General features: G+C 70.9%; 51 protein-coding genes, 2 pseudogenes and 1 riboswitch (2 of these 54 running past the window's edge). Of the genes and pseudogenes, 26 read left to right on the top strand and 27 right to left on the bottom strand.

Annotated elements, in window-relative coordinates:
• Positions 1-600 carry the 3' portion of a DUF4097 family beta strand repeat-containing protein gene (locus H9L17_RS05305; RefSeq protein ID WP_187571301.1) on the top strand. It extends 291 nt beyond the left edge of the window, so only the last 600 of its 891 coding nucleotides appear in the window; its start codon lies beyond the left edge, outside the window; the stop codon is at positions 598-600.
• A 97-nt stretch (positions 601-697) separates the two neighbouring features.
• On the opposite strand, the gene H9L17_RS05300 is transcribed toward H9L17_RS05305, so the two are convergent.
• Together H9L17_RS05300 and hslO are read right to left on the bottom strand one after the other, a co-directional pair.
• Positions 698-1,540 (bottom strand): XOO1806 family protein, encoded by an 843-nt coding sequence (locus H9L17_RS05300; protein ID WP_187571861.1) that lies wholly within the window; start codon positions 1,538-1,540, stop codon positions 698-700.
• Positions 1,541-1,711: 171 nt separating this feature from the next.
• Entirely contained in the window at positions 1,712-2,614 is a 903-nt protein-coding gene (hslO, locus tag H9L17_RS05295; RefSeq protein ID WP_187571300.1) for an Hsp33 family molecular chaperone HslO, read from the bottom strand.
• A gap of 107 nt (positions 2,615-2,721) precedes the next feature.
• Between hslO and mtgA the strand changes: the two genes are divergently transcribed.
• Genes mtgA through H9L17_RS05280 form a run of 3 tightly spaced genes read left to right on the top strand, consistent with a single transcriptional unit; the run spans position 2,722 to position 4,949 of the window.
• Positions 2,722-3,477 (top strand): monofunctional biosynthetic peptidoglycan transglycosylase, encoded by a 756-nt coding sequence (gene mtgA / locus H9L17_RS05290; protein ID WP_187571299.1) that lies wholly within the window; start codon positions 2,722-2,724, stop codon positions 3,475-3,477.
• Between the two features lie 31 nt (positions 3,478-3,508).
• Positions 3,509-4,561, top strand: a complete 1,053-nt coding sequence (locus H9L17_RS05285; protein WP_187571298.1) for a glycosyltransferase family 2 protein — start codon at positions 3,509-3,511, stop codon at positions 4,559-4,561.
• The gene (locus H9L17_RS05280; protein ID WP_187571297.1) at positions 4,521-4,949 is read left to right on the top strand and encodes a CBS domain-containing protein; all 429 of its coding nucleotides are present in this window, start codon (positions 4,521-4,523) and stop codon (positions 4,947-4,949) included. Before H9L17_RS05285 ends, H9L17_RS05280 begins: the two co-directional genes overlap by 41 nt.
• A 15-nt stretch (positions 4,950-4,964) precedes the next feature.
• Here the strand turns inward: H9L17_RS05280 and H9L17_RS05275 are convergent, their stop codons facing one another.
• Together H9L17_RS05275 and H9L17_RS05270 are read right to left on the bottom strand one after the other, a co-directional pair.
• Positions 4,965-6,935 carry an AsmA family protein gene (locus tag H9L17_RS05275; protein ID WP_187571296.1) on the bottom strand — a complete coding sequence of 657 codons (1,971 nt, stop codon included), beginning with the start codon at positions 6,933-6,935 and terminating at the stop codon, positions 4,965-4,967.
• Between the two features lie 103 nt (positions 6,936-7,038).
• Positions 7,039-8,640, bottom strand: coding sequence for a peptide chain release factor 3 (locus H9L17_RS05270; protein ID WP_187571295.1), 1,602 nt, complete (start codon positions 8,638-8,640; stop codon positions 7,039-7,041).
• 164 nt (positions 8,641-8,804) lie between these two features.
• Between H9L17_RS05270 and H9L17_RS05265 the strand changes: the two genes are divergently transcribed.
• Positions 8,805-9,896 (top strand): HDOD domain-containing protein, encoded by a 1,092-nt coding sequence (locus H9L17_RS05265; RefSeq protein WP_187571294.1) that lies wholly within the window; start codon positions 8,805-8,807, stop codon positions 9,894-9,896.
• Between the two features lie 25 nt (positions 9,897-9,921).
• On the opposite strand, the gene H9L17_RS05260 is transcribed toward H9L17_RS05265, so the two are convergent.
• Positions 9,922-10,713, bottom strand: a complete 792-nt coding sequence (locus tag H9L17_RS05260) for a M23 family metallopeptidase (RefSeq protein WP_187571293.1) — start codon at positions 10,711-10,713, stop codon at positions 9,922-9,924.
• Positions 10,714-10,816: 103 nt separating this feature from the next.
• A riboswitch (SAM riboswitch) is annotated at positions 10,817-10,936 on the top strand.
• Positions 10,937-11,032: 96 nt separating this feature from the next.
• Between H9L17_RS05260 and metX the strand changes: the two genes are divergently transcribed.
• The 3 genes and pseudogenes from metX to H9L17_RS05245 all read left to right on the top strand — a co-directional run.
• Entirely contained in the window at positions 11,033-12,085 is a 1,053-nt protein-coding gene (metX, locus tag H9L17_RS05255) for a homoserine O-succinyltransferase MetX (protein ID WP_246455168.1), read from the top strand.
• A 71-nt stretch (positions 12,086-12,156) separates the two neighbouring features.
• Positions 12,157-13,362: an O-succinylhomoserine (thiol)-lyase gene (locus H9L17_RS05250; RefSeq protein ID WP_187571291.1), complete on the top strand. Its 1,206-nt coding sequence runs from the start codon at positions 12,157-12,159 to the stop codon at positions 13,360-13,362.
• Positions 13,359-14,432: pseudogene (locus H9L17_RS05245) on the top strand (homoserine dehydrogenase family protein); the annotation flags it as partial. The gene H9L17_RS05250 and the pseudogene H9L17_RS05245, both read left to right, overlap by 4 nt.
• An 8-nt stretch (positions 14,433-14,440) precedes the next feature.
• On the opposite strand, the gene H9L17_RS05240 reads toward H9L17_RS05245, so the two are convergent.
• The 3 genes from H9L17_RS05240 to H9L17_RS05230 form a co-directional block, all read right to left on the bottom strand.
• Positions 14,441-16,621, bottom strand: coding sequence for a putative bifunctional diguanylate cyclase/phosphodiesterase (locus H9L17_RS05240; RefSeq protein ID WP_187571289.1), 2,181 nt, complete (start codon positions 16,619-16,621; stop codon positions 14,441-14,443).
• Between the two features lie 4 nt (positions 16,622-16,625).
• Positions 16,626-19,736 (bottom strand): ligand-binding sensor domain-containing diguanylate cyclase, encoded by a 3,111-nt coding sequence (locus H9L17_RS05235; protein ID WP_187571288.1) that lies wholly within the window; start codon positions 19,734-19,736, stop codon positions 16,626-16,628.
• A gap of 128 nt (positions 19,737-19,864) precedes the next feature.
• Positions 19,865-21,262 (bottom strand): L-serine ammonia-lyase, encoded by a 1,398-nt coding sequence (locus H9L17_RS05230; protein WP_187571287.1) that lies wholly within the window; start codon positions 21,260-21,262, stop codon positions 19,865-19,867.
• Positions 21,263-21,335: 73 nt separating this feature from the next.
• Between H9L17_RS05230 and H9L17_RS05225 the strand changes: the two genes are divergently transcribed.
• Positions 21,336-21,566 (top strand): glutaredoxin family protein, encoded by a 231-nt coding sequence (locus H9L17_RS05225; protein ID WP_187571286.1) that lies wholly within the window; start codon positions 21,336-21,338, stop codon positions 21,564-21,566.
• 109 nt (positions 21,567-21,675) lie between these two features.
• On the opposite strand, the gene H9L17_RS05220 is transcribed toward H9L17_RS05225, so the two are convergent.
• A complete protein-coding gene (locus H9L17_RS05220; RefSeq protein WP_187571285.1) occupies positions 21,676-22,221 on the bottom strand; it encodes a YceI family protein in 546 nt (181 codons plus the stop codon).
• Positions 22,221-22,805, bottom strand: a complete 585-nt coding sequence (locus H9L17_RS05215) for a cytochrome b (protein ID WP_187571284.1) — start codon at positions 22,803-22,805, stop codon at positions 22,221-22,223. The genes H9L17_RS05220 and H9L17_RS05215 overlap by 1 nt, the downstream gene beginning before the upstream one ends.
• A 114-nt stretch (positions 22,806-22,919) precedes the next feature.
• Here H9L17_RS05215 and H9L17_RS05210 point away from each other — a divergent pair, with 114 nt between their 5' ends.
• On the top strand, positions 22,920-26,423 hold the full coding sequence (locus tag H9L17_RS05210) for a hybrid sensor histidine kinase/response regulator (RefSeq protein ID WP_246455167.1): 3,504 nt from the start codon (positions 22,920-22,922) through the stop codon (positions 26,421-26,423).
• 58 nt (positions 26,424-26,481) lie between these two features.
• Positions 26,482-27,585: a M23 family metallopeptidase gene (locus H9L17_RS05205; protein ID WP_187571283.1), complete on the top strand. Its 1,104-nt coding sequence runs from the start codon at positions 26,482-26,484 to the stop codon at positions 27,583-27,585.
• A 49-nt stretch (positions 27,586-27,634) separates the two neighbouring features.
• Here the strand turns inward: H9L17_RS05205 and hemE are convergent, their stop codons facing one another.
• Positions 27,635-28,711 (bottom strand): uroporphyrinogen decarboxylase, encoded by a 1,077-nt coding sequence (gene hemE, locus H9L17_RS05200; RefSeq protein WP_425507396.1) that lies wholly within the window; start codon positions 28,709-28,711, stop codon positions 27,635-27,637.
• A 112-nt stretch (positions 28,712-28,823) separates the two neighbouring features.
• Positions 28,824-29,078, bottom strand: coding sequence for a WGR domain-containing protein (locus H9L17_RS05195; RefSeq protein WP_187571282.1), 255 nt, complete (start codon positions 29,076-29,078; stop codon positions 28,824-28,826).
• Positions 29,079-29,159: 81 nt separating this feature from the next.
• Between H9L17_RS05195 and H9L17_RS05190 the strand changes: the two genes are divergently transcribed.
• Positions 29,160-29,843 carry a hypothetical protein gene (locus H9L17_RS05190; protein ID WP_187571281.1) on the top strand — a complete coding sequence of 228 codons (684 nt, stop codon included), beginning with the start codon at positions 29,160-29,162 and terminating at the stop codon, positions 29,841-29,843.
• Here the strand turns inward: H9L17_RS05190 and aroB are convergent.
• Complete coding sequence (gene aroB / locus H9L17_RS05185; protein WP_246455200.1) at positions 29,840-30,937, bottom strand: 3-dehydroquinate synthase; 1,098 nt, start codon at positions 30,935-30,937, stop codon at positions 29,840-29,842. The genes H9L17_RS05190 and aroB overlap by 4 nt on opposite strands.
• Positions 30,938-31,021: 84 nt before the next feature.
• Positions 31,022-31,432, bottom strand: a pseudogene (locus H9L17_RS16010) (shikimate kinase); the annotation flags it as partial.
• Between the two features lie 145 nt (positions 31,433-31,577).
• Here H9L17_RS16010 and H9L17_RS05180 point away from each other — a divergent pair.
• Positions 31,578-31,781, top strand: coding sequence for a dodecin family protein (locus H9L17_RS05180; RefSeq protein WP_187571279.1), 204 nt, complete (start codon positions 31,578-31,580; stop codon positions 31,779-31,781).
• 27 nt (positions 31,782-31,808) lie between these two features.
• Here H9L17_RS05180 and H9L17_RS05175 read toward each other — a convergent pair whose 3' ends face one another.
• Complete coding sequence (locus tag H9L17_RS05175) at positions 31,809-34,439, bottom strand: protein kinase domain-containing protein (RefSeq protein ID WP_187571278.1); 2,631 nt, start codon at positions 34,437-34,439, stop codon at positions 31,809-31,811.
• 222 nt (positions 34,440-34,661) lie between these two features.
• Between H9L17_RS05175 and H9L17_RS05170 the strand changes: the two genes are divergently transcribed.
• The 6 genes from H9L17_RS05170 (at position 34,662) to H9L17_RS05145 (ending at position 38,767) form a co-directional block, all read left to right on the top strand.
• Entirely contained in the window at positions 34,662-35,807 is a 1,146-nt protein-coding gene (locus H9L17_RS05170; RefSeq protein ID WP_187571277.1) for a hypothetical protein, read from the top strand.
• Positions 35,808-35,867: 60 nt separating this feature from the next.
• Positions 35,868-36,209 carry a hypothetical protein gene (locus H9L17_RS05165; protein WP_187571276.1) on the top strand — a complete coding sequence of 114 codons (342 nt, stop codon included), beginning with the start codon at positions 35,868-35,870 and terminating at the stop codon, positions 36,207-36,209.
• An 84-nt stretch (positions 36,210-36,293) separates the two neighbouring features.
• The gene (locus H9L17_RS05160; RefSeq protein WP_187571275.1) at positions 36,294-36,758 is read left to right on the top strand and encodes a hypothetical protein; all 465 of its coding nucleotides are present in this window, start codon (positions 36,294-36,296) and stop codon (positions 36,756-36,758) included.
• A 90-nt stretch (positions 36,759-36,848) separates the two neighbouring features.
• Positions 36,849-37,445, top strand: a complete 597-nt coding sequence (gene pdxH / locus H9L17_RS05155; RefSeq protein ID WP_187571274.1) for a pyridoxamine 5'-phosphate oxidase — start codon at positions 36,849-36,851, stop codon at positions 37,443-37,445.
• A 78-nt stretch (positions 37,446-37,523) separates the two neighbouring features.
• Positions 37,524-38,321 carry a cobalamin-binding protein gene (locus H9L17_RS05150; protein ID WP_187571273.1) on the top strand — a complete coding sequence of 266 codons (798 nt, stop codon included), beginning with the start codon at positions 37,524-37,526 and terminating at the stop codon, positions 38,319-38,321.
• 65 nt (positions 38,322-38,386) lie between these two features.
• Entirely contained in the window at positions 38,387-38,767 is a 381-nt protein-coding gene (locus tag H9L17_RS05145; protein WP_246455166.1) for a DoxX family protein, read from the top strand.
• Positions 38,768-38,782: 15 nt separating this feature from the next.
• On the opposite strand, the gene H9L17_RS05140 is transcribed toward H9L17_RS05145, so the two are convergent.
• From H9L17_RS05140 to H9L17_RS05130, 3 genes are all read right to left on the bottom strand, one after another.
• Entirely contained in the window at positions 38,783-39,262 is a 480-nt protein-coding gene (locus tag H9L17_RS05140) for a DUF4426 domain-containing protein (protein ID WP_187571271.1), read from the bottom strand.
• A gap of 9 nt (positions 39,263-39,271) precedes the next feature.
• Positions 39,272-40,099, bottom strand: coding sequence for a pyrroline-5-carboxylate reductase (proC, locus tag H9L17_RS05135; RefSeq protein WP_187571270.1), 828 nt, complete (start codon positions 40,097-40,099; stop codon positions 39,272-39,274).
• A 121-nt stretch (positions 40,100-40,220) separates the two neighbouring features.
• Positions 40,221-40,910, bottom strand: coding sequence for a YggS family pyridoxal phosphate-dependent enzyme (locus H9L17_RS05130; RefSeq protein WP_187571269.1), 690 nt, complete (start codon positions 40,908-40,910; stop codon positions 40,221-40,223).
• 265 nt (positions 40,911-41,175) lie between these two features.
• On the opposite strand from H9L17_RS05130, the gene H9L17_RS05125 reads away from it, so the two are divergent.
• From H9L17_RS05125 to H9L17_RS05095, 7 genes are all read left to right on the top strand, one after another.
• Positions 41,176-42,213 carry a type IV pilus twitching motility protein PilT gene (locus H9L17_RS05125; RefSeq protein WP_187571268.1) on the top strand — a complete coding sequence of 346 codons (1,038 nt, stop codon included), beginning with the start codon at positions 41,176-41,178 and terminating at the stop codon, positions 42,211-42,213.
• A gap of 48 nt (positions 42,214-42,261) precedes the next feature.
• A complete protein-coding gene (locus H9L17_RS05120) occupies positions 42,262-43,392 on the top strand; it encodes a PilT/PilU family type 4a pilus ATPase (protein WP_187571267.1) in 1,131 nt (376 codons plus the stop codon).
• Positions 43,393-43,453: 61 nt separating this feature from the next.
• Positions 43,454-44,020, top strand: coding sequence for a YqgE/AlgH family protein (locus tag H9L17_RS05115; RefSeq protein ID WP_187571266.1), 567 nt, complete (start codon positions 43,454-43,456; stop codon positions 44,018-44,020).
• A complete protein-coding gene (gene ruvX / locus H9L17_RS05110; RefSeq protein WP_187571265.1) occupies positions 44,017-44,490 on the top strand; it encodes a Holliday junction resolvase RuvX in 474 nt (157 codons plus the stop codon). The genes H9L17_RS05115 and ruvX overlap by 4 nt, the downstream gene beginning before the upstream one ends.
• Before the next feature lie 36 nt (positions 44,491-44,526).
• The gene (locus H9L17_RS05105) at positions 44,527-45,459 is read left to right on the top strand and encodes an aspartate carbamoyltransferase catalytic subunit (RefSeq protein WP_187571264.1); all 933 of its coding nucleotides are present in this window, start codon (positions 44,527-44,529) and stop codon (positions 45,457-45,459) included.
• 34 nt (positions 45,460-45,493) lie between these two features.
• Positions 45,494-45,877: a YbjQ family protein gene (locus tag H9L17_RS05100; protein ID WP_187571263.1), complete on the top strand. Its 384-nt coding sequence runs from the start codon at positions 45,494-45,496 to the stop codon at positions 45,875-45,877.
• A gap of 104 nt (positions 45,878-45,981) precedes the next feature.
• Positions 45,982-46,329 (top strand): hypothetical protein, encoded by a 348-nt coding sequence (locus H9L17_RS05095; RefSeq protein ID WP_187571262.1) that lies wholly within the window; start codon positions 45,982-45,984, stop codon positions 46,327-46,329.
• A gap of 403 nt (positions 46,330-46,732) precedes the next feature.
• On the opposite strand, the gene mgtE is transcribed toward H9L17_RS05095, so the two are convergent.
• The 9 genes from mgtE to H9L17_RS05050 all read right to left on the bottom strand — a co-directional run.
• A complete protein-coding gene (mgtE, locus tag H9L17_RS05090) occupies positions 46,733-48,094 on the bottom strand; it encodes a magnesium transporter (protein WP_187571261.1) in 1,362 nt (453 codons plus the stop codon).
• 151 nt (positions 48,095-48,245) lie between these two features.
• The gene (locus H9L17_RS05085) at positions 48,246-49,403 is read right to left on the bottom strand and encodes an HD-GYP domain-containing protein (protein ID WP_187571260.1); all 1,158 of its coding nucleotides are present in this window, start codon (positions 49,401-49,403) and stop codon (positions 48,246-48,248) included.
• Positions 49,404-49,461: 58 nt separating this feature from the next.
• The gene (gene ptsP, locus H9L17_RS05080; protein WP_187571259.1) at positions 49,462-51,189 is read right to left on the bottom strand and encodes a phosphoenolpyruvate--protein phosphotransferase; all 1,728 of its coding nucleotides are present in this window, start codon (positions 51,187-51,189) and stop codon (positions 49,462-49,464) included.
• Positions 51,189-51,458 (bottom strand): HPr family phosphocarrier protein, encoded by a 270-nt coding sequence (locus H9L17_RS05075; protein ID WP_187571258.1) that lies wholly within the window; start codon positions 51,456-51,458, stop codon positions 51,189-51,191. The genes ptsP and H9L17_RS05075 overlap by 1 nt, the downstream gene beginning before the upstream one ends.
• A 36-nt stretch (positions 51,459-51,494) precedes the next feature.
• Complete coding sequence (locus H9L17_RS05070; RefSeq protein ID WP_187571257.1) at positions 51,495-51,887, bottom strand: PTS sugar transporter subunit IIA; 393 nt, start codon at positions 51,885-51,887, stop codon at positions 51,495-51,497.
• 144 nt (positions 51,888-52,031) lie between these two features.
• Positions 52,032-52,901, bottom strand: coding sequence for an RNase adapter RapZ (gene rapZ, locus H9L17_RS05065; RefSeq protein ID WP_187571256.1), 870 nt, complete (start codon positions 52,899-52,901; stop codon positions 52,032-52,034).
• Positions 52,898-53,854, bottom strand: a complete 957-nt coding sequence (gene hprK, locus H9L17_RS05060) for an HPr(Ser) kinase/phosphatase (protein ID WP_187571255.1) — start codon at positions 53,852-53,854, stop codon at positions 52,898-52,900. The genes rapZ and hprK overlap by 4 nt, the downstream gene beginning before the upstream one ends.
• A gap of 39 nt (positions 53,855-53,893) precedes the next feature.
• Positions 53,894-54,220 carry a ribosome hibernation-promoting factor, HPF/YfiA family gene (gene hpf, locus H9L17_RS05055; RefSeq protein ID WP_187571254.1) on the bottom strand — a complete coding sequence of 109 codons (327 nt, stop codon included), beginning with the start codon at positions 54,218-54,220 and terminating at the stop codon, positions 53,894-53,896.
• A 60-nt stretch (positions 54,221-54,280) separates the two neighbouring features.
• Positions 54,281-55,233, bottom strand: partial view of an RNA polymerase factor sigma-54 gene (locus H9L17_RS05050; protein WP_187571253.1) — the 3' portion only. The gene runs 454 nt beyond the window's last position; 953 of the gene's 1,407 nt are visible here — the last part of the coding sequence; the start codon falls outside the window, past its right edge — the gene reads right to left on this strand; its stop codon occupies positions 54,281-54,283.

Genomic DNA, 55,233 nt, shown 5'->3' with positions numbered 1-55,233 from the left:
GTAGTGCAGATGCCGATCCTGGCCGATCTGGAAGTGGAAACCGTCTCGGCCGACATCAGCGTGACCGGCATGGCGTCGCGCGAGCTGGAACTGGAGTCGGTCAGCGGCGACATCGTCGCCAACGGCGCGCCGCGGCGTGGCAACGTCAGTTCGGTGAGCGGCGACATCCGGCTGGCGATGAACAGCCCCAGCCTGAGGGTGGAAACCGTCAGCGGCCAGTTGATCGCGCAGGGCCGTTTGAACGGTGAAGTTGCGCTGGAAAGCGTGTCCGGCGACTTGCGCCTGAATACCCTGGGCGAGCGCGTGCGCAAGCTGTCGGCCAATACCGTGTCAGGCGACATGGACGTGAACCTGGGCCTTGCGGAGGACGGCGAAATCCGGATGGAAAGCGTCAGCGGCGACCTGATGCTGCGCCTGCCTGCCGACCTGTCGGCGCAAGTGTCCGGCGAGAGCTTCAGCGGCGATCTCGCCGCGCCGGGCGCGAAGATCAGGAAGGAAGAATTCGGCCCCGGTTCCAGCTTCCGTACGCGCTACGGCAGCGGCAAGGGCGACGTCCGCATCCAGACCTTCTCGGGCGATGCGCGCCTGATTATGCCCTGAAGCCTTCGCCTGTCGGCGAAGGCCGCAAACAGGAAGGCCGCATCCCGGGGTGCGGCCTTCTTCGTATCCGGAGCCGGCGGACGGCTCGCGGAAGGAGTTAAAGGTCCTGCTGGTAGCGCACGTAGGGCACGGTGCCCTCGTCGCCCTGGTCGCCCTTCACCGAGAACGGATTCTTGCCGCGCGTGACCACGTTATCCGCGCCGACGCTGAGCTGACCGTTCCAAGGCGTGCGCCAGGTCAGGCCGAGGCCCAGGCCCTTCCAGACTTCGCTTTCGCCCGGCACGTTGACCACCCGGCCGACCACGTTGGCACCGAAGGCGCCGTAGCCGCCGCCGACGCTCAGGCTGCGGGTGTTCCACTGGTCGGCCAACCGCGGCACGTCGGCCGCCGGCACCAGCCGCGCGCGGGCGAGGGTGCCGCCGACGCTGACGAAGCCTTCGCGGCTGATCGACTTTTCGGCGAACAGGGAGAAGTCGTTCTGGCTATAGCGCGCGCCGCCCAGCTGGCCGGGAGAGAGCCAGGCCGGCAGGGTGTCGCGGCCGTTGCCGAAGCTCATGCCCAGCTTGCTGCCGTTGCGGCCCAGGCTGACGCCGGCGCTGGTATGGCGGCTGATGCCGCTGCCGGGCTTGTCGTCTCCCAGCGAAGCCAGCACGCAGTTGCTGGCAAGCTGGCCGATGGCCGGCGCCATGCCGCTGCGGCGGTCGCACAGCAGCGCCAGCGAGTCGCCGGATTGCAGGCCGTAGGTGGCTTCGAGGGTGGTGTTGCCGAAGCGCCAGCGCGCACCGGCGCCGGTCGCGCCATCGGTGGCCGGTTCCAGCAGCAGCACGGCTTCGAGCTTGCCGCTGTCCTTGTTCAGGACCGGCACTACCTTGGAATCGCCGCGCTGCGCCTTCTTCGCCTGCGCGTGCGCGCCGCCGCTGGCGAAGGCCAGAGCGAACACGGCAGCGGCGAGTGGCAGCAGGCGCAGATTCATGCGAGGCGATTGACCGGCCCGGATGGACGAAGTTCCCGCTTCGGGGGCCGAATACGGGACTGGAAGCCTAGCGGGTTTATGTTTCTTTAACAATAGCGCCGCAAAGGCTTCACGCGGCTCGTGTTTGGCGGCGCCCCGTCATTGCAGGCCGGGCGCCGCCGGCTGCGCGCCGGCCTCGCGGGCGAACAGGGCGGCGATCTCCCCGGCGTCGAAGCCGTAGCCCTGCCCGCAGAACTCGCACAGGATCGAGGCCGTCCCGTCGCCGGCCGCCACGGCCGCGTCCGCTTCCTCGCGGCCCAGCGACACCAGCACGCCCTCCACCCGTTCGCGCGAGCAGGAGCAGGCGAAGCGCAGCGGCTTCTCCCCGACCAGCTGCGGGGTTTCCTCGTGGAACAGGCGGTGGACGATGTCGGCCGGCGGCAGCGCCAGCAGTTCCTCGCCGCCCAGCGTGTCGAACAGCGCGCTGGCGCGGCGGAAGCCGTCCTCGTCGCCTTCCTCGCCCGGCAGTTTCTGCAGCAGCAGGCCGGCGGCACGCTGGCCGTCGCAGGCCAGCAGCAGGCGGGTGGGTAGCTGTTCGGATTGGCGGAAATAGTCCTCGAAGGCCTCGTCCAAGCGCGCGGCCTGCAGCGCCACCAGGCCCTGGTAGCGCATCGGCTCGTCGCCGCGCAGGGACGGGTTCTCGATGGTGATGGCGAGCAGCGCGTCCTCGCCCAGCGCGCGCAGGTCGCGCGAGGGCGGCGCAGCGGCGGCCTCGTTCAGGCGAACGATGCCGCGCAGGGTGCCGGCGGCGGTGCATTCGGCGAACAGGGTACCGATGGCGCCGCTGCTGCGCAGTTGCACCGACAGCCGGCCGTCGACCTTGGCGTGGCCGGTGAACAGCGCGGCGGCGGCGGCGGCCTCGCCCAGCAGTTCGGCGGCGGCGGGCGGATAGTCGGCGCGCTCAGCGATGCTGCGCCAGGCCTCGTCCAGATGGACGGCGACGCCGCGGACGCCGGCGGCGGGAAGCAGGAAGCGCAGCTGCGTGTCGCTGGTTCGGGTCATGTCGATACCGTGGAGTGGCCCGCGCGCGGATAATGCGCGGGCGCAAAGGGGGAAAGGATGATGAGTGTAAATGGGGCGCGCGGGCGCCGATCGCAAGGTGCTGGCGCATGAACGGCGCGGCCCGGAAGCGCCGCCTGCGCGGCTGGTGGTGGAAGCTGCCGCTGCTGTTCGCCGTCTTCAGCGTGCTGCAGGTGCTGGCGCTGCGCTTCGTCGATCCGCCGTTTTCCGCGTTCATGGCGGCGCGCTGGGTGGATGCGGCGCTGGCCGGCCATCCCGGTTTCCGCATCGCCCACGACTGGCGCGACCTGCGGGCGATGTCGCCGAACCTGCCGCTGGCGCTGGTGGCGGCGGAGGACCAGAACTTCGCCCGCCACCACGGCTTCGACTTCGACGCCATCGAGAAGGCGCAGGCGCACAACGAGAAGATGCGCGCGCGCGCCGAGAAGCGCGGCACGCCGGTGAAGCGCATCCGCGGAGCCAGCACCATCAGCCAGCAGACCGCCAAGAACCTGTTCCTGTGGCAGGGCGTCGGGCCGACGCGCTGGCTGCGCAAGGGGCTGGAGGTCTGGTACACCGCGCTGATCGAGGCGCTGTGGCCGAAGCGGCGGATCCTGGAGATGTACGCGAACTTCGCCGAGTTCGGCGACGGCATCTACGGCGCGCAGGCGGCGTCGCGCAGCTTTTTCGGCAAGGACGCTTCGAGGCTGTCCGCGTCCGAGGCGGCGCGGCTGGCGGCGGTGCTGCCCAGCCCGAAGCGCTACAGCGCGGCGCGGCCGGGGCCGTACGTGCAGCGCCGCGCGGCGGCGATCCAGCGGCAGATGGCCGGGATCGGCGGCACCGGCTATCTGCGCGCGCTCGACTGAGCGTCACCGCCGCACTGGCATACTTTCCCGCATGTCCGAGATCGCACCCGCCGACCGCTGCCTGACCCTGGTGATCGCCGCCTTCAACGAGGCGGAGGCGCTGCCGCGCATGCAGCCGCGCGTCCGCGCGGCGCTGGATATGGCCGAAGCGGAAGGGCTGGAGGCGCGCGTGCTGTACATCGACGACGGGAGCCGCGACGGCACCTGGGAGCTGCTGCGGCGCTTCGCGCAGGAGGATGCGCGGGTGGCGCTGCTGCGGCTGTCGCGCAATTTCGGCAAGGAGGCGGCGCTGACCGCCGGGCTGGACCGGGTCGAGCGCGGCGCGGCGTTGATCCTCGACGCCGACGGGCAGGACCCGCCGGAGCTGCTGCCGAAGTTCGTGGCGAAATGGCGCGAAGGCTACGACGACGTGTTCGGCACCCGCGTCGCCCGCGAGGGCGAGGGCGTGTTCAAGCGCGCCAGCGCGCATGCGTTCTACCGCGTCATCGGCGCGCTGTCGAAGACGCCGGTGCCGCGCGACACCGGCGACTTCCGGCTGCTGTCGCCGCGCGCGCTGGCGGCGCTGCGCCAGCTGCGCGAGCGGCACCGCTTCATGAAGGGCCTGTTCGGCTGGATCGGCTTCAACGCGGTGTCGATCCCCTACCAGCGCGACGCGCGCGCGGCCGGGCGCAGCAAGTTCAACGCGTGGAAGCTGTGGAACTTCGCGCTGGAGGGCATCACCGGCTTCTCCACCGTGCCGCTGCGGATGGCGACCTACGCGGGGCTGGCGACGTCGCTGCTCGCGTTCGGCTACGGCGGCTGGGTGATCGCGAAGGCGCTGCTGTGGGGCGACCGGGTGGCGGGCTGGCCGTCGATGATGGCGGTGATCCTGTTCCTGGGCGGCGTGCAGCTGATGGCGCTGGGCATGATCGGCGAATACCTGGGCCGGCTGTACGAGGAATCCAAGCAGCGCCCGCTGTACCTGATCGACGACTGGCGGCCGGCAATCGGAGTATCCTCGGCCCGGCGTCCCGAGCTTCTTCCCGAACCGCAAGGAGTCCGCCATGCGCACGGTGCGGCAACTGCTGGAGGCGAAACCGGCTGAGATCATCGCGATCGGGCCGGATGCGCCGGTGATCGACGCCATCCGTCTGATGGCCGAACGCGGCATCGGCGCGGTGCTGGTGATGGACGGGCCGACGCTGGCCGGCATCCTCTCGGAGCGCGACTACGCCCGCAAGGTGGTGTTGCAGGGGCGTTCGTCGAAGGACACGCCGGTGCGCGACATCATGACGCGCGAGGTGGTGACGGTGGCGCCGGGCGACAGCATCGGGCACTGCATGCAGCTGGTCACCGACCGCCGCATCCGCCATCTGCCGGTCGTGGACGGCGACGGCGTGGCCGGGGTGCTGTCGATCGGCGACCTGGTCAAGGCGGTGATCGAGATGCAGCGGCAGGACATCGACCAGCTGCAGCGCTACATCGCCGGCTGAAGAGATCGCCGCGCGTCAGCCCTTGCGCTTTGTCGGCTCGGGCTCGCCGCAGGCCGCGTCTTTCGCATCGCCCACGTCCGTCGTCGCCACCAGCGCGGCGGCCGGCGCGGCCAAGGTCGCCAGCGCCGCGGCGGCGCCGGCGCGCAGGCCGATGCGGCCATAGTCCGGCTTGAACGACGGATGGGTGAAGCGGCCCTGCACGTACAGCGGCGAGCGCAGCGACAGCGGGCTGAAATCCTTGGTCCTGGGCTGGATGGCGAGATCCAGCGTCTCGTCTCGCAGGTTGACGGTGCCGCGACCCTTCAACAGGGTTTCGGTGGTGTCGAACACCAGCTGCCGCGCGCTCATCACGCCGTTGTCCACAGCGAAGTCCGCGCGCACGCAGCGGATCGGGATCTGCTTGTCGTGGGTGAGCTTGATGCGCAGGATGCCGGCCAGGTCCAGCCCCGCGAATTCCATCAGCAGCTTGCTGATCTGGCCCCGGCCCATGCCGGCGCGGGCGTGGCCGCTGGCGCTGCCCAGCATCGCGGCGATCGAGTTGCCCTGGCCCTGCAGGTCGATGTCGGCGTCCACCCGGCCCACCGCGGTCTGCCCCAGCTTCACGCCGGGCATCAGCTGCGGCAGGTCCAGGCCCGAGGCGCCGACGACGGCGTGGGTGCGGATGGGCGCGCCGCGTGCGTCCATCCGCACGTTGGCGCGAACCCGGCCGTCCGCGGCGGTGAAGTCCAGCGGCGCCAGGCGCAGCAGGCCGTCGTCCAGCAGCAGGTGCGCATCCATCTTCTGCAGCGGCAGGCGCGGGGCGTCGATGCGCTCCGCTTGCAGGCGCACGTCGGCGTCCATCGCGCGCAGCTTGTCCAGCCTGTAGGGCGTGGCGGGCAGCAGGCGGTCGCGCGCGGTCTGGTCGGCGGCTTTCGCGCGCAGCTCGGGGTTGCTGGATTCGCCGGGGCTGGGCGCGCCGCCCACGAAGCCGGCGAGGTCGTCGAAGTCCAGCCGGTTCGAGCGCAGGTCGGCCACCAGCCGCGGCCGCGCGCCGCCGGTGGTCACCGCGGCGCTGCCGCGCAGGTCGCTGTCGCCGACCTTGCCGGTGAAGCCGTCGTAGTGCCAGGTGGTGGTGCGGCCGCCGAGATCGCGGGTCAGCCGCCCGTCCAGCGCGTACGGCGGGGTGTCCGGAGTGACCACGCCGATCAGCGGGTAGAGATCGGCCAGGTTCTTGCCGGACAACGCCAGGCGCAGGTCGAAGTCGCGGAAATGCAGCGGATCGGTCAGCGTGCCGCGCGCATGCGCGCGGGTGGCGCCGGCACGGGCGCGCGCGTCGATGCGGTAGGGGCGCGCCGCGTCGCGCAGTTCCAGTGGCGACTCCGCCGTGCCTTCCAGCGCGAACGCGTTGCCGGCCCAATGCCCGCCGCCGGTGACGGCGATGGGCGCCTCGGCGTCGTCCGGGCCGCGCTTGCCGCTGTCGAGCTTGAAGCGCACGTCGGTCTTGTTCGCCGGGTCCAGGAAGACCAGCTGCCCGGCCTTGACGGTCACGTTGCGGAACTCCGGCAGGCTGCCGGTGCCGCCGCCGCGTTCGAACGTCCAGTTGCCGCTGCCGTCGGCGCGTCGCTCAAGCTGGAGCTGCGCGCCCTGCAAGGCGATCCGCGGAATGACCGCGTGCCGCCGCAGCAGCGGCCACAGGCGCAGGTCGAACGCTAGCCGGTCGATGCGTGCGAACTGCGGCGCCTGCGCCCACGGCGCATTGGCCATGCGCAGCCCGTCGGCGCGGATGGTGGCGGTGCGGCCCAGGTCCACGTCGAGGTCGCCGTCGATATGGAATTCGCGGCCGGTGCGCGCGGTGACGATGCGTTCGATCGGGCGCTTGAACCAGTTCCAGTCCCACAGCAACAGCAGCACGACGAGGGCGAGCGCCGCCACCGCCAGCGCGGTGCGAAGCGGGTGGCGCGACAGCGTCGCGCCGATGGAACGGGAAGGCGGCGGCGGAGTGGGCATGCGTCCACCGTCGCGACCCTGCGGTCAATGCGGGGTGAAAACCGCCTTCATTCCGTCGGGCTGCGTTCAGCCTGACGGCGCAACGGACGCCGCGCCGCGTGCGTCACTCCGCCTGCGCGTACGCGTGTTCCCGCGTCGCCAGGAACTCCACCGCCGGCGCCCGCTCCTGCGCCAGTTGCAGGTTGACCCGGCTGGGCGCGAGATAGACCAGCTCGCCGGCGGCGTCGATGGCGAGGTTCATCGCGTTCTTCTCGCGGAACTCCTCCAGCTTCTTCGCATCGTTGCAGCGGATCCAGCGCGCGGTCGCCACGCCCACCTGCTCGAACGCGGCTTCCACGCCGTACTCGTCCTTCAGGCGATACGCGGCCACGTCGAACTGCAGCACGCCGACCGCGCCGAGGATCAGGTCGTTGCTCATCAGCGGCTTGAAGAACTGGGTCGCGCCTTCTTCCGACAATTGCGCCAGACCCTTCTGCAACTGCTTGAGCTTGAGCGGGTCGCGCAGGCGCGCGCGGCGGAACAGTTCCGGCGCGAAGCTGGGGATGCCGGTGAAGCTGAGCTGCTCGCCTTCGCTGAAGGTGTCGCCGATGGAGATGGTGCCGTGGTTGTGGATGCCGATCACGTCGCCCGGGAAGGCGCTCTCGGCGATCTCGCGGTCGGAGGCCATGAAGGTCAGCGCGTTCGCCAGCTTCACTTCCTTGCCGCTGCGAACGTGGAAGGCTTTCATGCCGGCGCTGAACTTGCCCGAGCACACGCGCATGAACGCGACGCGGTCGCGGTGCATCGGGTCCATGTTGGCCTGGATCTTGAACACGAAGCCGGTCAGCTTCGGCTCGGTCGCCGCGACCTCGCGGGTGGTGGTGGCGCGCGTGCCGGGCGCGGGCGCGTGCTCGACGAAGAAGTCCAGCAGCGGCTGCACGCCGAAGTTGTTGACGCCGGAGCCGAAGAACACCGGCGACTGCTGGCCGGCCAGATAGGCGTCCTGGTCGAACGGGTGCGAGGCGCCCTGCACCAGTTCCAGCTGCTCGCGCAGTTCGGCCAGCATCGGCGCACCGATGGCGGCCTCCACGCCCGGATCGTCGATGGACGGGAAGATGGTGGAATCCTGGCGGGTGAAGTTGCGGCCGGGCTCGTACAGATGCACTTCGCCGGTGACCAGATGCACCACGCCTTTCAGCCGCTGGCCCATGCCGATCGGCCAGGTCACCGGCGCGCACTGGATGCCGAGCACGGATTCGATCTCGTCCAGCAGCTCGATGGGGTCCTTGCCCTCGCGGTCGAGCTTGTTGACGAAGGTCATGATCGGCGTGTCGCGCAGGCGGCACACCTCCATCAGTTTGATGGTGCGTTCCTCCACGCCCTTGGCGACGTCGATCACCATCAGCGCGCTGTCCACCGCGGTGAGCACGCGGTAGGTGTCCTCGCCGAAGTCGGCGTGGCCGGGCGTGTCCAGCAGGTTGACGATGCGGCCCTCGTACGGGAACTGCATCACCGAGCTGGTGACGGAAATCCCGCGCTCCTTCTCCAGCGCCATCCAGTCGGACGTCGCGTGGCGGGCGGCCTTGCGGCCCTTGACCGAACCGGCCATCTGGATCGCGCCCCCGAACAGCAGCAGCTTTTCGGTGAGCGTGGTCTTGCCGGCGTCGGGATGGGAGATGATGGCGAAAGTGCGACGGCGCGCAGCTTCGGAACTGACTTCTGACATTGCGAAATTATACCGGCGGGGGCAGCATGGCCGCAGGGGGCCGGCGACGTCCGGTTTTCGCGTTCGTTCCGGTGTAGCGAGGCGGCACGTGCCGTGCGGGATTCCCGCGCCGGGCCGCCGACGTTGCTGCCGCCGGAAGGCTGATCTGCTGAAAGGGTGTCGTAGTGCGCATAGTCATTGTCGGTGAGGATGCGGGCCGGGCGGCGGAGTTCGATGGGCTGCTGGCCGATTTCGGGCTGGACTGGACGATCGAATGGCTGCCGGAAGGCGCGTCGGTGGAGCCGGACATGCCGGCGTTCGACGTGTTCGTCTGCGGGCTGCGGCCGGGCCCGGTCGGCGGGCCGGAGCTGCTGGCGCGGGTGGCCGCGCTGTTCCCGCAGGCGGTGCGCATCCTGCTGCTGGACCAGTCGCAGGACGAGGCCGGCGCCGACGTGGCGCAGGGGCTGGACGGCGCGCACCGCGTGCTGGGCCGGCCGCTGGACCCGGACCAACTGGTGGCGGCGGTGGAAAGCGTCATCGACCTGCGCGAACTGCTCGACAACGAAGCGCTCAAGCGCACGCTGGGCGGGGTCAGCTCGCTGCCGCCGCCGCCGAAGCTCTATCTCCAGCTGACCCGCCTGCTGCGCGACCCGGAGGCCAGCAACCAGGCCATCGCTCAGGCGCTGTCGCAGGACCCGGCGATCGCCGCCAAGGTGCTGCGCCTGTGCAATTCCGCGTATTTCTCCGGCGGGCGCGAGATCAGCGACATGCGCTCGGCGGTGCTGCGGCTGGGCCACCAGGCGCTGCTGCGGCTGGTGCTGACCATCGAGGCGTTCGGCGGGCAGGGCGCCAGCAGCAAGCAGCGCGAAGAGGTGCAGGATCGCGCCCTGCGCACGTCCAATCTGGCGCGCAAGCTGCTGCCGGGCTCCAGCGCCGAGCTGGCCGCCACCGCCGGCCTGCTGGCCGAGGTGGGGCGCCTGCTGCCGGGCGTGGCGGCAGGCGACGGCGGCGAGGGACTGAATTACGCCGAAGCCGGCGCCTACCTGCTCGGCCTGTGGGGCCTGCCGATGCCGATCGTGGAGGCCGTGGCCTACCAGCAGCGGCCCGGGCAGATGCGCACCGGCGGCTTCTGGGTGACCGGCGCGGTGCACGTCGCCACCGCGCTGGTGGCGGAGCGCGAACCCGACCAGGACTACCTGCGCTCGGTGGGCATGCTGGACAAGCTGCCGCAGTGGCGCGAGATGGTGGAGCCGTCGGCGCTGGACGAGGTGGCCTGAGCGCCGCCGGTTCGCCGCGGGCGGGTCACTCCGCCAGCCCGCGCATGCGGAAGCGGATCGACTGCAGCTGCATTCCCCGGTTCACCTGCACCGCGAAGTGCAGGTGCGGCGCGGTGCTGTAGCCGGTATTGCCGGACAGGCCGATGCGCTGGCCGGCCTCCACCCGTTCTCCCGCGCGCACCTGCATCCCGCCTTCGGCCAGATGCGCGTACAGCGCCATGCTGCCGTCGTCGTGCAGGATGCGGATGAAGTTGGCGCGCCCGCCGTCGTGCGCGTAGTCCAGCCCGTGGCCGCGATAACCGTCCTGCACCTGCATCACGATGCCGGCGCGGGCGGCCAGCACCGGTGTGCCGACCGGAGCGGCGAAATCCAGCGCGTAGCGGTTTTCCGCGTCCCGGTGGCTGAACTCGCCCTCGAAGCCCTGGTCGATGCGCGCGTCCGGCTGCGCCAGCGGCGGCAGGTAGAGAACGTCGCGCGGCCGCGCGTTGGAACTGCCGGGCACGCCGCGCAGGCGCAGCCGCATCCAGCCCTCGCGCCCGCCCGGCGTCTGCAGGCGCGCCACCAGCGCGCTGCCGCCGGCCGGCACCCCGGCGCGCGCGGGCAGCGCCGGCTGGCTGGGCGGCGGTTCGCCGCCGGCGACGTCCAGTCGGACTTCGATCGGGCCGGCCAGCAGGTTGTCCGCCCAGGCCAGGTATTCGCCGTCGGCCGGTTCGATGCGCAGGCGGACGATCTCCGCCTGCGCGTCGCGCCCGCCGTCGCCTGCGACGGCGACGGCGCACAGACAGGCGAGCAGCAGGAGAGGCGACAGGCGGGGCATCGGGGAAGTATGCCGAATGCCCGCTTATGACGAACTGTTATTTACATCGCTCAATCCGGATAAAGAGATTGACATGCCGCCGGGGCATGTCCAGACTGGCCGCCATCCATCGAGACCGGCGGAGGGACAGGCCCTTTGATGCCGGGGCAACCTGACGACAGCGCAAGCCGTCGGCGAGGTGCCAAATCCTGCGGGGACCTGAGCGTCTGCCGGAAGATGGTTGCGATGCCGCCCCGCGCGGCCCGCGACGCCGACCCGTCGGCCTTCTTCCCGCATCCCCCGCGCGACTCCGATGGGCCGTCCATCGCCGGAGTCCGCCGTGAACCTTGCCGAACGCATCGAAGCCCCTCGCCAGCCCCTCCCCCGGGCGACGGATGCGCTGCGTCCGGCCACGGCGGCTGCGGCGGCGGTCGAGGCCGACCGCGGCAGTCTCGATGTGGTGCTCGCCCTGCGCCACGCCGGCGCGCGCCGGCTGAAGCTGAACTACGAACTGGTCGGTCCGGCCGGCGCGCCGGTGGTGTTCGTGGCCGGCGGGATCTCCGCGCATCGCCACGTCGCCGCCAACGCGCTGGATCGCTGTCCCGGCTGGGCGGAAGGCCTGCTGGACGCGGGCCGCACGCTGGACCCGGCGAAGCTGCGCATCCTCGCCTTCGACTACGTCGGCGCCGACGGCGGCATCGATGCGCCGATCGACACCGCCGACCAGGCCGACGCCGTCGCCCTGCTGCTGGACGCGCTCGGCATCGACGCGCTGGAAGGCTACGTCGGCTATTCCTACGGTGCGCTGGTCGGCCTGCAGCTGGCGGTGCGGCATCCGCAGCGGCTGCGCCGGCTGGTCGCGGTCAGCGGCGTGCATCGCCCGCATCCCTATGCCGCCGCATGGCGCGCCTTGCAACGCAAGGCAGTGGCGCTGGGCCGCCTGCAGTGCGCGGACGAGCAGGGGCTGTCGTTGGCGCGACAGTTCGCGATGCTGAGCTACCGCACGCCGGAGGAGTTCGCCGAGCGCTTCGACGCGCCGCCGGACATCTGCAACGGGCAGGTGCGGGTGGCCGCCGAGGATTACCTGGAGGCCGCCGGCGCGAAGTTCGTCGCGCGTGTGACCGCCACCGCCTGGCTGCGGCTGTCCGAATCCATCGACCTGCACCGGGTCGATCCCGCGCAGGTCGGCGTGCCGGTGTCGGTGATCGCGGTCGAGGGCGACCGGCTGGTGCCGATGGCCGATGCGGTGGAACTGATCGAAGGGCTCGGCGGCCGCGGCCGGCTGCGCGTGCTGCGTTCCTCCTTCGGCCACGACGCTTTCCTCAAGGAAACCGACCGCATCGACGCGCTGCTGGCCGGCGAGCTGTTCGGCGCCGCCGCGCGCCGCGCCTGATTTCCGCATTCCTCATTCCACGCATCCACTTTCACGCATCCACTTTCACGCATCCACCGGAGTTCCCCCGCATGAGCACTGACACCCAGGACAGCCGCGCCGCCACCCGCGCGGTGCGCGCCGGCATCGACCGCGACACCGCCTTCGGCGCGGTGACCCCGCCGCTGGTGCTGTCGAGCAACTTCAGCTTCGCCGGCTTCAACGACAAGCGCACCTACGACTACACCCGCAGCGGCAATCCCACCCGCGACCTGCTGGGCGAGGCGCTGGCCGAGCTGGAAGGCGGCGCCGGCGGCGTCATCACCGCCACCGGCATGGGCGCGGTGACGCTGGTGCTGAACGCGCTGCTGCAGCCGGGCGACGTGCTGGTGGTGCCGCACGATTGCTACGGCGGCAGCTGGCGGCTGTTCAACGCGCTGGCGAAGAAGGGCGCGTTCGAACTGGCGACCTGCGATCTCACCGATCCGCGCGCGCTGGCCGAGGTGCTGGCGCGCGCGCCGAAGCTGGTGTGGATCGAGACGCCATCCAATCCGCTGCTGCGCATCACCGACCTGCGCTTCGTGATCGACGCCGCGCACAAGGCCGGCGCGCTAGCGGTGGTGGACAACACCTTCCTGTCGCCGGCGCTGCAGCGGCCGATCGCCGATTTCGGCGCGGACGCGGTGGTGCATTCGACGACCAAGTACATCAACGGCCACAGCGACGTGGTCGGCGGCGCGGCGGTGGCGAAGCACGCCTCGATCCACGAGCAGTTCGCGTGGTGGGCCAACGCGCTGGGCCTGACCGGCTCGCCGTTCGACAGCTTCCTCACCCTGCGCGGCCTGCGCACGCTGGACGCGCGCCTGCGCGTGCACCAGGAGAACGCGGCGGCGGTGGCGGCATTGCTGGATGGCCATGCGGCGGTGCGCGCGGTGCATTATCCGGGGCTGACGTCGCATCCGGGCCACGCGCTGGCGGCGCGCCAGCAGCACGGCTTCGGCGCGATGCTGAGCGTCGAGCTGGACGGAGGCGAGGCGGCGGTGCGCGCCTTCGTCGACGGACTGCGCTACTTCACCCTGGCCGAATCGCTGGGCGGCGTGGAAAGCCTGGTCGCGCATCCGGCCACCATGACCCACGCGGCGATGAGCGCGGAAGCGCGCGCTGCGGCCGGCATTTCCGACGGGTTGCTGCGGCTGTCGGTGGGCATCGAGCACGCCGACGATCTGGTCGCCGACCTCGCCGCCGCGCTGGAGCGCGCGCAGGCCGCGTGTCCGGGCAAACGCCAGGACGCGAAGTGAGCGCGCGGGTCGCGACGCTGCGCGCGTCGTCGTCGGCGCGGGTGGCGCTGCTCGGCACCGGCACGGTGGGCAGCGCGGTCTGGGCGCGGCTGGCGGACTGGCAGGGCACGCCGCTCGGCCAACGCCTGTCGCTGGTGCACGCGGCCAATTCGCGCTTCGCGCTGGGCAATCCGGCCGGCATCCCCAGCGACGCCGGCGAACTGCTGCTGCAGCATTCGCCGCAGGCCAGCTCGCTGGACGCGGTGGAGGAGGCGCTGGCCGGCCGCGGCACCCGCATCGTGCTCGACGCCACCGCGTCGGACGACGTGGCCGACCGCCACGCGCACTGGCTGGCGCGCGGCATCCACGTGGTCACCGCCTGCAAGCTGGGGCAGGGCACGTCGCTGGCGCGCTGGCAGGCCATCCAGGCCGCGCGCCGGGCCGGCGGCACCCGCTACGGCGACAGCGCCACGGTCGGCGCGGGCCTGCCGATTCTGCGCTCGCTGCGCGCGTTGCAGGACGGCGGCGACCGCATCCACGCCATCGCCGGCGTGTTGTCCGGCTCGCTGGCCTGGCTGTTCAACCAGTACGACGGCCTGCGCCCGTTCTCCGGCTTCGTCCGGCAGGCGCGCGACGCCGGCTATACCGAACCCGACCCGCGCGAGGACCTGTCCGGCGAGGACGTGCGCCGCAAGCTGCTGATCCTGGCGCGCGCCTCGGGCTTCCCGCTGGAGGCCGATGCGGTGCGGGTGGAGTCGCTGGTGCCGCCCGCGCTGGCGGCGCTGCCGCGCGATGAGCTGGATGCCGCGCTGCCGGCGCTCGACGCGCCGCTGCGCGAACGCTACGCCGCCGCCTACAAGGACGGCGCGAAGCTGCGCTTCGTCGCGCGGCTGCACGCGGACGGCCGCGCCACGGTGGGGCTGGAAGCCTTGCCCGCCGACCATCCGCTGGTCGGCGGCGGCGGCACCGACAACCGGGTGGCGATCTGGTCGGACCGCTATCCGCAGCAGCCGCTGGTCGTGCAGGGGCCGGGCGCGGGCGCCGGCGTCACCGCGGCGGCGCTGCTGGACGACGCGCTGGCGATCCAGGCGGACGCCGCTCAGGCCGGCATGCCGAAGAAATCGCCGACCGGCACCGGGCGCTGGAACACGTAGCCCTGCGCGCAGTCCACCCGCAGCGCCTGCAACTGCTCCAGCTGCGCCTCGGTTTCGACCTGTTCGCCCACCGCGCGCATCTCCAGCAGATGCGCGATCTCGGTGATCGAACGCACCACCGCTTCCGACAGCCGTGAATCGGCCAGGCTGCGGACGAAGCTGCCGTCGATCTTCAGGTAGTCCACCTGCAGGTCGCGCAGGTAGCTGAACGAGCAGAAGCCGGTGCCGAAGTCGTCCAGCGCGAAGCGGCAGCCGAGGTCGCGCATGCGGGCGATGAAGCGGCGGGTGCGGGTGAGGTCGCGCACCACGCTGGTCTCGGTGATCTCCAGGCACAGCTGCCCCGGCTGCAGGGTGCTGCGGCGGAACCGCTCGGCCACGTACTCGGCGAACTCCTCGTCGACCAGGGTGGCCGCGCCGAGGTTGATGCCGCACTGCTCGACCAGCGGCACCGCCTGCGGGTGCGCCTCGAACCAGTCCAGCACCGCGTCCAGCACGTAGCGGTCCAGGCGCGGGCCCAGCCGGTAGCGTTCGGCGGCGGCGATCAGGGCCGCCGGCGGGCGCAGCCGGCCCTCGCCGTCGCGCCAGCGCAGCAGCACCTCGAAATGCGCCTGTCCCGCGCCCGGCGCGTGCAGGTCCACGATCGGCTGGCACCACAGCTCGAAGCGGCGCTGGTCCAGCGCCTCGCGCGCGTCCAGCGCGTTGCGCATCATCCGGCTGCGGCTGCGCAGGCTTTCGGCGTTCTGCCCGGCGACCAGCAGGCGGTTGCCGCCGAGATCCTTGGCCTCGTGGCAGGCGGTGTCCACCTTCGACAGCAGTTCGTCGAAGCTCGCGTGCGGCGGCTGGCTGGAGGCGAGACCAATGCTGGCGGTGGCGCGCAGGTTGCCGCCCTGCCACGCCACCCGCATGTCCTCGATCCGCTCCAGCAGGCGGCGCCCCGCCGCGGCCGCCGTTTCCGCGTCCTGCGGGGCGAGGATGGTGAACTCGTCGCCGCCGCTGTGCGCGGCCAGCGCGCCGTCGTCGAAACCGTCGCGCACCAGCCCCGCCACGTGGCGCAGCATCTCGTCGCCGGCGGCATGGCTGGTGGCGTCGTTGACCAGCTTGAAGTTGTCCAGGTCGACGTACAGCAGCGTCTGCGGGCCGGCGTTGCGGGACAGCCGGGCGCGGGCGCGCTCCTCGAACGCATCGCGGTTGAGCAGGCCGGTCAGCGGATCGAACGTGGCGCGGACGTGCAGCGCCGCCATGGTCTCCGCGCGCTCGTGGTAGGACGCCACCAGCAGGATCGGGATCAGCGAATTCACGATCAGCGTGCTCATCACCTGCAGGGTGTCGCTCAGCAGCTCGGGGCGGTTGAAGCCGCCCAGGCCGATGCCCACGGTCAGCCCCAGCGTGACGGTGACGGCCATCGCCGCCACCGCGGTGAACAGCGGCGGAAAGCGCGCGGCCGACCACAGCAGCAGCGCCAGCGGCAGGGTGGCGACCGACAGCGGATACAGGCTGCCGTCGTGGACGATCGCCATGCCGCCGACCAGCGCCAGCAGCATCGCCACGATCCACGTCGCGCGTTCGCGCACGCTGGCGACCACCGGCAGCGGCGGTGCGATCCGCATGTGGCGAGCGAACAGCAACAGCAGGCAGGGCGTGGTGGCGGTGACGCCGAGCAGGTCGCCGAGCGCCCATTGCAGGTAGACGCGCGGCAGTTCCCCGGCGCTCGCCATGCCGGCGATGTACATCCCGAGCGTGCCGGTGAGAGCGCTGACCAGGCACAGCAGCACGCCGCCGCGCAGCAGCAGGAAGCCGTCGCTGATGCGCAGCCGCAACCGTGGCTGGCGGCTGGCCACGTAGGCGCAGGCGGCCAGGGTGCCGAAGAAGTTGCCGGACACCGAGAACGGCAGGAACGCCAGCGGCACCGGCAGCACCAGCAGGTGCAGCAGCAGCTGCGCGGCGGGGATGGCGAGCGCGTAGCGCAGGCCGTAGCGCAGCACCATCGCGTAGCCGATGCCGGCGGCGGGCCAGAACAGGGTGACGTCGGCCGGCGTGCGCAGGTACAGCAGGGCGATCACGGCGCCGGCGAAATACAGGCCGGTCAGCAGCACTCCACGCAACGCGGTGGCCACTGCGCTTCGCATGCCGTCATCCCTGGCCCAGGGACGGAGGCGCCGCGCGCGTCCGCTCCGATGGCGGGTCCGCCGGCTGGCGGTTGCCGTCGCCGAACAGCTCCAGCAGGCCGCTGTCCAGCAGCTGGCGCGGATTGCCCTGGAACGCCGAAAGGTCGGCCGGCAGGCGCGCATCCGGCCGCGGGCGGCAGGCCATCCAGCCGTTGCGGCCGGTGGTCTTGACCCGGTACATGGCGCGGTCGGCCAGGGTGACCAGCTGCTCCCAGTCGAGCAGGTGCGGGTGGTCCGGGAACAGCGGGCATTCGACCAGGCCGACCGATACCGTCAGCCGGTGCTCCACGCCGTTGCCGAGGTCGAACACGTGCCCGGAGATGCGCGAGCACAGGCGCTCGCCGATCTGCGCCAGGCTGCCGCGCGCCAGCGGGCGCAGCACCAGCAGGAACTCCTCGCCGCCCCAGCGCGCCACGTAGTCGCCGCTGCGCTTCAACTCGCCCAGTAGCTGGCCGAGCTGTTCCAGCACGCGGTCGCCGGCGGCGTGGCCCCAGGTGTCGTTGATCGCCTTGAAATGGTCGACGTCGAGCAGGGCGATGACCACCGCGTCGCGCCCGCTGACATAGGCCGCGTCGCGCTCGTAGAACGACAGGTCGATGGGGAGCTGCTGGGCCAGGTAGCGGCGGTTGTGCAGGCAGGTGAGCGGGTCGGTGAAGCTGATTTCCTTGAGCCGGGCGTTGGCGGCCTGCAGGTCGCGGGTGCGCTCCTGCACCAGCTGCTCCAGCACCATCCGCTGGCGCGCGTAGCGGTGGCGCAGGCCGAGGTAGCCCAGCCATACCAGCGATACCGCGAACAGCCCGGCCAGCAGGCGGAAGGCAAGGGTTTCGTGCAGGTGCGGCGGCAGCTCCAGCTGCATCCGCGCCGCGCCGGCCAGCGGGTTGGGGCGGGCGAAGTCGGCGACCTCGAAGGTGTAGCGGCCCGGCGGCAGGTTGACGTAGCTGGCCGAGCGCAGGGTCGGATTGTCCAGCTCGCGCCAGCCTTCGTCGTAGCCGTCCAGGTGGTAGCGCAGCTGCGGCATCTGGGTGGGCTGGAAGGCGGGGACGGTGAATTCGAAGCGCAGGTCGCGCGCGTCCAGCGGCAGCCGCGCGACGCCCTTGCCGGGTTCGTGCGGCTGGCCCTGCGCCAGCACGCGTTCGATCCGCACCTGCCTCGGCTCGCCGCCGGTGGCGGCTTCCAGCTTGACCTGCAGCGCGCCTTCGCGGGTCGGCAGCCACAGCTGCCCGTCCTGCAGCAGGCCGCGGCTGTTGCCCGAGCCGTTGCAGCATTTGTCCTGCTGGCCGCCGGGCCGGTCGAAGCCGGAATTGATGACCAGCTGCGGGTTCAGCCGCGCCTGCGGGTCCTTCAGCGCGGCGTCGAGCTGCGCCAGCGGCAGCCGGTAGACGCCCTGCATGCCGGCCACCCACAGGTTGCCGGCGTCCTCGGCGAGGAAGAACGGCGCGTTGGTGGGCAGGTTGCGGCGGTTGCCCAGCGCGTGCCAGCGCTTGCCGTCGAAGACGTGCAGGTTGTCGCCGTTGCTGGCGCCCACCACCCAGCGCCCGTCCGCGAGTTCGAGGAAGGAGACGACGGCGATGTCGTCGTCGAGGCCGGTCTGGTGGCCGGTCGCCACGATCCTGCCGTCGCGCCATTCGTACAGGCCGCGGGTGGAGCCGATCAGCAGGCGGCCGTCGCGGGTCTCGTGGACGATGCGGATGCGCACGTCGACCAGCCCTTCCGCCTCGCCGTAGCGGACCAGGCGGCTGCCGTCCGGGGCGAGCAGGAACAGGCCGTCGCCGGTGGCGAACCACAGCCGGCCGGCGTGGTCGCGGAGGATGCCGTTGACCTGGATGTTGCGCAGCGCGGCCAGCGCGGGCGGCTCCTCGACCTTGCCGTTGCGCAGCAGCGCGGCGCCGGCGCGGGTGCCGATCCAGAGCCGGCCGGGTTCCGCCAGCAGGCTGTAGGCCTCCGGGTGCGGCAGCTGCGCGCCGCCGACCGCGCGCTGGAAGCGGCCGTCGCGCCACAGGTCCACGCCGTTGCCGCTGCCCACGTACACGCCGCCGCCGGGCGCGGCGGCGATCGACCACAGCAGCAGGTTGGACAGGCCGTAGGCGCCGTCCAGCCGCCGGGTGTAGCCGTTCCAGACCCGCGCCACGCCCTCGGTCTGGCTGCCCAGCCAGAGGTTGCCGTCGTGGTCTTCGTAGATGGAGCGGATGGCAATGCTGCCGGGGACGTTCTGGATGCGTTCGGACGGCTGGGTCGCGTTGCGGTTGATCCGCTCGAGATATTGCGAGGTCGCCACCCACAGGTTGCCGTCGCGGTCGGCGGCCATGGCTTCCACGGTCTGCGCGGCGGAATCCAGCTTGCCGCTGACCGGCAGCCAGGCGCCGCGGTGCAGGCGATACAGGCCGCGGTTGGTGCCGGCCCAAAGCTCGCCGTCGTGCTGCGCCAGCGTGGTGACCGCGCTGCCCGCCGCTGCCGCCGGCAGCGGCAGGGCTTCGACCTTGCCGCCGTCGATCCGCAGCGCCTGGCCGATGCTGCCCACCCACACGCCGTCCTTGCGCACCAGCAGGCTCAGCGCCGGGCCGGACAGGGCCTGCAGGCGCTGCAATTTGTGGCCGTCGGGCGTGTAGAGGCCGTCGGGCCCCGCCACCAGCACGCGCCCCGCCGACATCGCCAGCGCGCGCACCGGGAAGTTGTGGTCGGCCACGCCGCCCGCGGCGGCATGGTCGATCCGGTGGAAGCGTCCGTCCTCCATCACCAGCAGGCCGCGCGAAGTGCCGATCCACAGCCGCCGCTGGTCATCGGCCAGCAGCGCCTGGATGTAGCTGTCCAGGTTGGGCGCTTCCTCCTGGCTGTAACGGCGGAAGCGCACGCCGTCGAAGCGGGCCAGGCCGGCCTGGGTGCCGAACCACAGGTAGCCGTCGGCGTCCTGGGTGATCGCCGGCACGGTGATCTGCGGCAGCCCCTGCTTCACGTCCCAGGTATCGATGACGTAGTCGCGGAACGGCTTGTCGGTCTCCAGCGCGGCCGACGGCAGGGCCGCCGTCAGCGCGAGCAGCAGCGCGCCGCATCGCAGCAGGCGCGCGCAGGCCCGACGCAATCCGGGTACATGACGTGTGGCGGATGGACAAACGATAGAGATTCCCCCCAGGATCTCCCGGCCGGTTCCAGATTACATCCAAACCGGTAGCGGCTCGCAGGGGGGAAACTTGAACGCGATCGCGGTTTTCAGCACTCGATCACGTTGACCGCCAGCCCGCCGCGGCTGGTTTCCTTGTACTTGTCCTGCATGTCGCGGCCGGTGTCGCGCATGGTCTTGATGACCTTGTCCAGCGACACCTTGTGCTGGCCATCGCCGCGCAGGGCCATGCGGCTGGCGTTGATCGCCTTCACCGAGCCCATCGCGTTGCGTTCGATGCAGGGGATCTGCACCAGCCCGCCGATCGGGTCGCAGGTCAGGCCGAGGTTGTGCTCCATGCCGATCTCGGCGGCGTTCTCGACCTGTCCCGGCGTGCCGCCGAGCGCGGCGGTCAGGCCGGCGGCGGCCATCGAGCAGGCCACGCCGACCTCGCCCTGGCAGCCGACCTCGGCGCCGCTGATCGAGGCATTCTCCTTGTAGAGGATGCCGACCGCGGCGGCGGTGAGCAGGAAGGTGAAGATGCCGGCTTCGCGCGCGGCGGCGTCCTTCTCGCTGGCGCAGAAGCGCTCGTAGTAGTGGCCGACGGCGGGCAGGATGCCGGCCGCGCCGTTGGTGGGCGCGGTGACCACGCGGCCGCCGGCGGCGTTCTCCTCGTTCACCGCCAGCGCATAGAGATTCACCCAGTCGAGCACGGTCAGCGGGTCGCGCATCGCCGCCTCCGGCCGCGCCGACAGCTCGGCGTGCAGGGCCGGCGCGCGCCGCGTCACGTGCAGCCCGCCGGGCAGGGTGCCGCCGGCGCGGATGCCGCGCGCCACGCAGGACTGCATCGCCTGCCAGATCTCGCGCAGGCCGGCGCGGATCTCGTCCTCGCCGCGCCAGGCCTTCTCGTTCTCGAACATCAGCTGGGCGATGGTCAGGCCGCTGCGCTGGCATTCGGCCAGCAGCTCCGCGCCGCTGGAGAACGGGTGCGGCAGCGGGGTGGTGTCGGCGACGATGCGGTCTTCCGCCGCCTCGTCCTGGTTGACCACGAAGCCGCCGCCGACCGAGTAGTAATCGCGGGTGGCGATCTCGCCGCCGTCGGCGTCGAAGGCGGTGAAGCGCATGCCGTTGGTGTGGAAGGGCAGCTTCTGCCGCTTGTTCATCACCAGGTCGCGCTTCTCGTCGAAGGCGATGGGGCGGAGGCCGCCGAGGAGGATCCTCTTCTCCGCGCGGATGCGCTCCAGCGCGGCGGGGATGATGTCCGGGTCGATCTCGTTCGGCCAGTGGCCTTCCAGCCCCATCAGCACCGCTTTGTCGGTGCCGTGGCCGCGCCCGGTCAGCGCCAGCGAGCCGAACACCTCGGCGCGTACCCGCGCGGTGCGCTCCAGCGCGCCGTTCTCCACCAGCCAGTGGCTGACGAAGCGGGCGGCGGCGCGCATCGGCCCGACCGTGTGCGAGGAACTGGGACCGATGCCGATCTTGTAGAGGTCGAAGGTGGAAACGGCCATGGTGGCGGAGGCTGCCGGGCGGTGGGGGAACGCTATTCTAGGACGCCGAAGCCCCGCCGAAGGACGCGAGCGTATGGCCCTGATCCTCTACCAGCGCGACCACTGCCACCTGTGCGACCTTGCGCTGGCCGCGCTGGCGGTTGCCCGCGTGCCGGAGTTCGAGAGCGTCTTCATCGACGACGACGACGCGCTGGAAGCGCGCTACGGCCTGCGCGTGCCGGTGTTGCGCGACGATGCGCGCGATGCGGATCTGGATTGGCCGTTCGACGCGGATGGCCTGCGTGGCTTCTGCGGCTTGGAATAGGCGGCCAAACAGCGTTTGACGCGGATCAGAGCGGATGGCGCGGATAGAGCAAGTCCATCTCCGCATTGCTTCTGATCCGTGTCATCCGCTCCGATCCGCGTCAAAAAAGCTACGGCGCCGGTTCGAACACCACCCGCGTGCTGACCGCGATCGCGTTCGGGATCAGCTTGGTGTCCGCCCACTGTCCGCCGCCCACGTCGAAGTCCAGCCGCTGCACCGCGGCGCGGCCGAACAGCACGGGCTTCGCGCCCGGCGTCCATTCGAACGTCAGCGTCACCGGCTTGCCGACGCCGCGCAGGGTCAGCGTGCCGTCGGCAGCGTAGCGGTTGCCGCCCAGCGTGCGGAATTTGGTCGCCACGAAGCTGGCCTGCGGGAACTTCGCCGAATCGAAGAACGAGGCGCCGCGCAGCTCGCCGTCGTACTCCGCGTTGCGGGTGGTGGCGGTGGCCAGCGGGATGCTCACTTCCAGGCGCGATGCGTCCAGCTGCTGCGGATCGAACGACAGCCTGGTCGAAAAGTCGGGGAAGCGGCCGACGAACACCTCGCCCTGGTACTTGCCGGCGAACGCCAGCGTCGAACCGGGCGCCTGCACGTAATCGGCGGCGAGGGCGGGCGTGGACAGGGTCAGCAGGGCCGGCAGCAGCAGCTTGCGCATCAGGGGGTCTCCGGAGTGTCGTTGGCGGGCGCGCGCAGCCAGCCGCGCGGCAGCATGCGGGCGAGGGTGGCATCGCCCAGGAACAGGTGGTGGTAGAGCGCGGCCGCCGCGTGCATCACCACCAGCACGGCCAGCGCCCAGAACAATGCTTCGTGCGTCTGCACGGCCAAGGTATGCAGCGCCTCGTCGCGCGCCGCGATCGACGGCAGGTTGAACAGCCCGAACCATTGCAGCGGAAAGCCCGCGGCGGAGTTCAGCAGCCAGCCGGTCAGCGGCAGCGCCAGCAGCAACACGTACAGCGCCACGTGGGTCGCGCTGGCGATGCGCTCCTGCCAGCGCGGCGTGCCCGTCACCGGCGCCGGCGCGCCCGCATACAGCCGCCAGCCCAGCCGCAGCGCCGCCAGCGCGAAGATGCTCAGGCCGATCGACTTGTGCAGCGCGTAGGTGGCGATCTTGTCCGGCCCGTTGGGCATGTCGCCCATGGTCAGGCCGATCCACGCCATCGCCAGGATCAGCGCGGCGATCAGCCAGTGCAGCGCCTTGCTCAGCGCGGACCAGTCGGTGCGCGGGAATGGGGTCGGCATCGCGGATCGCCTCGGCGTCGAAGGGGATGCGGGGATTCTAGGCGGCGCGCGCGCGGCATGGCGTGCTTGCAACTGCAACGTAGCGTTGCCAGCATCGGCGGCCGGGGAGGGGACATGACGCATCGATTCCGGTTCGTGCTGCTGCTGTGGCTGGCCTGCGCCTGCGCGCTGGCGGGGGTGCCCGAGCGCCCGCGTTTCCGCATCGTCGGCACCGCGCAGGGCCTGCCTTCGACCGAGATCAAGGCGCTGGCGCGCGACGCCGACGGCTATCTGTGGATCGGCACCGCCGACGGCCTGGCGCGCTACGACGGCGTGGGCATGCGGGTCTGGCGCTACGACCCGGCCCGGCCCGACGGCCTGCCCGGCAACAACGTGCAGGCGCTGCTGGTGGACGCCGGCAACCGGCTGTGGGTCGCGGTGGAGGGCGAGGGCGTCAGCGTGCTGGACGCGCGCCGGCAGCGCTTCGTCCGTTACCGCAAGGCCACCCATCCCGAACTGGCCGGCGATGACGTGTGGGCGATGGCGCGACAGGGCGACGCGGTCTGGCTGGGCATGTTCGAGGGCGGGCTGGCCCGCGTCGACGCCTCCGGCCGGATGCGCCATTACACGCAGGCGGACGGGCTGCCATCGGACACCGTGCTGGCGCTGGCCGTGGATGCGCGCGGCGCGCTGTGGGCGGGCACCACCGACGGCGTGGCGCAGCTGCGCGGCGATGCGTTCGTGCCGGTGGCGCTGCCCGGCGCCGAGGAAGCGCCGCTGATCTATTCGCTCACCGCGCAGGCCGACGGGCTGTGGGTGGGCAGTTCGCTGGGGGTCTGGCGCAACCGCGACGGGCGCTGGGCGCAGCCGGACTGGTCGCCGATGTTCCACCGGCCCAACGCGATGATGGCGATCGCCTCCGACCTTGACGGCGGCCACTGGATCGCCAGCCAGCGCGGCCTGTGGCGGCAGCACGGCAGCGAAGCGCCCGCGCCGGTGCACACCGGCGGGCCGGCCATCCCGCGCGTGCTGCTGACCCTGCTGCGGCAGCCGGACGGCGCGCTGTGGGTACCGGTGGCCGGCCTCGGCCTGGGCTACCTGCATTCGGGCTGGCGGCAGCTGGCCCGGCTCGACGGCCCGCAGGACGGCCTGCAGGGCGCGCTGTACCGGGCGCTGGCGCCCGCGCGCGACGGCGGCTTCTGGCTGGGCGGCTTCAACGGCGTGGTGGAGCGGCTGCACGCGGACGGCAGCGTCGAATCGCTGGACGAGGCCAGTCTGGACCGGCTGCGCAGCGTGAAGCCGCTGTCCATCGCCGAGGATCGCGACGGCCGGCTGTGGCTCGGCCATCGCTCCGGATTGATGCGCATCGGCACCAACGGCGTCATCGACGAATGGAGTCCGAAGGACGCGCAGGATGCGGCGCCGGCCGGGCAGATCGACCAATTGCAAATCGCCGACGACGGCAGCCTGTGGCTGGCCGCGCCCGGCGGCGGCGTGCAGCAGCGCGACGTCTCCAGCGGCCGCGTGCTGCGCGATTTCCCGGCCGGCGACGCCAGTGGTCTGGGCGGCGCCGACATTGAGGCGCTGGCGCTGTCGCCCGATGGCGGCGTGTGGGTGGCAAGCAGCGAAGGCGTGGCCGTGCTCGACCCGGCCGCGAACCGCTTCCGCGCATTGCCCGCGCTGGGCGACGGACGCGTCTATGCGTTTGCCTTCGACGGGCCGGACCTGCTGTGGCTGCAGCGCCAGCCCGGGCTGGAGCAGTACCGCCGCCGCGATGGGCAATGGACGAGGGAGGCGCGCATCGACGCCGCGCAGGGTATGCCCGCGCTCGGCGCGGCGGGCCTGCGCGTGGACGCCCGCCACCGCGTCTGGATCAGCACCTCGCGCGGGCTGCTGCGCTGGGACCCGCGGACGCGCGTGCTGCGCCGGCACGGCGCGCAGGACGACAGCGGCAGCCAGGAATACCAGGACCGCGCGCTGGCGATGAGCGCGCAGGGCGTGCTGGCGGCGGCCGCGGCGGACGGCAGCCTGCTGCTGGTCGATACCGCGGCGACCGAGCCGCCGCCCGCATTGCCCCCGTTGCGCTTCGATCGCGCCTCGGTGCGCCGCAACGGCGGCTGGCAGGACCTGCCGCTGGGCGCGGCGCTGGCACTTGGGCGCGACGACCGCGAGTTCCGCGTCGGCGCGCGCCTGCTCGCCTTCGACGATCCCGCCTCGAACCGCTACTGGTCGAAGCTCGACGGCTTCGACCGCGACTGGGTCGCGCTCGGCGCCAGCGGCGACCGCAGCTTCACTGGCCTTGCGCCCGGCCGCTACGTCCTGCGCGTCCGCGCGCGCGAAGCCGCTGGCAATGCCGCCCGCGAGCAGCGCATGGTCTTCGCGGTGCCGCCGCCGTGGTGGCGCACCTGGTGGGCGCTGGCGGGATTCGCGCTGCTCGCGGCGCTGGCGCTCGCCGCCATCGCGCTGGCCTACCGCGCGCGGCTGCGGCGCAGCCACGCCTGGCAATTGGCCGAACACAAGCGTGCGCTGGCCGAGCAGGCGTCGGAAGCGAAGTCGCGCTTTCTCGCCACGCTGGGCCACGAAGTGCGCACGCCGATGACCGGCGTGCTGGGCATGAGCGAACTGCTGCGCGGCAGCCGCCTCGACGAGCGGCAGCGCGGCCAGGTCGATGCCATCCACCGCGCCGGCGAACACCTGTTGCGGCTGGTCAACGACGCGCTGGACCTGGCCCGCATCGAGGCCGGCAAGCTGGAACTGGCGAACGCCGACTTCGCCCTGCGCCCGCTGCTGGACGAAGTGGCCGGGCTGATGGCGCCGGTGGCGGAACGCAAGGGGCTGGTGTTCGTCGATGGGCTGGCGGCGGACGCGCCGATCGGCCTGCACGGCGACCGCACCCGCGTGCAGCAGATCCTGCTCAACCTGCTCGGCAACGCGATCAAGTTCACCGAGAACGGGCACGTCTCGCTGGAGGCCGAAGCGCTCGCGCCGCAGGGCGTGCGCTTCGTGGTGGCCGACACCGGGCCGGGCCTCAATCGCGAGCAGCAGTCGCGGCTGTTCCGGCGCTTCGAGCAGGCCGACGGCGCGCGCACCGCTTCGCGCTACGGCGGCAGCGGGCTCGGTCTTGCGATTTCGCAGGAACTGGCGGCTGCGATGGGCGGGCGCATCGCGGTGGACAGCGAGCCGGGGCGCGGCACCCGCTTCGTCGTCGAACTGCCGCTGGCGCATGCGGAAGTTCCGGCGAAGCCGGCGATGCCGGAAGCGCCGGCCTCCGGCACGGACGCGCTGCGCCTGCTGCTGGTCGAGGACGATCCGATCGTGGCCGAGGTGATGCGCGGTTTGCTGCGCGAACAGGGGCACGCGGTGACGCATGTCGCGCACGGGCTGGCGGCGCTGTCGGAAATCGCCGCGCGGCAGTTCGACGCCGCGCTGCTCGACCTCGACCTGCCGGGCGTGGACGGGCTGGCGCTGGCGCGGATGCTGCGTGCGCAGGGGTTCCGCGCGCCGCTGCTCGCGGTCACCGCGCGTTCCGACGCGGAAGCGGAAACGCAGGCGCGCGCGGACGGTTTCGACGCCTTCCTGCGCAAGCCCGTCACCGGCGCGCAGTTGGCGGAGGCGCTGGCCGCGGCGCTGCGGCGCTGACTGCAACCGCGGACGTGTCGCCCGTATCCGTTGCGCAACTCCCTTCGGATTTGCCGCGATGCGTTCCCGCCTGTTGCCGTTCCTGTTCGCCGTCCTGTCGCTGTGCGGCCATGCCGTCGCCGCGACGCCCACCGTACGCGCGCTGCCGGCGCAGCCGCTGGTCGAGCGCCTGCGCGACGGCCAGCAGCTCAACTTCGACCTGCTGTTCGAGAACCCGGGCGATGCGCCGCTGGAGCTGGTCGAATTGCAATTGACCCGCTTCGACCGCGCCGGCCGCTTCATCGGCCAGCGCCGGCTCGACCGCAACGGCGACGGCGCCACGATGGGCATTGCGACCGTGCCGAACCGCGCCTTGCCGGCGCACGGGAAACTCGTCGTGTTCAACCCGTTCGCGCGCTTCGACGCCGATGCGGCGCTGGACCGCATCCGCGTCGAGGCGGTGTTTGCGGCGGGCGAGGACGGGCCGGAACAGCGCAGCGTCATCGACCTGCAGCCGCGCGCATTCGTGCCGCGCACGCGGCTGTCGCTGCCGCTGCGCGGCGAGGCGTTCGTCCACGACGGCCACGATTTCTACGCCCACCATCGCCGCCTCGACGTCACCGGCGGCATGACCACGCACTTCGGCATCACCGGCAATTTCATGCGCTACGCGCACGACTTTGTGGTGGCCGACGCGCAGGGCCGGCTGTACCGCAACGACGGCGCCGCGCCCGAGGACTGGTTCGGCTACGGCGCACCAGTGTTCGCGCCCGGCGACGGCGTGGTGCGCGCGGCGCGCGACGGCATGGCGGACAATCGCAAGGGCGCGCCGCCGGCGTTCGGCCGCGACGCGCTGATGCAGGACCTCACCCTGTTCCTCGGCAACTACGTGCTGATCGACCACGGCAACGGCGAATACAGCCTGCTTGCGCACATGCGCCAGGGCAGCGTGGCGGTGAAGCCGGGCCAGCGCGTCGCGCGGGGCGCGCAGATCGGCGCGATGGGCATGTCGGGCGACGCCTTCCTCGTGCACCTGCACTACCAGTTGCAGTCGGGCGCGGGCTTCGAGGAGGGGTTGCCGGCGTATTTCGAGAACGTGCGGCTGCGCACCGGCGACGGCTGGAGCGCGCCGTTCGACGGGCCGGTGGACAGTGGCGACGTGGTGCGCGGCGCCGCGCCGTGATCGGATCCGTTTGTTGCGAAGCCGGGAATGGCGCCGCAACCCGCAACCGTCACCGCGCGCTGTAGCGATGCACCTCGTCCACCAGCACCGCGACGTGCTCCAGGTTCATGTCCGGCGACATCCCGTGGCCGAGGTTGAACACGTGGCCCTCGCGGCTGCCGCCGTTGCCGTCGCGGTAGCTGTCCAGCACGTTGCGCACCTGCGCGCGCACCGCATCGGGGCTGCCGTACAGCATCGCCGGGTCGAGGTTGCCCTGCAGCGCCACCTTGCCGCCGGTGCGGCGCACGGCGTCTTCAAGCGTCACCGTCCAGTCCACGCCCAAGGCGGTCGCGCCGCTGTCGGCCAGCGCTTCCAGGTGCGGCGCGTTGCCCTTGCCGAACAGGATCAGCGGCGCGCCGTCGCGCTTCAGCTCGCGGGCGATGCGGGTCAGGTAGGGCAGCGAGAATTCGCGGTACATCGCCGGCGACAGCGTGCCGCCCCAGGTGTCGAACACCTGCAGCGCCTGTGCGCCGGCCGCGCGCTGCGCGGACAGGTAGGCGATCACGGCGTCGGTGACCACGTTCAGCAGCTTGTGCATCGCCGCCGGCTCGTTCAGCGCCAGCGCCTTGACCTTGCCGTAGTTGTCGCTGCCGCCGCCTTCCACCATGTAGCAGGCCAGCGTCCACGGGCTGCCGGAGAAGCCGATCAGCGGCACGCTGCCGTCCAGCTCGCGGCGGATGGTGCGCACCGCGTCCATCACGTAGCGCAGCTCGGTTTCCATGTCCGGCACTGCGAGCTTTTCGATGTCGGCGACGCTGCGCACCGGGCGCTCGAACTTCGGGCCCTCGCCCTCGGCGAAATACAGGCCCAGGCCCATCGCGTCGGGCACGGTGAGGATGTCGGAGAACAGGATCGCGGCGTCCAGCGGGAAGCGGCGCAGCGGCTGCAGCGTGACCTCGCAGGCCAGCTCCGGATTCTTGGCCATCGCCAGGAAGCTGCCGGCCTTGGCGCGGGTGGCGCGGTATTCCGGCAGATAGCGGCCCGCTTGGCGCATCAGCCAGACCGGCGTTGCGTCCACGGGTTCGCGGCGCAGCGCGCGCAGGAATCTGCTGTTGAAAGCAGGGTCGTTCTTGAGGGGCGTGGACAAGGGGGTTCTCCGGTTCGCTCGTCATTCCCGCGAAGGCGGGAATCCAGCTTTGTGTTTTTGTCGCGAAGATCAAAAGCTGGATTCCCGCCTTCGCGGGAATGACGGTTATGAGTTATTTCGGCGCATCCGCACCTTGTGCGAACACCAGCTGGAAGCCGCGCTTGAGCTGTGCGTCGCGCGCCGCTTCCAGCGCGGCGATCGCGCTGGCCTGGTCGCCGTACAGCTCCCGGCGCAGCGTGCTGCGGCCGCCGGTCTGGCCGGTTTCGCGCAGCAGCTCCCAGCCGCCCAGCAGGTCGGGCTGGAGCTGGAGCTGGACGAAGCGGGGGGCTTCGCGGCCGTCGGGGCGTTGTTGCAGCAGGAGGCGCATGGGGCCGCATTGTAAAGGCGACGGGGCGCGCACGCGCCGGGCCGTATGCTTGGCCGACGCCGCCACGCTACGGAAAGCCCGATGCGCAATCTCGATTTCAGTTCCTGGGACGCCCTGCTCAGCACGCTGGTGGGGCTGGTGCTGGTGTCGCTGGTGGCGGTCGGCATCCGCCTGCTGGCGATGCAGACCATCCAGCGCCGCCAGCAGCGCGAGAACCGCCAGATCAACGAGCGCCTGAAGACCCTGATCGCCGCCTACAAGACGCTGGGCGGCTCGTTCACCGGCGATCTCCATGTGGACCCCACGCACCTGCGCGAGCTGCGCCGGCGTGCGGCGGAAGCGGGTCAGGCGCTGGACGATGCGGCGTCGGAGCGCGGTCGGCGCATCCGCGACGCGGTGGAGGCGGCGCTGTCGGACGTGATCCTGCTGGGCACCGAGGAGCAGGTGCGCCTGGCTGCGCAGGCCGCCGCCGACATGGCGGCCGGGCGGCCGGTGCAGACCGCGGCGCTGGTGGTGTCGCTGCGCACCTTCATCCGCGGCGCGCTGGACCTGGAGCCGGTGCCGGCCGGGGTGGCGATTCCCGAACAGGGGCCGCTGCGCGCGATCGCCAGCGGCGGCGGCAAGGGCGGTGGCCGGACCGGAGGCGAAGGCGGCAATGGTGGAAAGGGGGGCGGCGGGATGGGCGGCGCCGGCGGGATGGGCGCCGGGATGGGCATGGGCCTCGGACTCGGCCACCACGGCAGCGCCGCGGACGAGGCGAACTAGCCGCCGCGCAGCACCGCCAGCACCGCGGCCTCGTCGACGTCGGCCACCACCTTGGCCGCGCCGGGCCCATTCCAAAGAATGAAACGCAGCCCGCTGGCCTGCGCCTTCTTGTCCAGCCGCATCCGCGCCAGCAGCGCCTCGGGCGCGAGCCCGTCCGGAATGTCCACCGGCAGGCCGAAGCGCAGCAGCAGCGCGCGCAACGCCTCGGCGTCGCCCCACGAGGCCAGGCCCAGCGTGGCCGACAGCCGCGCCGCCAGCAGCATGCCGACCGCCACCGCTTCGCCGTGGTTGAGGCCGTCGGCGTAGCCCTGCTCGGCCTCGATGGCGTGGCCGAAGGTATGGCCGAGATTGAGCAGCGCGCGCTCCCCGTGCTCGAACGGATCGCGCTCGGTGATCGCCGCCTTGTGCGCGCAGCTGCGGGCGATGGCCTCGGCCAGCGCGGCGTCGTCGCCGGCCAGCAGGGCATCGCAGTGCGCATCCAGCCAATGCAGGAAGTCGGCGTCGACGATCGCGCCGTACTTGATCACTTCGGCCAGCCCGGCGCGCAACTCGCGCGGCGGCAGCGTGCGCAGCGCGGCGGTGTCGGCGATCACCGCGCGCGGCGGGTGGAACGCGCCGACCAGGTTCTTGCCCTGCGGGATGTCCACCGCGGTCTTGCCGCCGACCGAGGAATCCACCATCGCCAGCAGCGTGGTCGGCAGCTGCACGCAGTCGATGCTGCGCATCCAGCAGGCCGCGGCGAAGCCGGCCATGTCGCCGGTCACGCCGCCGCCCAGCGCGAACACGCAGGCGTCGCGGGTGGCGCCGAGCGCGGCCAGCGCGTCGATCACGCCGCCGAAATTTGCCAGCGTCTTCTCCGCTTCGCCGGCGGCCACGACGTGGCGGGCGATGCGCAGCTCGGGCTTGGCGGCGCGCAGCGCGGCTTCCACGCGATCGGCGTACAGCGGCGCGACGTTGCCGTCGCTGACGATCAGCGCGTGCCGGCCGCGCAGCGTCCGCGCCAGCAGCGCGCCGTCGTCCAGCAGGCCGGGGCCGATGTGGATGCGGTAGGGCGTGGCGCCACCGACCTCGACCGTGTGCAGCGTGTCGCTCATGTCCGCGTCGTCCCGAAGAGTGCGAAGCCGTTCCGCCAGCGCCGCGGCGGCGGCGTCCGGCGCGAATTGCGTTGTGTCGAACAGCAGGTGCGCGGCGGCGCGGTACAGCGGCTCGCGGGTGGCCTGCAGCGCCGCCAGCGTGCGCGCGCGGTCTTCGCCCTGCAGCAGCGGGCGTGTGCTGTCGCCCTGCAGCCGCGCGAGCTGCGCGTCGGCGTCCACCCGCAGATAGACCACCCGGCCCGCGCCGCGCATCGCCGCCCGGTTCGCCTCCGCCAGCACCGCGCCGCCGCCGGTGGCAACCACCGCGGCGGCCTCGCCCAGCGCCTGCGCCAAAGTCCGCGCTTCGCGGGCGCGGAAACCGGCCTCGCCTTCGCTCGCGAACAGCTCGGCGATGCTGCGGCCCGCCTCCGCGACGATGCGTTCGTCCACGTCGATGAAGCCCAGCCCCAGCCGCGCCGCCAGCGCGCGGCCGAGCGTGCTCTTGCCCGAGCCCATCGGGCCGACCAGGACGATGTGATCGCGATTGCGCATCGCAACATGCTAGCAGCGCGCGCCGCCGCGGCCATGACTGCGCGGAATTAACGCATGCGCGGCAAAGCTGCGGGTCCGGCAATCCCGCCGGCCAACCGGGAGCTGCGCCATGTCCGTCGCCAAGGTCATCGAACTCAACGCCTCGTCCAAGACCAGCATGGAGGACGCCGTGAAGCACGGCCTGAAGAAGTGCGCCGAGTCGGTGAAGAACATCAAGGGCGCCTGGGTCAACGAGATCAAGGTCGTCACCGACGACGCCGGCAACGTGCAGGAGTGGCGGGTGAACCTGCGGGTGAGCTTCGTGGTGGAGTGAGCGCGGACGCCGCGGCGCGGGCGGGCGCTAGGCGTCCGCCAGCAGCCCGCGCACGCGCGCCAGTTCCGCCTTGTCGCCGCCCGCGGCTTCCATCGCCTGCTCGGTGAGGCCGTCCAGCAGGCGCCGAGCTTCATCGCGCTGCCCCTGTTCGATCAGCGCTTCCGCCAGCGACATGCGGAAACTCTGCGCCGCCGCATTGCTGTCGCCGAAGTGCCGGCGCAGGTCGCGCTCGGTTTCGCGCAGCAGGGCGATGCCGGCGTGCCGGTCACCGCAGTTGTATTCCATCAGCCCCAGGTTGCCGGTCTCGACCAGCGTGGCCTGCTTGTCCTTGCCGTAGCGCGCGGCCATGCGCCGCGCCACGTCGCGCTGGATCGGGAGCGCGGCGGGGCAGCGGCCGGCCATGTCGTGGATGCTGGCGATGGTGGAGCGCTGCACCAGCGTCTGGTAGTTGTCGGGGCCGTAGATTTTTTCCGAAACGGCTTCGGCCGCCTGCGCCAGCGGCAGGGCTTCGTCGTACTTGCCCTGCTTGCGCAGCGCGCGGGCCAGGTTCATCTGTACCGAGGCGAAGTTGGTTTCGCCGATCTGTTTCGCCTTCAGCAGCGGATCGGCCAGCATCGCCCGCATCAGCGCGATGGCCTTGTCGGTTTCGCCGGAGCGGCTCAGCGCGTCGGCCAGGTTCTCGCGGATCAGGATGGCGCGCTGCGCGTCCAGCGGGAACAACCGGCGCTGCAGCGCATCCGCGCGGACCCATGCCGGCAGCGCCCGCTCGATCTGCATCTGCTGGTGATGGAAGATGCCGCGGGCGAAGGCCGCATCCAGGGCCAGTTCGCTTTCCTGCTGCAGGCGCGCGCCGGCCTTGGCGTCGGTTTCGTCCAGCAGCCTGCCGGCTTCCCTGAAATCGGTGCCGCGGCTGGCATAGGCCAGCGTGCGCACCAGCGCGTAGGCGGTGCGCAGCGACAGCGGGTCGTCCGCGCCGAAGGCCGCGGTGAAGTCGCGCAGGGCGGCACGCAATTCATCCGCGCCGCGTTCGCCTTCGCCCAGGGTGCGCCAGGACTGCCCCAGCGCCGCATGGATGCTGCCGCTGATCGCCGGGTCGTGGCCGAACTTGCCGTCGATGCCGCGCGAGGCCACGTCCAGCATGTCCTTGATGGTGGGGTCGCGTTCGAACACGGCGCCGCCGGGGCTGACCGCGCCGATCAGGTCGTTGCTGAGGAAGGCCACCACCGCGCTGGCGCGCGCCGCCTGCTTTTCGGCGATGTCGCGCTGCGTCTCCGCGAGACGGTGTTGCTGCTCGCTGTGCCGCCAGAAATACAGGCTGCCGCCCAGCCCGAGCAGCAGCGCGGCGAATGCCGCCATCGCCCACGGACGGCGCGCGCGGCTGCGCTCCAATGCGCCGCGCAACTCGGCGGCGGCGCGTTCGTCCGCTTCGCGCCGCGCAAGTTCGGCGCGACGCTCCGGCAGGCGACGCAGGCGCTGCGCCAGCTCGGCGGCGCTGGCGATGCGGCGGGCGGGATCGGCGTCGGTGGCGTGTGCGATGTCCTCGCGCAGCAGCGGATCTGCGATGTCGCGCTCCCAGCCCGGCGTCAGCGGCTTGCGCAGGTCGCCGGCCAGCCACTGGTAGAGGAGCATGCCCAGGGCGTAGACGTCGCTGCGCACGGTGGCCGGCTGTCCGGCCAGCAGTTCCGGAGCCAGATACAGGGGCGTGCCGGAACTGCTGTCGCCGCCCACCTGCGTCATGGTCATGCCCAGCGCGGTGATGCCCAGTTCCGCCAGCCGCTCGGGCTGCAACAGGCGGCTGCTGCCGAAATCGGTCAGCCGCGCCTGCCAGCCATCGCCGCGCGCGGCGACCAGCACGTTGGCCGGCTTCAGGTCCTTGTGCAGGACGCCCACCGCGTGCGCGGCGGCCACGGTTTCGACGATGGATGCGAAGAAGGCGATGCGCTGCGCCATGTCCAGCCCGGCCAAGTGGCCGTCCTGCATCGCCCATTCCGCCAGCGATTGCCCGCCGTAGTCGCATTCGAGGAAGAACGGCGGCGCGGCGAAGTTCCAGTCCAGCAGGCGGACGATGTCCTCGCGCTCGCCCAGCGCCTCGCGCAGCACGCGCAGCAGGGTGGCCTCGCGCTTGATCGTGGCCAGATGCTCGCCGTCCAGCGCGAACTTGAACACGCGCGCATCGCGGCTGCGCGGATGCCGCGCCAGCCACACCTCGCTGCCCAGCGTGCGGCCCAACTGTCGTTCCAGCACGAACTGCTCGCGCCCCGGCACCGGTTTGCCGGCGTCGAGCGCCAGCGGGCTGGCTGGCGCGGCCCCGACCGCCATGCGCTCCACCGGCCCGTCGAAGCGGTAACCGATCCTGGGCACGGTGGCGATGCGGCCGTCGCCGCCGATGTCCAGCGCCTTGCGCAGCTTGCCCACGGCGGTGGACAGCACGTTGTCCACCGTGACCCGTCCGGCCCAGACGATCTCGAACAGCTCGTCCTTGGTCACCACCTCGCCGGCATGCCGCAGCAGCAGCGACAGCACTTCCAGCGGCTTGTGCTCCATGTCCACCGGCAGGCCGGCCACGCGCAGCTCGCGGCGGGCTTCGTCGAATTCGACCTCGCCGAAGCGCCAGCGATAGAGGGCATGTCCTGAATGTGGAGAAGGGGCCGACGACATGCCCGAATACTGGCAAACGGTGGCGTTGGCGGCAAACCGGCGGCGCGCTTGAGGGTTTCTTGAAGATTCCGTGAGGACGCAGGGCGGCCATGCGGCCAGCATCTTTCCCTGCCTTGGGGCTGCCCAAGGAACGGGAGGGGGCTGGGCGGATATGCGACGCACCAATGGTCGGACGGCCACGACGGGGGTTCCCGGATTTCCGGGCGATTGCCGGAGGGCGGAATGAAAAGCGGCGTTTCCTATTGGCGGATGATCTGGCCGGAAAGCGGCCCGCTGCTCGCCGGCGTGGGCGGCATCATCGGGCTGTTGAGCGATGTCGGCGGCTTCGTGGGCGACATCTCCGCGCCCTGGGTGTGGGCGCCCGTGGCCCTGGGCCTGTTGCTGGCCGTGCTGCTGTTCGCGCCGTGCCGGAACCGGGTGGTGGCGGATCTGCCGGAAAAGCGGGACGACGCCTACGACTGCCGCATCTGCAATCTCTTCCGGGTCGGGCTGTTCGCCTGCCTGGTCTGCGCGATGCTGGCGCTGGCCGGGCAGGGGGCCACCGCCACCGAGAAGATCGGCACCCAGCTGGGCCTGATCCAGCGCGGCGTCGAAGACATCAAGGGCGATACGACGATCATTCGCGACGACACCAGCGCGATGCGCGAAATCATGTCGGGCAGCGAACTGGTGAAAAAGCCGAACACCGCGGCGGAGCGTTTTCACAACGCTTGGGTGCTGAACATGCAGCGCGGCGACAACGCCGGCGCATGGGAGCAGTTGCAGGCGCTGTACCGCGAGCATGCGCCCAACAAGCTGGATGCCGCGGAGCTGTACCGGAACGTCGGCAAGGCGTTCCTCGGCCGCGACCAATTGCTGGCGAACATGGTCGAGATCGGCCGCCGGAAGCGCGATGCCGCGATGCTGGTCATCGCCGCCCGCAACGAAGCCGATCCCGACGCCGCGCAGGCATTGCGCAACGAGGCGCGCGCCATCGACCCCGATCTGCCCTTCGCGTACTGGGACGTCGGCGACTATTCCAGACAGTTCGGCGGCGCGGGCGCCACGGGCAATGCCGAGCAGCAGCTGGCGCATTACCGCGCCGTGGTGGCGGGCCACGAGCAGTTCCTCGAAATCGCCGCACGCGGGCCGGTCGCCCGCTATTTCTACCGCCCGCAGTACCAGGCCGACTACGACGACCTGGCGCGCAGCCAGCTGCAGAACGCGCGCAGCATGGTCGAGTCCTGGGAAAAGATGGCCGGCTACCAGCGCGCGAGCCGCGGCCAGTCGTACGAGGAAACCACCCGGCGCATGCAGGCGCTTGCCGATGGCGGCGCCGCGGATCTCGTGCGGCGGCAGATGCAGGAGCGGAAGAAACGCCGGGAATGAGCGCCTTGCGATGCGTGCGCCGGGGTTCCGCCTTCGACCCATACGGAGAATGACCAACCCATGACGAAGTGCCCGTTCTGCCGCACGTCGCTTGACGATCAGGCGGTCATCTGCCCCGGTTGCAAGGCCCGCAAAGGCTATGGCTATCACAGCGCCTACGGCGTCCTCACCCGGGAGCGCCTGGAGAAGCGCTTCGTCAAATTCCGGTTGGCTGCCGCGGGAATCACCGCCCTCGCGCTTGTCGCCGCCTTCGTCGCACAGGGTCAGGAAGCGGAGCTGACGGGCAGGATCATTGCATCCGCAATCATTTTGACCATCGGGTTCCTGGCCGCTGCCGTGCCCCTCGCAGGCGTGTGGGTATGGAAGCGGCGCATGTCGAAAGGGCCGTCCTGGTGGAACTGACCTGCTGCCGCTGGCGGCGGGAACCGGCAATGGCAGGACGGAAGTGACATTCGTGCAATCGGAAAATCCAAGAGGAGAATGAGCATGGCATTGGAACTCGTGCAGGGGCCGGTCAAGATTTTCGAACGCGACGTCGAGACGCGCGGCCACATCAGCAGCAGCGGCGGCCGCGTACAGGGTCAGATCAATTCGTTCCGCGCCGTGACGCTGGACATGGGTGGGCAGGTCGTCACCCTCAGGCATCAAGACCCCATCGTCGTCGCCGATGGCGACTGGGTGGTGGCGGTGGGGACGCGGAAATCCAACGGGATTCACTCGTCCGTTTTCGCCAATCGCAACCGGCAGACGCGCACCCATGCGCCGGCCACGTTGATGTTTGTCCTGGCGGGCATCCTGATCCTGCTGGGGATCATGACGCTCATTTTCCTCATCGGGGTCTTTTTTCTCGCGTTTGGCGGACTCGTATTGTTCCAAGGGAACCGGATGCGGCAGGCGAATGCCATGCTCGACGAGGCGCTGTCGCGGCCATTGCCGGCAGGCGCGGGGTGACGGGGCGAGACCCGTTGCCTTCGGAGGGAGACAGGTGCCGGTCATCGGCCGGGGCATGAATTCCGGATGCGTGCGCGCGACAATGCGCGCATGACTCCTTTGCCGACCGACATCCTCGCCACCTTCGACACCCTGTTCGCCGAGGCGCTCGCCGCCGGCGAGCCCGACCGCACCGCGATGACGGTGGCCACCGTCGGCGCGGGCGGGCGGCCTTCCGCGCGCATCGTCCTGCTGAAAGAGCATGACGCGCGCGGCTTCGTGTTCTACACGCATCTGGACGGGCGCAAGGGTCGCGAGCTGCAGGCCGATCCGCAGGCCGCGCTGCTGTTCCACTGGCCGCGCGTGCGCGAGGGCGTGCAGGTGCGGATCGAGGGCGACGTCGAGATCGTGTCCAACGCCGACGCCGACGCCTATTTCGCCAGCCGGCCGCGCGGCAGCCAGCTCGGGGCGTGGGCGTCGAGGCAGTCGGAGACGCTGGACGCGCGCGATACCTTCGAGGCGCGGTTGGCGAAGTTCGAGGCCGAGTTCGAAGGACGCGAGGTGCCGCGTCCGCCGCGCTGGAGCGGGTTCCGGGTGGTGCCGCGCGCGGTCGAGTTCTGGTTCGGCGCGCAATACCGCTTGCACGAGCGCTGGTTGTACGAGCGCGATGCGGACGGGGCCTGGTCGAAGCGGATGCTGTATCCGTGATGCTTCGTTCCGGGACAGGCGTGCTTTCCCTGCCGTCATTCCCGCCTTCGCGGGAATGACGGGCAAGAGCGCAAGAGAATGACCGGCCCCCAACGCATCGTCTGTCTCACCGAGGAGCCCACCGAAGTCCTGTACGCGTTGGGCGAGCAGGACCGCATCGTCGGCATCAGCGGCTTCACCGTGCGCCCGCCGCGGGCGCGCAAGGAGAAGCCGAAGGTCAGCGCCTTTACCAGCGCGAAGATCGGCGAGATCCTGAAGCTGGAGCCGGACTTCGTGGTCGGCTTCTCCGACATCCAGGCCGACATCGCGGCCGAGCTGATCCGGTGCGGCGTCGAGGTATGGATCAGCAACCACCGCAGCGTCGACGGCATCCTGGATTACGTGCGCCGGCTCGGCGCGCTGGTCGGCGTCGCGTCGCGCGCCGATGCCTATGCCGATGGACTGCGGCGCGGGCTGGAGGCCATCGAACGCGAGGCCGCGCTGCTGCCGCGTCGCCCGAAGGTGTATTTCGAGGAGTGGGACGAGCCGCCGATCACCGGCATCCGCTGGGTGGCCGAGCTGGTCCGCATCGCCGGCGGCGACGACATCTTCCCCGAGCGCGCCGCCGAGCCGATGGCGAAGGGCCGCATCCTGGAGGACGCGGACGAGGTGGTGCGGCGCGCGCCGGACATCATCCTCGGCTCGTGGTGCGGCAAGAAGTTCCGGCCGGACAAGGTGGCGGCACGGCCGGGCTGGGCGGCGATTCCCGCCGTGCGCGACGGCGAGCTGCACGAGATCAAGTCGCCGCTCATCCTGCAGCCGGGCCCGGCGGCGCTGACCGAGGGCGTAGCGGAGATCGCGCGGATCGTCCGGGCGTGGGCGGCCCGCGCGGCTTGACGGCCCGCGCGCCGGCGTATGATCCGGTCGAATCCACGGGGAGGTGGCGAATGGACAGGACGACGATGGACGATCTCGGCCGGCTGGCGCTGCGCGTGGCGCTGGGCGTGCTGATCCTGCTGCACGGCGTTTCCAAGCTGCGCAACGGGCTGGGGCCGGTCGAGGAGATGGTGGCTGCGCACGGGCTGCCGGGCTTCGTGTCCTACGGCGTGCTGGTCGGCGAAGTGCTGGCGCCGGCGTTGATCATGACCGGGTTCTACGCGCGGATCGGCGCGCTGCTGGTCGCGGTCAACATGCTGTTCGCCTTCGCGCTGGCGCACATGGCGCAGCTCGGGCAGCTCAACGAACAGGGCGGCTGGGCGCTGGAACTGCAGGGCATGTACCTGGCCGCCGCGGTGGCGCTGGCCCTGCTGGGGCCGGGCCGCTACGCCATCAACCAGCGCTGAGGCGGGCGAGGGCCGTCAGCGCGGATAGAGCTCCGCCGAGGTCGCGATTTCCGCGCGCGCGCCGCCGCGGATCGCGGTGACGCGGAACTGCACGCTGGCCGGCGGCCGGACCGCGAACACGCCGATGTAGTCGGTCATGCCGTCGACCGCGATGGGCTGCAGCTCCAGCGGCTTGGGCGGATCGGGCAGCACGGTCGCGGTGGCGGTCAGCCGCAGGTCGTCGGGCGGCAGGGCGTTGCCGTCGGCGTCGCGCAGGGTGACCAGCAGGAGCGCGCCGTCGTGGCTGCGGTCGAGGCCGTAGCGGGTGGCGACCGTTTCGTTGAGGTTGGCGATGGCGACGGCGGACGCCTGCAGGGTCGCGCCGCCGACGCTGGTCACGCTGGTGGCGGCGGGCGCGGACGCCAGCGGCGTCGCCGGGACGGCCGCGTCGCGGCCGCAGGCGGTCAGCGCCAGCGCCGAGGGCAGCAGGAACAGGGTGGCGAAGATCTTGCGCATGGCGGTGCCTCAGTCGTTGGCGGCGGACAGTTCCGCGCCGCGCACGCGGGCGGCGTGGATGGCGGCCTCGACCAGGCCGCGCAAGCCGCCGGCCTCGAAGGTTTCGATGGCGGCCTGGGTGGTGCCGTTGGGCGAGGTGACCCGGCGGCGCAGCTCGGCGGCGTCGACGTCGGATTCGGTCAGCATGCGCGCCGCGCCCAGCACGGTCTGCAGCGCCAGCGCGCGGGCGGCGTCGGCCGGCAGGCCCTCGCGGATGCCGGCGTCGGTCATCGCCTCCGCCAGCAGAAACACGTAGGCGGGGCCGCTGCCGGAGACGGCGGTGACCGCGTCCATCTGTGCCTCGTCGTCGATCCAGACCGTCTTGCCGGCGGCCGAGAGCAGCGATTCGGCGAAGCCGCGGCCCGCGGCATCGACGCACCCGCTGGCATACAGCCCGGTGACGCCGGCGCCGAGCAGGGCGGGCGTGTTCGGCATCGTCCGCACGACCGCGATGCCGCCGCCCAGCCAGCGCTCGATCTGCGCGGCGGTGATGCCGGCGGCGATCGACACCACCAGCGGCTTCGCCGCCTGCGCCTGCGCGGCCAGGCCCTCGCAGACCGCGCGCAGCACCTGCGGCTTGGTCGCCAGCACCCAGGTGGCGGCGCCATCGACCGCCTGCGCGCCGACCTCGAACACGGCCACGCCGAAGTCGTCACGCAGCGCGTCGCGCGTCGCGGCGAAGGGTTCGGCGACGCGGATCGAGGCGGGGTCGCGGCCCTGCGCCATCAGCCCGCCGATCAGGCTGCGGGCCATGTTGCCGCCGCCGATGAAGGCGATGTTCGAAGTCGATGTGGTCATTGCGGATCTGGTATTGGAAGGAATCGTCGCCCGGCGTTGGCCGGGAGGGCGGCCATCACGGCTTCGCGGATCGCGGGCCGTCGATGCCTGTTTTCTTTATCGGTGCGAGCACCGTCGTTGCCTATTTCTTTTCGGCGCGAGCCCCGAAAAGGGCGCTGCCGACGCGCACCATCGTCGCACCTTCCTCGATGGCGGGCACGAAGTCCTCGCTCATGCCCATCGACAGGGTATCGATGCCGGGGTGCCGGGCCTGCAGCGCGTCGAACAGGCCGCGCATCGCCCGGAACGCCTCGCGCCGGCGGGCCATGTCGGCGAACGGCGCGGGAATCGCCATCAGCCCGCGCAGGCGCAGCCTCGGTTCGGCGGCGACGGCGTCGGCCAGCGCGTCGACCTCGTCGGGCGCGCAGCCGTGCTTGCTGGTCTCGTCGTCGATGTTGACCTGCAGCAGCACGTTCAGCGGCGGCAGCGCGTCCGGGCGATGCTTCGCCAGCGCGGCCACCAGCTTGGGCCGGTCTACCGACTGCACCCAGTCGAAGACGCGCGCGGCGGCGTCGGCCTTGTTCGATTGCAGGTGGCCGATCAGGTGCCATTCCAGGCCCCGGCCGCGCAGGGCTTCGATCTTGGGCAGCGCCTCCTGGACGTAGTTCTCGCCGAAGGCGCGCTGGCCGGCATCGGCCAGTCCGGCGATCTCGTCCGCGTCCCGGGTTTTGGACACGGCCAGCAGGCGGGCGGCCAATGGCCGGGCGGCGGCGCGGCTTGCGTTATCCACGGCAAGCAGGAGGTCGGCAAGGGTTTGGCGGGCGTGCTTCATGGCGCCATTGTCGCGTTCTGCGGGAGGCATATACTCCACCACGGCCCCCTGTCCTTGGACAGCGGGTTCAAGGGCGCTGCAAGGATGCTGCGCCCGCCGGGCTCCGCCGCTTCGGCGTCGGTGCGCTGGCACGCGAGGACGGGTGCGATCCCGCAAGGGACGGGCCCGGGACTCGAAACGTCGCGACGGGGCTGGAGCGCCACGATGCGGTAACGACGATTCGCGCGGCAGGGGAAACGCCGCGCACCACGGGGAGTAGCGCCAAATGGATATCGCCGAACTTCTGGCATTTTCGGTCAAGAACAAGGCTTCGGACCTGCACCTGTCCGCGGGCCTGCCGCCCATGATCCGCGTCGATGGCGACGTCCGCCGCATCAACATCCCGGCGCTCGACCACAAGCAGGTCCACGCGCTGGTCTACGACATCATGTCGGACAAGCAGCGCCGCGATTTCGAGGAATTCCTCGAAGTCGACTTCAGCTTCGAAATCCCCGGCCTGGCGCGCTTCCGCGTCAACGCCTTCAACCAGAACCGCGGCGCCGGCGCGGTGTTCCGCACCATTCCCTCGGAAGTGCTGACCCTGGAAGACCTGGGCTGCCCGCGCATCTTCAAGGACCTGATCGAACAGCCGCAGGGCCTGATCCTGGTGACCGGCCCGACCGGCTCGGGCAAGTCGACCACGCTGGCGGCGATGATCGACCACATCAACAAGAACGAATACGCGCACATCCTGTCGGTCGAAGACCCGATCGAATTCGTGCACACCTCGCAGAAGTGCCTGATCAACCAGCGCGAAGTGCACCGCGACACCCACGGCTTCAACGAGGCGCTGCGCTCGGCGCTGCGCGAGGACCCGGACTACATCCTGGTCGGCGAGTTGCGCGACCTGGAAACCATCCGCCTGGCGCTGACCGCCGCGGAAACCGGCCATCTGGTGTTCGCCACCCTGCACACCAGTTCGGCGGCCAAGACCATCGACCGCATCATCGACGTGTTTCCGGCCGGCGAGAAGCCGATGGTGCGCTCGATGCTGTCGGAATCGCTGCGTGCGGTGATCGCGCAGGCGCTGCTGAAGAAGGTCGGCGGCGGCCGCACCGCGGCCTGGGAAATCATGGTCGGCACCCCGGCCATCCGCAACCTGATCCGCGAGGACAAGGTGGCGCAGATGTACTCGGCCATCCAGACCGGCCAGGGCCAGGGCATGCAGACGCTCGACCAGCACCTGCAGGAACTGGTCAAGCGCGGCATGGTCAGCCGCCAGCAGGCCCGCGAGTACGCCAAGGACAAGCGGCTGTTCGAATAAGCGGCGCCTCGCCGACGCAGGCGCGCCAAGGACATCGGAGCATCCCGGATGAGCAGCATCGACTTCACCTCGTTCCTCAAGCTGATGGCGCACCAGAAGGCGTCGGACCTGTTCATCACCGCCGGCATGCCGCCGTCGATGAAGGTGCACGGCAAGCTCAGCCCGATCACACAGAACCCGCTCACGCCGCAGCAGTCGCGCGACTTGGTGCTGAACGTGATGACGCCCTCGCAGCGCGAGGAGTTCGAGAAGACCCACGAGTGCAACTTCGCCATCGGCGTCGCCGGCGTGGGCCGCTTCCGAGTGAGCTGCTTCTACCAGCGCAACCAGGTGGGCATGGTGCTGCGCCGGATCGAGACGCGCATCCCGACCGTCGAAGAACTGAACCTGCCGCCGATCATCAAGACGCTGGCGATGACCAAGCGCGGCATCATCATCTTCGTCGGCGCCACCGGTACGGGCAAGTCGACGTCGCTGGCGTCGATGATCGGCTACCGCAACGCCAATTCGACCGGTCACATCATCACCATCGAGGACCCGATCGAATTCGTGCACAAGCACGACGGCTGCATCATCACCCAGCGCGAGGTCGGCATCGACACCGACAGCTGGGAGAACGCGCTGAAGAACACCCTGCGCCAGGCGCCGGACGTGATCATGATCGGCGAGGTGCGCACCCGCGAGGGCATGGACCACGCCATCGCCTTCGCCGAAACCGGCCACCTGGTGCTGTGCACGCTGCACGCGAACAACGCCAACCAGGCGATGGACCGCATCATCAACTTCTTCCCCGAGGATCGCCGCGACCAGCTGCTGATGGACCTGTCGCTGAACCTCAAGGGCGTGGTCGCGCAGCAGCTGATCCCCACGCCGGATGGCAAGGCCCGCCGGGTGGCGATGGAAATCCTGCTGGGCACGCCGCTGGTGCAGGACTACATCCGCGACGGCGAGATCCACAAGCTCAAGGAAGTGATGAAGGAGTCCGTGCAGCTGGGCATGAAGACCTTCGATCAGAGCCTGTTCGAGCTCTACCAGGCCGGCGAGATCAGCTACGAGGACGCGCTGCGCTACGCCGACTCCGCCAACGAGGTGCGCCTGCGCATCAAGCTGGCGCAAGGCGGCGACGCCCGCACGCTGGCTCAGGGGCTGGACGGGGTGGAAGTCGCCGAGGCGCGCTGAGCGCCGTCGTGCGCGACGGCATCACGCTGGACCGGCCTCGCCTTGCCTTAGAATGCGCGGCATGGATGAGCACGGCCAACGCTTCGGCAACCACCTGCTGATCGCGCTGCCGTCGCTGCGCGACCCCTACTTCGAGCGCAGCGTCACCCTGATCTGCCAGCACGACGGCGACGGGGCGATGGGGCTGATGGTCAACCGCGCCTCCGAATACACGATCGGCGAAGTGCTGCAGCAGATGGGCATCGCCAGCGACGACGAGGCGCTGCAATCGCAGATCGTGCTGTCCGGCGGCCCGGTGCATCCGGAGCGCGGCTTCGTGCTGCACGACGACGAGCGCAGCTGGGATTCCAGCCTGACCGTCGCCGACGGCCTGTTCCTGACCACCTCGCGCGACGTGCTGGAGGCGATGGCGCGCGGCGACGGCCCGAAGCAGGCGCTGGTGGCGCTGGGCTGCGCGGGCTGGGGCGCGGGGCAATTGGAACTGGAGCTGGTGGACGACAGCTGGCTGCTGGCGCCCAATCGCGGCGACGTGCTGTTCCAGCTGCCGCTGGCGCAGCGCTGGCAGGCGGCGGCCGGCGGCATCGGCATCGACCTGCTCAACCACGCCAGCCACAGCGGCCACGCATGAGCGAAGACGCCGCGCCGCAGATCCGCGCCGACGGCACCGTGCTGGGCTTCGACGTCGGCATGCGCCGGATCGGCGTGGCGGTGGGCAATGCGATGACCGGCAGCGCCCGCGCGGTGGCGGTGATCGACGTGCACGCCGCCGGTCCGGACTGGGCGCACGCCGAACGCCTGCTGCGCGAGTGGCGGCCCGATGGCTTGGTCGTCGGCGATCCGATGACCCTCGACGGCGGCGACCAGCCGATCCGCAAGGCCGCACGCGCCTTCGCCGCCGAACTGCGCCTGCGCACCCGGCTGCCGGTGGCGATGATCGACGAGCGCAACAGCTCGCAGGAGGCGGCGCGCCGCTTCGCCGACGCGCGCGCCGAAGGCCGCCGCAAGCGCCGCGACGCCGAGGTGCTGGACGCGGTGGCGGCGGCGGTCATCGTCGAGCGCTGGCTGTCCTCGCCGCGCGACGCGCAGCCGGTGGACTGATTCCTTTCTTCCCTCACTTTCCGCATCCGCACCCACATGAATCCGCACATCGACGCCGACGGCCGCCTTCGCCACCTGCTGGACCTGGAGCGCCTGCCGGCCGAGCGGCTGGACGCGCTGTTGCGCCGCGCGCAGGCGTTCGCCGAGGGCGCGCAGGCGCCGTCCGCGCTGGCCGGCGCGGCGGTGTGCACGCTGTTCTTCGAGCCGTCCACCCGCACCCGTCTGAGCTTCCAGCTGGCGGCGCAGCGGCTGGGCGCGCACATCCTCAACTTCGACGCCTCCACCTCGTCGGCCACCAAGGGCGAAACCGACCTCGACACCTTCCGCACCATCCAGGCGATGGGCGTGCGCGGCTTCGTGGTGCGCCACAAGGGCGACGGCGCGGTGGCCGCGCTGGCCGAGGCGGCGAACCCCGGCGTGGCGGTGCTGAACGCCGGCGACGGCCGCAGCCACCACCCCACCCAGGGCCTGCTGGACATGCTCACGCTGCGGCAGGCGAAGGGCGACGATTTCTCGAAGCTGAAGGTGGCGATCGTCGGCGACGTAAAGCATTCGCGCGTCGCCCGCAGCGACCTGCACGCCCTGCGCAAGCTCGGCTGCGGCGAGATCCGAGTGTGCGGCCCGGCGGCGCTGTTGCCGGACGACGGCACCCTGGCCGGCTGCACCGTCACTCACGACTTCGACGCGGCGCTGGACGGCGTGGATGCGGCGATGATGCTGCGCCTGCAGCGCGAGCGCATGGTCGAGGGGCTGGTCGAATCGCTGGACGACTACCACCGCAACTACGGCCTGACCGCCGCGCGCCTGCGCCGCGCCGCGCCGGACGCCATCGTCATGCATCCGGGGCCGATGAACCGCGGCGTCGAGATCGCCGACGATGTCGCCGACGGCCCGCAGTCGCGCGTGCTGGCGCAGGTCGCCAACGGCGTGGCGGTGCGGATGGCGGCGCTGGAAGCGCTGCTGGGTTGAGTAGAGTGTCGGGAACAGCTCCCGGGAGAACGCGATGACCGATCCCTACAACTCCGGCTACGTCCAGCCCGCCGTCGCGGTGCTCAACGACGCCATGGTGACGACGGCCCAGGAGCTTCCCGGCTACCGCATCGTCCGCAACCTCGGCCTCGTGCGCGGCATCACCGTCCGCTCGCGCTCCATCGTCGGCAACTTCTTCGGCGGATTGCAGTCGCTGTTCGGCGGCAACATCACGATCTACACGGAACTCTGCGAGCAGGCGCGCGACGAGACCTACCGCGACATGGTGCGGCACGCCCGCGCCCTGGGCGCCAACGCCATCGTCGCCGTCCGCTACGACGCGACCGAGCTGATGGCGGGCCTTACGGAAGTGCTGTGCTACGGGACGGCAGTGGTCGTCGAGTCACACAACGTCTGACGATTCTTCGCTCACGTGAACGTGAGCGTTGCTTCCAACTTCCAGGCGCTCGGTTCAACACAAACGATGCGTCTGATTCGATTCAATCCAGGTGTTACGCACCCATGCGGCTAGACCTCGATCTCAAGGCCATCGGTTATGGAGTTCTGACCTTCGTTCTTGGCGTCGCAGCCATTGCTTTTCTCGGCAATGTCCTTGCGCCCCAGTCCTTTATTGCCCTGGCAGCTCTAATCCCGATCGCTACGGGCTCCATGGCATCGCATTACGCGCCACCTCGCCACTACATTCACGGAGCTGCCGCGACCACCATTGGCGCGATACTCGTCATGGCTCCGTTGCTTCTGATTCCTGGGCCATCAATTTCAGTTGCAGCAATCCTGCCGCTATACATTGCATTGGGATGCCTTGGGACATTCATTGAACGCATTAGCAACAGGCGTTCGAGTCCCTGACAGTCCAAGCCGACACCGCCTTGTGTCGTGGGCTTGCTTGGATGGTGGATGCCGTGGAACTTCGCCTTTATCGACATTCTGGTCATATCGGGCAGTTGGTGCCGCTCGACGTGCTTGTTGACGGTCAGCCGGTCGGGAAGGTTCGGGTCAGCGAACGGTTCAGTGCCACGGTGTCAGACGATACGGCGGAGGTGCGTGTTTCGATGCAGGGAGCAATAGGGAGCCGACGCTTCCGAGTGCCTGCCGGTCTGGCCTCTATCGAGCTTGAGTGCGGAAACCCGCGGTGGATGGCGATCGATCTGCTGTCGCTTTGCCATCTGCCAATGCTGTGCAATCGCGTCTTCTATCTTCGCCAGGCCCCATGTGCCTGACATGACCCGATTGCGCGGGAGAACGAGCGCCCTCAGCGCAACAACACCAGCGTCGCCAGCCCGAGGAAGGTGAAGAAGCCCATCACGTCGGTGACGGTGGTGAGGAAGATGCTGCTGGCGAGGGCGGGGTCGTAGCCGGCGCGCTTGATCATCACCGGCACCGTCACGCCGGCCAACGCGGCGAACAGCAGGTTGCAGGTCAGCGCGACGAAGATCACCAGCGACAGGCCGATGCTGTGGAACCACAGCAGCACGATCAGGCCCAGCACCGTGCCCAGCACCAGCCCGTTGAGCAGGGCCACGCGCGATTCCTTCCACAGCAGCGGCTTGATGTTGGAGGCGCCCACCTGGCCCAGCGCCAGGCCGCGCACCATCAGCGCCAATACCTGCGTGCCGGCGTTGCCGCCCATGCCGGCGACGATCGGCATCAGCACCGCCAATGCCACCAGCTGGTTGATGGTGCCCTCGAACTGGCCGACCACGCTGGCGGCGAGAAAGGCGGTGCACAGGTTGATCGACAGCCACACCAGCCGGCGGCGCATCGCGCGCCAGACGGGGCTGAACAGGTCCTCGTCCTCGTCCAGGCCGGCGGCGGACAGCACTTGGTGCTCGGCCTGCTCGCGGATGATGTCGACCACGTCGTCGATGGTGATGCGGCCGAGCAGGATGTTGTTCTCGTCCACCACCGGCGCGCTGATCCAGTCGTGGTCGGAGAACTGGCGGGCCACTTCGTTCGAAGTTTCGTTGACGTCGATGGCCGGCTGCTCGTCGTCCAGCAGCTGGTTGATCGGCGTGCCGGCCTCGTGGGTCAGCAGCGCCTGCAGCGCGATCCGGCCGAGATACTGGTGGCGCTTGCTGACCACGTACAGGTGGTCGGTGTGGTCGGGCAGTTCGCCGCGCAGGCGCAGGTAGCGCAGCACCACGTCGATGGTGGTGTCGGCGCGCACCGTCACCACGTCGGGGTTCATCAGGCGGCCGGCGCTGTCCTCATCGTAGGACAGCACCTGCTCCAGGCGCTCGCGGTTCTCGCGATCCATCGACTTCAGGACTTCGTCGATCACCGTGTCCGGCAGGTCCTCGACCAGGTCGGCGAGGTCGTCGATGTCGAGGTCGGAGGCGGCGGCGACCAGTTCGTCCTGGTCCATGTCCGCGATCAGGCCTTCGCGCACCTCGTCGCCGACGTGGACCAGCACCTCGCCGTCGTCCTCCGGATCGACCAAGCCCCAGACCACGGTGCGCTTGCCCGGCGGCAGCGATTCCAGCAGGTTGCCGATCTCGGCGGGCGAGAGCGTGTTGACCAGCCGCCGCACCGGGCCCAGCCGGCCGCTGTCCAGCGCGTCGCTGAGCAGGCGCAGCTGGCGCGCGGTCTTGTCGTGGCGGATGGGTTCGGCCATGCGCGGCGTCCGGTGGGCGAGGGGAGCCGCGTCCACGGGCATCGACGGATGCCCTGCAAGCCGCGGCGGAATCAGGCGTTCATAGTCCGCGCATTATCCCCCGAGTGGCGGGAAGAAACGAGGGCTTCCCGCGTGCTTCGCGCGCGCCTCTTCAGTTCCACAGCGCCGCGATGTTCGGCAACAGGCCGGGATAGCGGCCGTGCGGCACCGAGTCGACGATCTGGAATTCCGCCGCGTGGGTGTCGCGCACCACGGCGACGCTGGCCCGGTAGCCTTCCGCCGTCATCAGCCGCGATACCTGCGGATGAGCGGCATCGCCGCCGCGGTGGAGGACGACGCCGATTTCGTCGTTGGCCAGCCGCACCAGCGTGCCCGGCGGATACACGCCCAGTTCCTTGATGAGCAATGTCGCCAGCGCTTCGTCGACCTGCTTGCCGCGCTCCAGGAAGATGTTGCGCAGCGCCATGCGCGCGGGAACGGCGTCGCGGTAGGTGCGCGGGCGCAGCATCGCCGTGTAGATGTCGACGATGCCCAGCAGCCGGGCCAGGTGTGGAATGCCGTCGCCGCGCAGGCCGTGCGGATAGCCGGAGCCGTCGAGGCGTTCGTGGTGGTGCAGCACGGCCTCCAGCCACAGCGGATCGTCGACGCTGGCGGCTTCCAGCATCCGCCGGCTCGCCTCCGGATGCGCGCGCACCTGGTCTAGCTGGTCGGCGCTGAGGCGTTCGCTCTGGCTGTTGAGCTGGGTGGCCAGCGGGCCCAGTGCGACATCGTAGGTCAGCGCCGCTCCGGTCAGCGCGGTCAGGGCGTCGGCGTCGAGATGCAGGGTGCGCGCGGCGAAGACGCAGATGATGGCGGCGTGGGCCTGGCGCGCGGCGTGGTCGTTCGGGTCGAGCTGCAACTGCATCGAGGCCAGCGCCGCGTCGGTGTCGCGGGCGAGGGCGTCGTCGATGCTGGCGGCCATCTGCGCCACCTGCTTGCCGATGCCGCTAGCGCTGCCGGCGAGCAGGCGCCGGTGCATTTGGCCGACGTCGCGCTGCAACTGGTCCATCGCTTCGAAGGGCGTGGGCGGCGCGCAAGGCGCGGGCGCGTCCGCCTGCGCGTCGTTGCCGCCGGCGGCGCACGCGCTGGCGATCAGGCAGTCGCGTTCCAGCAGGGTCTCCAGCTGGTTTTCGTTCTCGACGACGCCGCCGCGCTGCAGCAGCAGGATGCCGTGTCGGTCGTAGATCGCGCAGGCGAGCGGTTTGCCCACTTGCAGGTCGCCTTGCCTGAGCGGGCGCATGCCGGCCAGATTGACGGAGGTCTGGGCCATCGTGCGGTGCAGGTATGGTGTGGCCCCAGTGTGGCAGAAACCGCCGTGCGCCGTGCGCTCAATGCGTGCGTGATGCCTGGGCCGTCAACCAGGCTTCGATGCCGGCGCGGTTGCGCGCGCGCAGCAGGGCGGGCGCGGAGGCGCGCAGGCGTTCGAGGTCGCTGGCGCGGATCGTGCGGCGCACTTCCAGCAGCGTGGCCGGATGCAGGCTCAGTTCGGTCAGCCCCAGCGCCAGCAGCAGCGGGGTGAAGGCCGGATCGGCGGCGATCTCGCCGCAGACGGTGACCGGCCGGCCGCGGCGCTGGCCGATCCGCACCACGTCGCGCAGCACGCGCAGCACCGCCGGGTGCAGCGGCGAATACAGGCCGCCCAGCGCCTCGTTGGTGCGGTCGGCGGCGAGCAGGTATTGCACCAGGTCGTTGGTGCCGACCGACAGGAAATCGCAGATGCCGATGAAGGACGGCAGCGCCAGCGCCGCCGAGGGCACTTCGATCATCGCGCCCAGCGGCAGCTGCGCGGCGGTCTCGCGGCCTTCCGCGCGCAGCTCGCGCAGCACCTCGTCCAGTGCGGTGCGGACGGCGCGCATCTCCTCGCCGCCGCTGACCATCGGCACCAGCACGCGCACCGGGCCATAGCCGGAGGCGCGGGCGATGGCGCGCAGCTGGGTGCGCAGCAGGCCGTCGCGGGCCAGCGACAGGCGCACGCCGCGTAGGCCGAGCGCCGGATTGGGTTCGTCGCGCAGCGCCAGCCCGGTCTTGTCGGCCTTGTCCGCGCCGAGGTCGAGGGTGCGGATGGTGACGGTGCGCCCGGTCATCGCCAGCACCGCGTCGCGGTAGGCGTGGAACTGGGTGTCCTCGTCCGGCAGCTCGCTGCTGCCCAGGAACAGGAACTCGGTGCGGTACAGGCCGACGCCGGCCGCGCCCAGCGCGTGCGCCTCGGTCACGTCGTCGCGCGATTCCGCGTTCGCCCACAGCTTGACGTCGGTGCCGTCGAGAGTGCGGGTCGGTTCGCGCCGCAGGCGGTTGAGCTGGCGCTGCTCGCGGCGCGCCACCGCGACGCGCTGGTGGTGTTCGCGCAGGTCGGCGGCGTCCGGCTCCAGCACCACCAGGCCGGTGCCGCCGTCGATCGCCAGCACGTCGCCGTCGTTGACCTTCAGCAGCGCCTGCGCCGCGCCGACCACCAGGGGCAGGTGCAGGCTGCGGGCGAGGATCGCGCTGTGCGAGAGCGGGCTGCCGCCGGCGGTGATCACCCCGACCACGCCCTGCGCCTGCAGCTGCGCCAGTTCGGCGGGCGCGACGCTGTCGGTGACCAGGATCTCGCCGGACACGCCCTGCAATGCGGCCTTGTGGCTGTGCAGGGCGGCATGCAGGCGGCCGATCACCTGGTCGATGTCGTCGATGCGGCTGCGCAGGTAGGCATCGTCCATGCCTTCGAACACGGCGGCGATGCGGTTGCGCTGCAGGCGCAGGGCATAGTCGGCCGTATACAGGCCGGTGCGGACCAGCGCGTCGATGCCGGACAGCAGCTCGGGGTCGTCCAGCAGCAGCGCGTGGAGGTCGAGGAATTCGCCGATTTCGTGCGCCAGCGCGCCGTGCAGGCGCTCGCGCAGCTCGCGCATTTCCGCGCGCACGGTGTCCACGGCTTCGTGGAAGCGGGCCAGTTCGGCCTCGACGTCCTCCGCGCCGATCCGCGCTTCCTCGATGTCCAGCGCGTGCGGCAGGCGCACGCGGGCCCGTCCAAGCGCGCTGCCGCGCGCGGCGGCATTGCCGGACAGGAGCTGGCGCATCAGCCGTCCTCGTCGAAGCGGCGTTCGAACAGCGCGGCCACGGCCTCGGCGGCGGCCTGCTCGTCCTCGCCGTCGACGCGCAGCACCACCTCGGCGCCGGGACCGGCGGCCAGCAGCATCACGCCCATGATGCTCTTGGCGTTGACCTCGCGCCCGCGCGCCTCCAGCGTGGCCTGGCAGCGGAAGCCGGACAGCAGCTGCACCAGCTTGGCGGTGGCGCGCGCGTGCAGGCCGAGGCGGTTGGTGATGGTGAGTTCGCGCCGGATCACGCGCCGTCTCCCGATGCGTTCGTGGTGGTGGGGTGGTCAGGCGTCATCGATGATCGCTCCGTTGCGCGCACCGGCGGCGGCGACCGCCGGCAGATCGTCCAGATCCAGTTCCGCGTAGTTCATCACCCGCAGCAGCATCGGCAGGCTGAGCGCGGAGACGCGCCGCACCGGCGTGCCGATCCGCGCCAGCCGCGCGGCGATATTGGCGGGGGTGGCGCCGTACAGGTCGGTCAGCACCAGCACGCCGTGGCCACCGTCGACCCGGCGCATCGCGGCGCTGGCCTGCGGCAGCAGCGCGTCCGGGTCGCCGTCGAACGGCACCTCGAACGCCTCGCAAGAAAGCGGCAGGTTGCGCAGCAGGCGCGTGGCGACCGCCAGCAGCGCGCTGCCGAAGCCTTCATGGGTGACGAGGAGGATGCCGACGGACATTGCGCAAAATTAGCAGACGCGGGCGACGCCGCGAAAGCGTTTTGCTTCCTTCCTTGCGCAGCAGGGGAGGGGCGAACGAGCGCCAGAGCAAACGCACCCCCTCCCAATCTCCCCTTGCGCGCAGCGCAGGGGGAGGGGGCCAGATCAGTCCAGCTCGCGGTGGTGCACGGCCACTTCCGCCCAGCCGGTGTCGCGGCAGTGCCGGGCCAGCCGTTCGGCCAGGTACACCGAGCGGTGGCGGCCGCCGCTGCAGCCGAAGGCGACGGTGACGTAGCTGCGGGTTTCCGAGCGCAGCCTGGGCAGCCAGGTGTCGAGGAAGCCCTGCACCTGGGCGACGTAGGCGACCACGTCGGGTTCCGCGTCGAGGTGTTCGCGCACCTCGGCGTCGCGCCCGGACAGCGGCCGCAGGCGCGCATCCCAGTGCGGGTTGGGCAGCACCCGCGCGTCGAACACGAAGTCGGCGTCGGGCGGCACGCCGTGGCGATAGGCGAAGGACTGGAACAGCAGCGACAGCCCGGTGCCGGACAGGCCGAATTCCTCCAGCACGCGCCGGCGCATCTGGTGGACGTTGAGTTCGCTGGTGTCGATGCGGATGTCGGCGATCTGCCGCAGCGGCTTGAGCGCCTGCCGGTCCAGCGAGATCGCGTCGGCCAGCACCAGCCCGAGATGGCTGAGCGGATGCCGGCGGCGGGTGTCGGCGTAGCGGCGCAGAATCACGTCGTCGCGCGCTTCCAGGTACAGCAGGCGCGGATTGGCGCCGAGCGCGCCGACCTGCGACAGCGCGGTCGGCACTTCCGCCAGATCGCCGAGGCTGCGCGCGTCGATGACCACCGCGACCTTCGACGGTGCCGATTCGCTGGCCTGCAGCATGCGCACGAACTCCGGCAGCAGCTCTGCCGGCAGGTTGTCCACGCAGTAGTAGCCGAGGTCCTCCAGCGTGTGCAGCGCGCCCGACTTGCCCGAGCCGGACATGCCGCTGACGATCAGCATGGTCGGCGTGTCCCCGGTGCTCATTGCGCGGCGTGCTCCAGGAAGTGGCTGTGGCGGGCCATGAACGCGGCGGCCGGGTCGATGCCCTTGCTGCGCAGGATGTGCATGCGGGTGGCGGCCTCGGTGAGCACGGCCAGGTTGCGGCCGGCCATCACCGGGATGGTGATCATCGGCACGTCGAGGTCGAGTACGCGGCGGATGCCGAGGTCGCCGGTCAGCCGCTCCATCCCGCTCGGGCTGGGTTCCAGCGACGGCCGGCTGAGGTGCACGATCAGGCGCAGGTACTTGTTCCGCTTGACCGCGGTGTCGCCGAACATCTGCCGGATGTTGAGCACGCCGAGGCCGCGCAGCTCCAGCATGTCCTGCAGCAGTTCGGGGCAGGCGCCGTCGAGCACGTCGGGCGCGATCTGGGTGAACTCCGGCGCGTCGTCGGCGACCAGCCGGTGGCCGCGGGTCACCAGCTCCAGCGCCAGTTCGCTCTTGCCGGAGCCGGATTCGCCGGTGATCAGCACCCCGATCGAATAGATCTCCATGAACACGCCGTGCAGCGTGACCCGCGGCGCCAGCGTGCGCGCCAGCATGTACTGGAGGTGGTTGAGCAGTTCGTGGCCGCGGCGCGGCGACACCCACAGCGGCGTGTCGGATTCCTCGGCGGCGATGCGCAGGTCTTCCGGGCAGGACTGGTTCTTGCTGATGACCAGCGCCAGCGGGCGGAAGTCGATGATCTTGTGGATGGTCTCCCAGCGCTGGCGGGCGTCCAGCCCGTCCAGCCATTCCAGTTCCTCGGTGCCGAGGATCTGCACGCGATTGGGATAGATGGCGTTGAGGTAGCCCGCCAGCGAAGGCCGGCGGGCCACCGTGTCCACCGCTTCCAGCACGCGCTGGCCGCCGGATTCCTGCCCGGCCAGCCAGCGCAGCGCCAGCCGTTCCTGCTGGTTGGCGAACAGTTCGGCGGCGGTGATGCGGGCCGCGCTCACGGGGCGGCGACCGGTTGGAGGAATGTCATCGGGAGACTTTCAATCGAAGGCGCTGCTCTTGGCCAGGCCTTCGCTGCGGCGCTGCTCCATCTGCTTTTCCTTGTGCTTCACCAGCAGGCGGTCGAGCTTGTCCACCAGCAGGTCGATGGCCGCGTACATGTCCGCGCCGGAGGCGTCCGCGTGCAGGGTGCGGCCGGCCAGCGTGGCCGTGGCTTCGGCCTTGTGCGCGGGCTTTTCCAGCCCGAGCTGGACGCGGATCGCGCAGTCGCCCTCGAAGTGCCGGCCGAGGCGCTCGCAGCGGTTTTCCACGTAGCTGCGCAGGGCGGGCGTGACCTCCATCTGCTGGCCGTAGGTTTCGATCTGCATCTTGACCTCCTTCTGCAATGGGCCGCGGACGGGGTGCCCGCGGCGGGGGCGCGCACCGGCTCAGCCGATGCGCACGCGTTCGTGCGACGCCGGGATCTGCAGGGCTTCGCGGTATTTCGCCACCGTCCGCCTCGCCACCGGCACGCCTTCCACCTTCAACGTATCGGCAAGCCGCGCATCCGACAAGGGCTTGCGCGGGTTCTCGCCGGCCACCAGCTGGCGGATGCGGTCCTGGATGGCGGTGCTGGACGCGCTGCCGCCATCAAAGGTGTCGATGCCGGAAGCGAAGAAGTCGCGCAGCGGCATGGTGCCGCGCGGGGTGCGCACGTATTTGCGGGCGATCACGCGCGACACGGTGGACTCGTGCAGGCCCAGCTCCGCCGCCACGCTGCGCAGGGTCAGCGGGCGCAGCGCCTGCGGGCCGAACTCCAGGAACGCGGCCTGCTCGCGCACCAAGCAGCGCACCACCCGGAGCAGGGTGTCGGCGCGCGATTCCAGCCCCTTCAGCAGCCAGCGGGCTTCCTGCAGGTGGCCGCGCAGGTAGTCGGCATCGTCCGCGCTGGCGTGGCGGATCATCTGCTGGTAGTCGCGCTGGATGGCGACGCGCGGCAGCGCGCCGGCCGCCAGCGCCGCCCGCCACAGGCCGTGTTGACGCCAGATCACGCAGTCGGGGCTGACGTAGGTGCCGGCGGGCAGCGCGCCGTGCTGGGCGCCGGGGCGCGGGTCCAGCGTGCGCAGCAGCTGCACCGCGGTTTCCGCCTCGGGCGCGGCGCAGCCGAGCGCCGTGCAGACACCGCCGATGCCGATCTTCGGCAGCTGCTGCAACGGCCCCGCCGCGATCGCGAAGGCGGCTTCCCGGCCCGGCGTGTCCTCCGGCAAGGCGCGCAGCTGCAGGCGCAGGCATTCGCCCAGGTCGCACGCACCCACGCCGATCGGATCGAACTGCTGGATGCGGTGCAGCACCGGCAGCATCTCGTCCGGCGTCGTCTCGAGGTCGGGGCGCAGGCTGGCGG

The organism is Thermomonas brevis (assembly GCF_014395425.1).
GTDB lineage: Bacteria > Pseudomonadota > Gammaproteobacteria > Xanthomonadales > Xanthomonadaceae > Thermomonas > Thermomonas brevis.
The sequence above is the reverse complement of the archived record's forward strand: the minus strand, read 5'-3'. Positions and strand labels throughout refer to the sequence as shown.

Coding starts and splice junctions, on each gene's coding strand:
- H9L17_RS05225 (WP_187571286.1), top strand. CDS start 21,336: ATGGCCCTGATCCTCTACCAGCGCGACCACTGCCACCTGTGCGACCTT.
- H9L17_RS05085 (WP_187571260.1), bottom strand. CDS start 49,403: ATGGCCCAGACCTCCGTCAATCTGGCCGGCATGCGCCCGCTCAGGCAA.
- H9L17_RS05280 (WP_187571297.1), top strand. CDS start 4,521: ATGCGCACGGTGCGGCAACTGCTGGAGGCGAAACCGGCTGAGATCATC.
- H9L17_RS05250 (WP_187571291.1), top strand. CDS start 12,157: ATGAGCACTGACACCCAGGACAGCCGCGCCGCCACCCGCGCGGTGCGC.
- H9L17_RS05115 (WP_187571266.1), top strand. CDS start 43,454: ATGGATGAGCACGGCCAACGCTTCGGCAACCACCTGCTGATCGCGCTG.
- H9L17_RS05270 (WP_187571295.1), bottom strand. CDS start 8,640: ATGTCAGAAGTCAGTTCCGAAGCTGCGCGCCGTCGCACTTTCGCCATC.
- H9L17_RS05175 (WP_187571278.1), bottom strand. CDS start 34,439: ATGTCGTCGGCCCCTTCTCCACATTCAGGACATGCCCTCTATCGCTGG.
- H9L17_RS05170 (WP_187571277.1), top strand. CDS start 34,662: ATGAAAAGCGGCGTTTCCTATTGGCGGATGATCTGGCCGGAAAGCGGC.
- H9L17_RS05145 (WP_246455166.1), top strand. CDS start 38,387: ATGGACGATCTCGGCCGGCTGGCGCTGCGCGTGGCGCTGGGCGTGCTG.
- H9L17_RS05195 (WP_187571282.1), bottom strand. CDS start 29,078: ATGCGCCTCCTGCTGCAACAACGCCCCGACGGCCGCGAAGCCCCCCGC.
- H9L17_RS05285 (WP_187571298.1), top strand. CDS start 3,509: ATGTCCGAGATCGCACCCGCCGACCGCTGCCTGACCCTGGTGATCGCC.
- H9L17_RS05260 (WP_187571293.1), bottom strand. CDS start 10,713: ATGCCCCGCCTGTCGCCTCTCCTGCTGCTCGCCTGTCTGTGCGCCGTC.
- rapZ (WP_187571256.1), bottom strand. CDS start 52,901: ATGAGCACCGGGGACACGCCGACCATGCTGATCGTCAGCGGCATGTCC.
- ptsP (WP_187571259.1), bottom strand. CDS start 51,189: ATGCGCCAGCTCCTGTCCGGCAATGCCGCCGCGCGCGGCAGCGCGCTT.
- H9L17_RS05190 (WP_187571281.1), top strand. CDS start 29,160: ATGCGCAATCTCGATTTCAGTTCCTGGGACGCCCTGCTCAGCACGCTG.
- H9L17_RS05140 (WP_187571271.1), bottom strand. CDS start 39,262: ATGCGCAAGATCTTCGCCACCCTGTTCCTGCTGCCCTCGGCGCTGGCG.
- H9L17_RS05100 (WP_187571263.1), top strand. CDS start 45,494: ATGACCGATCCCTACAACTCCGGCTACGTCCAGCCCGCCGTCGCGGTG.
- H9L17_RS05275 (WP_187571296.1), bottom strand. CDS start 6,935: ATGCCCACTCCGCCGCCGCCTTCCCGTTCCATCGGCGCGACGCTGTCG.
- H9L17_RS05095 (WP_187571262.1), top strand. CDS start 45,982: ATGCGGCTAGACCTCGATCTCAAGGCCATCGGTTATGGAGTTCTGACC.
- H9L17_RS05215 (WP_187571284.1), bottom strand. CDS start 22,805: ATGCCGACCCCATTCCCGCGCACCGACTGGTCCGCGCTGAGCAAGGCG.
- H9L17_RS05105 (WP_187571264.1), top strand. CDS start 44,527: ATGAATCCGCACATCGACGCCGACGGCCGCCTTCGCCACCTGCTGGAC.
- mtgA (WP_187571299.1), top strand. CDS start 2,722: ATGAACGGCGCGGCCCGGAAGCGCCGCCTGCGCGGCTGGTGGTGGAAG.
- mgtE (WP_187571261.1), bottom strand. CDS start 48,094: ATGGCCGAACCCATCCGCCACGACAAGACCGCGCGCCAGCTGCGCCTG.
- H9L17_RS05210 (WP_246455167.1), top strand. CDS start 22,920: ATGACGCATCGATTCCGGTTCGTGCTGCTGCTGTGGCTGGCCTGCGCC.
- H9L17_RS05180 (WP_187571279.1), top strand. CDS start 31,578: ATGTCCGTCGCCAAGGTCATCGAACTCAACGCCTCGTCCAAGACCAGC.
- H9L17_RS05165 (WP_187571276.1), top strand. CDS start 35,868: ATGACGAAGTGCCCGTTCTGCCGCACGTCGCTTGACGATCAGGCGGTC.
- H9L17_RS05230 (WP_187571287.1), bottom strand. CDS start 21,262: ATGGCCGTTTCCACCTTCGACCTCTACAAGATCGGCATCGGTCCCAGT.
- ruvX (WP_187571265.1), top strand. CDS start 44,017: ATGAGCGAAGACGCCGCGCCGCAGATCCGCGCCGACGGCACCGTGCTG.
- H9L17_RS05150 (WP_187571273.1), top strand. CDS start 37,524: ATGACCGGCCCCCAACGCATCGTCTGTCTCACCGAGGAGCCCACCGAA.
- H9L17_RS05070 (WP_187571257.1), bottom strand. CDS start 51,887: ATGTCCGTCGGCATCCTCCTCGTCACCCATGAAGGCTTCGGCAGCGCG.
- aroB (WP_246455200.1), bottom strand. CDS start 30,937: ATGAGCGACACGCTGCACACGGTCGAGGTCGGTGGCGCCACGCCCTAC.
- hslO (WP_187571300.1), bottom strand. CDS start 2,614: ATGACCCGAACCAGCGACACGCAGCTGCGCTTCCTGCTTCCCGCCGCC.
- pdxH (WP_187571274.1), top strand. CDS start 36,849: ATGACTCCTTTGCCGACCGACATCCTCGCCACCTTCGACACCCTGTTC.
- proC (WP_187571270.1), bottom strand. CDS start 40,099: ATGACCACATCGACTTCGAACATCGCCTTCATCGGCGGCGGCAACATG.
- H9L17_RS05220 (WP_187571285.1), bottom strand. CDS start 22,221: ATGCGCAAGCTGCTGCTGCCGGCCCTGCTGACCCTGTCCACGCCCGCC.
- H9L17_RS05240 (WP_187571289.1), bottom strand. CDS start 16,621: ATGCGAAGCGCAGTGGCCACCGCGTTGCGTGGAGTGCTGCTGACCGGC.
- hpf (WP_187571254.1), bottom strand. CDS start 54,220: ATGCAGATCGAAACCTACGGCCAGCAGATGGAGGTCACGCCCGCCCTG.
- H9L17_RS05120 (WP_187571267.1), top strand. CDS start 42,262: ATGAGCAGCATCGACTTCACCTCGTTCCTCAAGCTGATGGCGCACCAG.
- H9L17_RS05205 (WP_187571283.1), top strand. CDS start 26,482: ATGCGTTCCCGCCTGTTGCCGTTCCTGTTCGCCGTCCTGTCGCTGTGC.
- H9L17_RS05160 (WP_187571275.1), top strand. CDS start 36,294: ATGGCATTGGAACTCGTGCAGGGGCCGGTCAAGATTTTCGAACGCGAC.
- H9L17_RS05130 (WP_187571269.1), bottom strand. CDS start 40,910: ATGAAGCACGCCCGCCAAACCCTTGCCGACCTCCTGCTTGCCGTGGAT.
- H9L17_RS05125 (WP_187571268.1), top strand. CDS start 41,176: ATGGATATCGCCGAACTTCTGGCATTTTCGGTCAAGAACAAGGCTTCG.